Source organism: Mesorhizobium argentiipisi (SeqCode), assembly GCF_037179585.1.
In the GTDB taxonomy this organism is placed as follows: Bacteria; Pseudomonadota; Alphaproteobacteria; order Rhizobiales; family Rhizobiaceae; genus Mesorhizobium; species Mesorhizobium argentiipisi.
This window is the reverse complement of sequence record NZ_JAPYKO010000003.1, coordinates 228,220-285,890: the sequence shown is the minus strand read 5'-3', so window position 1 is coordinate 285,890 and position 57,671 is coordinate 228,220. Positions and strand designations below refer to the sequence as shown.

Here is a 57,671-nt window from a genome sequence, read left to right as displayed (position 1 = left end):
GGGAAGTCTACGACCTCCCAAAACACGCTCGCTGCCCTGGTCGACCTCGGGCAGAGGATTCTCATCGTAGGCTGCGATCCTAAGGCCGATTCCACCCGTCTCATCCTGAACGCGAAAGCGCAAGACACCGTGCTCCATCTCGCCGCACAGGAAGGGTCCGTCGAAGATCTCGAACTCCAAGACGTGCTGAAGATCGGCTACAAGGACATCAAGTGCGTCGAATCCGGTGGACCCGAGCCGGGCGTCGGGTGCGCAGGCCGCGGCGTCATCACGTCCATCAATTTCCTCGAGGAGAATGGCGCCTACGAAAACGTGGACTACGTCTCGTACGACGTGCTTGGTGACGTCGTGTGCGGCGGCTTCGCAATGCCTATCCGCGAAAACAAGGCACAGGAAATTTACATCGTCATGTCCGGCGAGATGATGGCGCTCTATGCCGCCAACAATATCGCCAAGGGTATTTTGAAATATGCCCATTCGGGCGGTGTGCGTCTGGGCGGTCTGATCTGCAACGAGCGCCAGACTGACCGCGAACTCGATCTGGCCGAGGCTCTCTCCAAAAAGCTGAATTCAAAGCTCATCCACTTCGTGCCACGCGACAACATCGTCCAGCACGCCGAACTGCGCAAGATGACGGTGATCCAATATGCGCCGGACTCAAAGCAGGCGGCGGAATACCGCGCGCTTGCCGAGAAAATCCACGCCAATGGCGGTCAGGGCACCGTCCCGACACCGATCACCATGGAAGAGCTCGAAGACATGCTGCTCGACTTCGGCATCATGAAGACCGAGGAGCAGATGCTCGCCGAGCTTGCGGCAAAGGAAGCCACTCCTGCGGCCGCTCAATAGTCCCGCTCAGGGCGCCGGGCATTCCGGCGCCTTCACCGAACCGGCGTCTTAAAAGCCAGGCGCCAGCCGAAGAACCTCAAAAAGGGCAGCTTTATGAGCCTTGACTCCCAAGATAACGGCGCGTTGCACACCAAGCTCATTGAGGAGGTGCTGTCGCGATATCCAGACAAGACGGCAAAGCGGCGCAAGAAACACTTGAGCGTCGCCGCCCGCGGCCAAGAGGTTGCCGGAGAGGCGCAGGCCCTCTCCGAATGCGACGTCAAATCGAACATCAAGTCGATTCCCGGTGTGATGACGATCCGGGGCTGTGCCTATGCCGGTTCCAAGGGCGTGGTGTGGGGCCCCGTGAAGGACATGGTCCACATCTCCCATGGGCCGGTCGGATGTGGCCAGTATTCCTGGTCGCAGCGGCGCAATTACTATGTCGGCACCACCAGCATCGACAGCTTCGTGACGATGCAGTTCACCTCCGACTTTCAGGAAAAGGATATCGTCTTCGGAGGCGACAAAAAGCTGGAAAAGATCATCGACGAGATCGAAGAGTTATTCCCGCTGAGCAAGGGCATCACCATCCAGTCGGAATGCCCGATCGGGTTGATCGGCGACGATATCGAGGCGGTCTCGCGCAAGAAGGCCAAGGAATACGAAAAGACCATCGTGCCGGTGCGCTGTGAGGGGTTCCGCGGCGTCTCGCAATCGCTCGGACACCACATCGCCAATGACGCGATCCGCGACTGGGTCTTTGAGAAGAAGGAACTCGAGTTCGAGGCCGGTCCTTACGATGTCAACGTCATCGGCGACTACAATATCGGCGGTGACGCCTGGGCGTCGCGCATCCTGCTGGAAGAGATGGGCCTGCGCGTGGTTGGCAACTGGTCGGGTGACGCTACGCTCGCCGAGATAGAGCGCGCGCCAAAAGCCAAGCTCAACCTGATCCATTGCTACCGATCGATGAACTACATTTGTCGACATATGGAAGAAAAATACGGCGTGCCCTGGATGGAGTACAATTTCTTCGGACCCTCCCAGATCGAATCCTCAATGCGGAACATTGCCAAGCATTTCGGGCCCGATATCCAGGAAAAGACCGAATACGTGATTGCCAAATACCGGCCCCTGGTGGACGCCGTCATCGACAAGTATTGGCCGCGCCTGGAGGGTAGGACGGTGATGCTCTATGTAGGCGGCCTGCGCCCTCGGCACGTCATCTCCGCCTACGAAGACCTCGGCATGGAGATCGTCGGCACAGGCTATGAATTCGGCCACAACGACGACTATCAGCGCACCGGTCATTACGTGCAAGAGGGCACGCTGATCTATGACGACGTCACCGGTTACGAATTGGAGAAGTTCATCGAGGGGATCCGCCCCGATCTCGTTGGCTCCGGCATCAAGGAAAAGTACCCGGTCCAGAAGATGGGAATACCGTTCCGTCAAATGCACTCCTGGGACTATTCCGGCCCCTATCATGGGTATGACGGCTTCGCCATCTTCGCTCGCGACATGGACTTGGCCATCAACAACCCCGTCTGGGACCTCTACGACGCGCCCTGGAAGAAAAAAGCAGTGCCGTCAGCGGCGATCGCAGCTGAATGAAAACCTTGCTTCGCATCGCCAGCGAGCCTCGAACGCCCGCGGTCCTTTGATCCGCGGGAGATCCGAACGTCTTGACATTTCCTGTGCCGCCCCGTGGCGCCGCCAGATCAAAAAGGTACCCCAATGCCGCAGTCGGCTGAAAAAGTTCTCGATCATGCCCCTCTGTTCCGTGAGGCGGAATACAGGCAGATGCTGGCCGCAAAGAAGCTGAATTTCGAATGTCCGCATCCCGATCAGATCGTTACAGACCAAGGCGAATTCACCAAAAGCTGGGAATATCGCGACAAGAACCTTGCCCGCGAAGCCCTCGTCGTGAACCCGGCCAAGGCTTGCCAGCCACTCGGCGCCGTGTTCGCCGCTGCGGGCTTCGAACGCACAATGTCGTTCGTCCATGGCAGTCAGGGTTGCGTGGCCTACTACCGTTCGCACCTGTCACGCCACTTCAAGGAGCCGTCGTCGGCGGTCTCGTCATCCATGACCGAAGATGCCGCGGTGTTTGGCGGCCTGAAGAACATGATCGACGGGCTCGCCAACACCTACAAGCTCTACGACCCGAAGATGATCGCTGTCTCAACCACCTGCATGGCAGAGGTAATCGGCGATGATCTACATTCCTTCATCGAAAATGCCAGGCAGGAAGGCTCGGTCCCACAGGATTTCGAAGTGCCTTACGCTCACACCCCCGCCTTCGTCGGCAGCCATGTCGATGGCTACGATGCGATGGTCAAGGGCATATTGGAAAACTTCTGGAAGGGGAAGCAACGAACCGTCGTCGCCAATACCGTAAACATCATCCCCGGTTTCGACGGCTTTTGCGTCGGCAACAATCGCGAGCTTAAGCGCTTGCTGGATTTAATGGGTGTGACCTTCACCTTCATCCAGGACGCTTCGGACCAGTTTGACACGCCCTCGGATGGCGAATTCCGCATGTATGACGGCGGGACCAAGATCGAGGACGTGCAAGCGGCACTCAACGCCCAGGCAACGCTATCGCTGCAACACTACAACACCCGCAAGACCCTGGAATATTGCCAGGAGGTCGGACAGGAAACGGCCTCCTTCCATTACCCCCTCGGGGTTGAGGCAACTGACGAACTCCTGATGAGGGTATCGGAGATATCCGGCAAGGAAATCCCGGAGGCGATCACCCGGGAGCGTGGCCGCCTGGTTGATGCGATGGCCGACAGCCAGTCATGGCTGCACGGCAAGAAATACGCGATTTATGGCGACCCGGACTTCGTCCACGCTATGGCCCGCTTCGTCATGGAGACAGGCGGCGAGCCGACCCACTGCTTGGCCACCAACGGCACCAATGCCTGGGAAGCTGAGATGAAAAAGTTGCTCGCAACCTCGTCCTTCGGCAAGGATGCCCAGGTGTGGGCAGGCAAGGACCTCTGGGCCATGCGCTCTCTGCTCTTTACAGAACCAGTGGACCTGCTGATCGGCAATTCTTACGGCAAGTATCTGGAGCGCGACACGGGCACGCCGCTGATCCGACTGATGTTCCCGATCTTTGATCGGCACCATCACCACCGCTTCCCGCTGATAGGCTATCAAGGTGGCCTGCGCGTCCTGACGACGATCCTCGACAAGATCTTCGACAAGCTCGACCGAGATACGATCGACACCGGCGTGACGGACTATTCCTTCGATCTGACCCGCTAAAGCCGCAGTCAGCACCGGGCTGGCCGCTATTCCGACGGACTTTGGAGACCGGCTTAATGTCCTTGCCGAGCGCGAAACTGCAGGATGTGTTCAGCGAGCCCGCTTGCGAGAAGAACCAGAGCAAGGATGCCAAAACGCGCCAACAGGGCTGTTCCAAGCCGCTGACCCCGGGAGCGGCGGCCGGAGGCTGCGCCTTCGATGGTGCCAAGATCGCGTTGCAGCCCATCACCGACGTCGCGCACCTGATCCATGCGCCGCTCGCCTGCGAGGGCAATGGCTGGGACAATCGGGGCGCGACGTCATCTGGATCAGCCCTGTGGCGCACAAGCTTCACGACCGATCTCACCGAACTGGATGTCGTGATGGGGCAGGGCGAGCGCAAGCTTTTCAACGCCATTCGCGAGATCAAGCAAGCGTATGCGCCGTCGGCGATCTTCGTCTATTCAACCTGTGTGACCGCGCTGATCGGCGAAGACATCGACGCCGTCTGCAACCATGCGGCGGCAAAGTTCGGATTGCCCGTGGTGCCGATCAATGCGCCGGGCTTCGTCGGCTCTAAAAATCTCGGCAACAAACTCGCCGGCGAGGCGTTGCTCGATCACGTCATCGGTACTGCAGAGCCCGATGATGCCGGCCCGTGCGATATCAATATCATCGGCGAATTCAATCTCTCTGGGGAGTTCTGGCTGGTAAAGCCACTCCTGGATCGACTCGGCATCCGCGTGCGCGCCTGCATTCCGGGCGATGCACGCTACCTCGATATTGCCTGCGCGCACCGTGCGCGGGCGGCGATGATGGTCTGCTCGACCGCTCTCATCAATGTCGCCCGCAAGATGGAGGAACGCTGGGACATCCCCTTTTTCGAGGGTTCCTTCTACGGCATCACCGCCAGCTCGCAAGCACTTCGCAACATCGCTGATCTGCTCGTCAGAAAGGGGGCCGATCCGGGGCTCGTCGGCCGCACCGAGGCGCTGATCGCAGAGGAGGAGTCGATTGCTTGGAAGAAGCTCGCGGCCTACCGCCCGAGACTCGAAGGCAAGCGCGTGCTGCTCAACACCGGTGGTGTGAAATCCTGGTCGCTCGTCGATGCGCTGATGGAGGTCGGCATCGAGATCGTCGGAACGTCGGTCAAGAAATCGACGGTCGAAGACAAGGAGCGCATCGAACAGACCCTGAAGGAAGAAAATCAGATCTTCGAATCCATACCACCGCGCGAGCTTTACGCCATGCTCTCACAAGGCAAAGCCGACATCATGCTGTCGGGCGGGCGCACGCAATTCGTCGCGCTGAAGGCAAAGACACCCTGGCTCGATATCAACCAGGAGCGTCATCACCGCTATGCCGGCTATGACGGCATGATTGAGCTCATACATCAGATCGACCTCGCCATTCACAACCCGATCTGGCGCCAGGTACGGGAGCCGGCGCCGTGGGATAGCCATTCTGCCGTGGAGCATGAACTGACGAGCACAATCAGCGTCAGCGCGACCGGCCACGCCGGTGAGAAATTCACTAGTGCCACGGCCAACGCCGTCGGCCTGGGTTGAGGAAGCCGATGGCCAGCATCCTTCCCCAAACCAGATCGGCGGCAGTCAATCCGTTGAAATCCTCCCAGCCGCTGGGTGCCGCTTTCGCTTTTCTCGGGGTCGACGGTGCCATTCCGCTGTTCCACGGCAGCCAAGGCTGCACCAGCTTCGCTCTCGTGCTCCTCGTGCGGCATTTCAAGGAAGCGGTCCCCTTGCAAACAACGGCGATGGACGAATTGGCGACAATCCTCGGCGGGGCGGATCATCTCAAAGAGGCGATCCTGAACCTCAAGAGCCGAACCAAACCAAAGCTGATCGGGGTCTGCACGACGGCGCTGGTGGAAACCCGTGGCGAAGACTTCGCAGGCGACATCGCCACCATCAAGCGCGAGCACGCCGAAGAACTCGCAGGTACGGAGATCATGTTGGCCAGCACGCCGGATTTCGCCGGCGCCCTCGAAGAGGGCTGGGCCAAAGCAGTCACCGCAATGATCGAAGGCATCACACGGCCCGGCGAGCGGGCGCGGCAGTCGAAGAGGATCGCGGTCCTGCCCGGCTGGAACCTCACCGTGGCCGACATCGAGCACTTGCGCGAGATGGTGGAAAGCTTCGGCCTCCAGCCGGTAATCCTGCCGGACGTCTCAGGGTCGCTCCAAGGTACGGTACCAGACCGCTGGATCCCCACCACGTTTGGCGGCACCAGCGTCGAGGACATTCGCGACCTTGGCGCCGCGGCGCATTGCATCGCCATCGGCCAGCACATGCGCTGCTCGGCCGAGGCGCTGCAGAGGCTGACGGGTGTGCCTTACATGCTGTTTCACTCCCTCACCGGTTTGAACGCCGCCGATCGGCTTGTCTCGTTTCTTTCGGTCATTTCGGGCGCAGCGGCGCCGGCCAAGCTACGCCGTCATCGGGGCCAGTTGCAGGATGCGTTGCTCGACGGACATTTTCACTTCGCCGGCAAGAAAATTGCGATCGCTGCCGAACCAGACCAGCTCTACCAACTCGCAAGCTTTTTTGTCGACATGGGCGCTGAAATTGCGGCGGCGGTCACCACGGCCGGCACGTCGAAGATTCTCGAGAAAATTCCAGCGCAAGCAGTCCAGGTCGGCGATCTCGCAGATCTGGAAGCCCTAGCTGCCGGCACAGACCTTCTTGTTACCCATTCCCACGGTCGACAGGCGGCAGAGCGCCTCGGCATTCCGCTCATGCGCGTCGGCTTCCCGGTCTTCGACCGCCTCGGCAGCCAGCACAAGCTCACAATCGTCTATCAGGGAACGCGCGACCTCATCTTCGAGGTCGCTAACGTCTTCCAGGCCAACCAGCCTGCGCCGAGGCCTGAGACCCTCAACCCATTCCGCAACCGAGAAATGCCAGATGACCTCCCCTCGTCGCCTCTCGCTCGTCACTGACGAGGTTCACGCATTGCCGCCGGACAGGAAAGCCGGCGCCTTACGCGTGGCGATCGCCACACAAGACCTGAAAGAGCTTAATGCCCATTTTGGATCGGCCAGGTGCTTTGCCGTCTATGAGGTGACCCCCGCCGAATGGAATTTCGTGGAAGCAGTAGAGTTCGACGACGTTTCCGATGAGAGCGGAACACATCGAACCGAGGGCGATGACCGCATCACCCCGAAGGTCTCGGCACTGAAAGGCTGCCACCTTCTGTTCTGTCTGGCGATCGGCGGCCCTTCCGCAGCCAAACTCGTTGCGGCAAAAATCCACCCAATCAAAGTGCCGCATCCTCAACCCATCACTGACGTCCTGTCGCGAACCCAGAAGATGCTTAGGGAGGCTCCTCCGCCCTGGCTGCGCAAGGTGTTGGCGGACGCGGGCGTTCCCCGAAAAAAGCCGTCCTTTCAGGACGAAGATTGAAACGAGGAGAACCGAGAATGGCTGATGCGGCGGTCATCCCTGCTGTCAAAGAAACCCAGGCGGCGCTTGCCACCTCTTTCATCAAGTGTCTCGTCCGACTGCTTCGCGCGCAAGACTCCTACGGCTCGTGGGAAGGCAAACCGGATACAGAGCTGCTGGCCGACTTCATCGTCACCAAAGAACAGCGTCGTGAAATCCCGATCATCGGCGATCCTGATCCGGACGTGCTGTGGAGGCTCGATATTTATTACGCCGCAGTCGGGCTTGCGATCGAGGAACGCGCCGGCCTGATGGCATCGCCCATCATGAACATTGGCCATGAGGGCTTTGGACGCGTGCTTCTCACCGCTGGGCGATTGGTGGTCCTGTCCAAGACGCTACGCGACGTCCACCGGTTCGGGTTCGAGAGTTTTCAGAAGCTTGCTGAGGCCGGTACGAGACTGGTCGACGATGCGATCGCAGCCATGGAAACCTATCCCGACGCGGCCCGGGCGTGATGCCTCGCTCGTGTCAGAGCCTTGATGAGTGCAGAACCTCGGCAGCTGCTGGTGCCGGAACCGCGACGATGAAAGTCTGGTGGGGCCGGACCGCCATTGCGCCAGCGCAAGCGGTGCCACGAACTGGCCGGCTACTCCCTCGGGGAGCGGGGCGGCCGACAATGCAACGAATGCCGCCCTTGCCCATCGCCTCCCTTGCTGAGGGTTAAGGGTGCGGCTTCGAATGAATGTGCAAGCACAACGATACCCCGAAAGTAGCAGTCAGATGGCTTTTAAAACCGCGCTGTGCGTAACGGAAATGGAACACTCCGATCAGGACGTCAGAGCCGCTGCCGATCTATGTGCCGAGGTTGGTGCACGGCTGTCCGTACTGATCATCAAATTTGCCAGGCGTCGGCCATCCGGCGCAGACTCCGCCCTGTGGCCTGAGCGCATACGAGCCGCATTCAGACTGGAAACCCGGTCTAGTGAAATTGAGACCTTTTCAAACGACGTCGCCAGACTGGAAAAACGCTCCAGGGAAATCCATACCCTGCTGGACGCCATGGCGATTCCCTCTGACGTGGGCACCGACTATTGCGACCAGGCCTGCTTCGGTGACGCAGTGCGACAGCGGGCGCTCTGTACAGACCTAACGGTTATTGGACCCTTACTCCTCAACGACGACGATCTCGGACCATTCGCTATTGACGGCTGCCTGTTCGAATCGGGGACGCCGGTGCTTGTTGTTCCGCACGGCGCCAAAGCCTCTCTGCGGCCGCGGCGCATCCTGGTTGGCTGGGATGCGCGAATCGAGACGTCGCGTGCCATTCGGGAAGCACTGCATCTGCTGTCCGGTGCCGACGAAGTGCGTGTCACTCTGGTCGATCCGGAGGCAATCGGGAACGGAAATGGCCCTTGGCCGGGAATTGACATCGTGGCCTACCTCGCCCGGCACGGTATTCGGGTGGTTGTCGACCGGCTGCCAAGCGCCGCGCAATCGGTGACCACAATCCTCGCGCAGCACGCGATCGACACGTCCGCCGACATGGTCGTCACGGGCGCTTGGGGCCGCCGTCGGCTGCGAGAGCGGATCTTCGGCGGCGCAATCAGGTGGATGATCGAGAAACCGCCATTGCCGCTGTTCATGGCGCGCTGAAGATCGAGGCAGTTGCCGCCTGGAAAAATCGAACCTGGCCAAAACGGTTCGGCTGGAGCCGGCAACAGAGCGGGCCGTGCCCCCGGTCGGAGGAAGGAAATCATGTCGGACCTTGAGGAACTGCAACAGAAAGTCCGCAAGCTGCAGTCGCGCGCGGGGACCGCGAAGATGGACTTGCACGACCTTGCCGAGGACCTCCCGGTCGGCTGGCACAGGATAAAGGCTATCGCCGGGAAAACGTTCGACGTTTTTGCCGAGTTGGACGCTGCAAAGAGAGAACTCGCAGCCTGGGAGGATGCACGATGACCAGCCCGTTCGTTACCCGCGATGGCTCCAAATGGATGCCCGACTATCTGACCTTTATCGATGGCAAGACCTGCATCGGTTGCGGCCGCTGCTTCAAGGTCTGCTCGCGCGAGGTCATGCATCTCTACGGCGTCGATGACGCGGGTGAAATCCTCGGCGTTTGCGATGACGAGGACGACTTCGATGGCGAACTCAATCGCATGATCATGGTGGTCGACCATGCGGGCCGCTGCATCGGTTGCGGAGCCTGCGCCCGCGTCTGTCCGAAGAACTGCCAGACCCATCTTGCGGCTGACAACGCCGAAGCATGATCTGCGTGCAAACAGGAGAACGTCGGTGCCCCTCAGAATGTTTTGCGTCGCCTTGGCGGTGGTCCTGTCCATCAACGCTTTGATTTTCTACCTCCTGTCGCATTCCATCCGCGCGGTAATCGTCAACACACTCGCGTCTTCGCTGATTTTCCAGGTAGGCTATTTCGCTAGCGTGCTGTTTCTGATCTGGCGGTCAGGCCGTCCTGCACAACTGGACAAGCATTTCGATGCCGGCAAGGTAAGTCGGCGCCAGTTACCGCCCTGTCGTAAGGACGAGAAGTGAACCCTCGGACGTCGCGGTACCCACAAGCGGGCAGCTGACCGGGCCGCACACGACCCTATAGCACCCTGTAGCTCAACCCACGCCCTCGGAGAGAACATGCTGGAAAAGTTCGAACGCCACCCGCTCACCTTTGGCCCGACCCCCATCGAGAAGCTCGACCGTCTCAGCCAACATCTGGGAGGAAAGGTGGACATCTACGCCAAACGCGAGGACTGCAACTCCGGTCTCGCATTCGGTGGAAACAAGCTGCGCAAGCTCGAATACATCATCCCTGACGCGATCGCGTCAAATGCCGATACGCTTGTCTCGATCGGCGGCGTGCAGTCAAACCACACACGCATGGTCGCTGCGGTCGCAGCCAAGATCGGCATGAAATGCCTCCTGGTACAGGAGAGCTGGGTGCCGCATGAGGATGCCGTCTACGACCGCGTCGGCAACATTCTCCTGAGCCGCATCATGGGAGCAGAGGTGCGCCTGGTCGACCAGGGCTTTGACATCGGCATCCGCCGCAGTTGGGAAGAAGCGCTCGAGGAGGTCAAGGCAAGAGGCGGCAGACCCTACGCGATACCGGCCGGGGCCTCCGTTCACAAATATGGCGGACTTGGCTACGTCCAGTTCGCGCAGGAGGTGCGCGCGCAAGAGAAGCAGCTGGGATTTGCCTTCGACTATATCATCGTATGCACGGTCACGGGCTCGACGCAGGCCGGCATGATCGTCGGCTTCGCTAAAGACGGCCGACAGCGCAATGTGATCGGGATCGATGCCTCCGCAACCCCCGTGCAGACCAGCGCGCAGGTGCTAGACATCGCCACCAACACCGCGAAGCTCGTGGACCTTGGCACGAAATTGACCATGGACGACGTGGTGCTGCTCAAGGCGTATGCATACCCGTGTTATGGCATCCCGTCAGAGGAAACAAAGGAAGCCATCCGTCTGTGTGCCAAGCTTGAGGGTATGATTACTGATCCCGTCTATGAGGGCAAATCGATGCAAGGCATGATCGACCTTGTCCAGAAAGGCTTCTTCCCAGAAGGGTCGAACGTCCTCTACGTGCATCTCGGCGGGGTGCCGGCGATCAACGGTTACGGCTATGCGTTTCGCAACGGCTGAGGTTTCCGGACATCGCCGCAAATCGGGCATGTAAGGTTGGCGCCCTCCGGCGAATTCCAATTTCCAGTCGGTCAAGAGTGCGACCGGCGACTGGAAATTCAGTTCCACATATTCGCGCGCCCAGTCAAATCGTCCGGCTTGTCGTCCCGGTCGATCAGGATGCGCTCTGCCGCACCGTCGAGATCCTCGTATTGACCGCTACGCACAGCCCACAGGAAACCGGCCAATCCAAGCGCACCGAGAAAGAGCGCAACCGGGATCAGATAGACAAGGATCGTCATCGGGACTGGTCCCATACGTCAAGGCGGGCCCGCCTGTCAGGCAGACCGTTTCCAGGCGCCGCACGCTTCGTGAAGGCCTGCAGGCGCATGGCGTTTCCGACCACGATCAGGGACGAGGCGGACATCGCGATCGCCGCGATCAGCGGCGTCACATACCCTGACATGGCGATCGGTACGGCAAAGACATTGTAGAGAATTGCAATCGCTACGTTCTGACGGATCAGTCGGCCCGCCTGTCGTGAGATGTCCAAAGCCAAGGGCACTGCCAGAAGGCTTTCGCGCAGGAAAACAAAATCGGCGGCATTGCGCCCAACATCAGCCGCGCTGGCGGGAGCCATCGAGACGTGTGCGGCGCCAAGCGCCGGCGTGTCATTGAGCCCGTCGCCTACCATCAAGACCTTGTGGCCGGCCCTGGTCAGTGCCTCGATGCGGTCAACTTTCCCGCACGGAAGAAGCGATGGCACGAAGTTGCCGATCCCCAAGGATTTGGCCACTTCGCGACAGGCCTGGACTGTATCGCCGGACAGCATCTCGATCGAGAGGCTAGCGTCCTGCAACTCCTTCACTGCTGCTTCGGCGTCGGCCCGCACGGCGTCCTCGAACTCAAAGGAGGCGACGATCATGCTGTTCCTCGAAAGCACCGTCCCGTCGTGGCCGCAAGACTTGCCCTCCCCACCGCTCCAGGCCTTCCGTCCGGCCCATTCCCGCCGGCCCAGGCGCCAAATGGTCCCCTCCATGATGGCTTCGATGCCGAAGCCCGGATGCTCGCTGATCGAAGCTGGTCGCGGCTGGCAGGAAGAGCCCGAAAAAACAGCGATCGCGGTTGCGTACGGATGGCGAGAATGCCTGGCGATGTCGGCGGCGATTCCCAGCATGGCCGGATCGATAGATTGCGCGTTGACAAGCCGCGGACTTCCAAGGGTGAGTGTTCCGGTCTTGTCGAACACGGCTGTGTCGATGGCCGCCAGCCGTTCCATGGCGGAACCATCCTTGACCATGACGCCGGCATCGAACAAACGCCGCGCCGCGACCACCTGCACGATCGGCACGGCAAGGCCGAGCGCGCATGGGCATGTAATGATGAGAACGGCGATTGCGATCGTCCCTGCCAGATGCCAGTCACCCGATGCGATCATCCATCCAAGGAAGGCCATGAGTGCGGCCAGATGCACCATCGGGGCGTAGAGGGCAGAGACGCGGTCGGCAATCCTGCGGTACTGTGAACGTCCGCCCTCGGCGGCTTCCATCAGCCGAACCATTTCCGCAAGGAATGAATCCTTGGCGGCCGCCGTCGCCCGCATAGTGAGCGGACCGGTGAGATTGAGCGTGCCGGCCTGGATATCCGATCCTGGGGCAACGGGACGAGGCGTGCTTTCGCCTGAAACGAGCGAGCAATCGATATCAGAGCTGCCATTGAGGATATCGCCATCGACGGGCACACGCTCCCCAGCGGCAATCACCAGCTCCATGCCGGGCTCGATCTGTCCGACCGGCAGGTATTGGCGGATCCTGTCAGCGCGCAGGACGATGGCGCCGCGTCCGGCCAGCCGCGAAAGGCCATTCACGGCGGTGCGGGCCCGTTCGCGCATCACGTGGTCCAGCGTGCGGCCGATCAACAGGAAAAAGAGCAGCGACACCGAAGCGTCGAAATAGGCATGCTCGCCATGGGTGATCGTTTCGTAGAGGCTCATGGCATAGGCCAGTGAAATCCCGACAGTGATCGGTACATCCATGTTCATCCGCCCATGGCGAAGGGCATTCCACGCCGAACAGAAATAGAGGCCGCCGGCGAAAGCAAGGGCTGGGATGGCAATCAGAGCCGAAACCCAATGGAACAGGTCGCGGGTAGCGCCTTCCGCCCCGGACCAGACCGAGACCGATAGCAGCATGATGTTGCCGGCGGCAAAGCCGGAAATTGCAACCGCCCGGATCAGCTCCGACAAGGTCTTGTCCCCGTTCGCGATCTCCGGATCGAACAGATGCGCCTGATAGCCAAGCCGCCCGAGTGTGGCGAAAATCGGTGGCACCTGGTCGCCTTGCCAGCGCACCGATACGCGTTTGGTGGATAGATTTACGCGCGCGCTTTCGATGCCCTCCAGCTCCCTCAAGGCTGTCTCAATGGCGTGTATGCAGGCCGCGCAGTGAACTGTCGGCAACGACAGATCGGTCTGGTGGGTGTCGCCACCCAGACTGCGGCTGGCCAGTTTGATCTCGGCGCTTGAGGGCAGGGCGGACGCTGTGTCGACGCCGTCCAATGCCATTTCGGCGCCCGGCGCGCAGCAGCTCATTGCAGCGCTCCCTTCCAGATGATGATGCGGCGGACATCACGAAATGGCAAAGCCAAGCCTGCGTCGGCATCGATCTCGACGATCCAGACGCCATCCTTTGGCGTATGACGCGCGGCAAATTCCCCGGCGCTGTCGGGACCTGAAGCGGCTGTAAGTGTCACGGCTTTATCCTGCGCGTCATAGGACGGGTGCCGAAACAGGACGCGCACGCCGTGCAGCGGAACCAGCTTGCCCTTCGCGTCGACAAGGCTATAGCGAACCTCGCCTGAGGCAATGGTCAATCTGCCATCCCAGCCAAGTGCCGCTTGTGCCCGCCCTTGCTTGGCCCTGTTGTTGAACTGCTGGCTGGCCACATATGTGTTTTCCACCACAAGGCCGGTCCAACTCGTGCTGGCGAGCGTTGCCATCGTCACATTGACGCCGATCACGACGCCAAAGAAACCGAGAACTGTCAGCAGCATGTGCTTGCCAGTGAATTCGCCTGCTGTGTGCATAGTGGCAGTCATCGGGCGATCTCCGGCGCATTGAATCTGGCAGTGTATTCGGCGGATTCAGAGCTCGTCTCATCCGCAATCCGAAACGCGAAGCTTTGCATCGGTCTGTTGATTTGGTCCGCCGGTTGGCGGACGAAAACCTTGAGCATCGTGAGCCGGTCGGGCTCCACTGGAACGGCGAATGAGCGGCTCGCTGGCAGGTCGACGCCGGCGACACTCATGTCCGCGCCGGCGAGCCCTTCCATTGTGAGCACGACGGTCCTCGGCTCGGGAATCATGTTGAGCAATTTGACGGTGTAGCCGTTTCGGATCGAGCCGTCGGAGAGCGTTACAAATTGCGGATTGCGGTCGTGAAGGACATTCAACTCCAGCCGCTCACGCGTCAGCAGGCCACAGACGAGCACCAACCCGATCGCCGACCACGCCCCAAGATAGATGAAGGTCCGCAACCGCAAGATCTTGCGCAGATTGAAATGCGCAACACCGTCGACGAAGCTGGTGCTCGAGTTCCTGATCAGCGTCGGGTTGACCGCACCGGTGCCGTCGGCGGTCGCCAGCGCCATGTTGGCGTTGTAGTCCGCCAGCGTTGCATAGGAGATCAACCCGCGCGCGCGGCCAAGCTTGTTCATGACCCCATCGCAGGCGTCGATGCACAGCGCGCAGGTGATACACGCCAGCTGCTGGCCATCCCGGATATCGACACCCATTGGGCAGACCGCGATGCAAGCCTTGCAATCGACGCAATCGCCGACGGGCTGTCCGAAGGCCAAGGCCTTCTTGGCATGACGCGAACGTGGTTCGCCGCGCCAGTCATTGTATGTCACGGTCAGGGAATTCTCGTCCAGCATGGCGGCCTGGATGCGCGGCCAGGGGCACATGTAGGTGCATACCTGCTCGCGCATGAGGCCGCCAAACACGTATGTGGTTCCGGTCAGGACGGCGATCGTGACATAGGCCGCGGGCGCTGCCGTTCCGGCCATAATTTCGCCGAGCAATTTCGGCGCGTCGGCAAAGTAAAAGATCCAGGCGCCGCCCGTGGCAACCGCGATGACCAGCCACACGGCATGTTTGGTTGTACACAAAAGAACCTTGCGCAGCGTCCATGGTCCGGCATCGAGTTTTATACGGGCATTGCGATCGCCTTCGATCGCGCGCTCAACCACGAGAAACAAGTCGACCCAGACCGTCTGCGGACAGGTGTAGCCGCACCAGGCCCGCCCAACCATAGACGTGACCATGAAGAGGCCGATGCCGGCCATCATCAAAAGGCCCGCGACGTAATAAAACTCCTGGGGCCAGATTTCGATGAAGAAGAAGTAGAAGCGCCGGTTCGCAAGATCGAGGAGGACGGCCTGGTTCGGCGCATAGGGACCCCGGTCGCATCGCAACCAGGGCGCCAGGTAATAGACGCCAAGGGTGATGACCATGAGCAACCATTTGAATCGCCGAAAGCGACCCGAGGCGCGCTTGGGAAATATCTTCTTGCGTGCTGCATAGAGCGGTTGCCGAACCTTGGCGGCGATCACCGCCTCGGTCTCGACCCGTTCTATCTGCGTTTGGTCCAGCACAGCACCTCCAGTCGAGCAGTCTGAAGCCCCTCCGACAAGCTTTGCGCAGGCTGCGCCGCGCCGCCTTGATGCAAGTCAATCCCGCGGGTTGAAAGATAGGTCGAGGCCCGGCTGCAGCCGGGCCTCGTCGCTTGGCGGTGGTGGGGGGTGAATAGGCCGCTTCTCCTATTCCCCACCGCCAAGCGAATGGACATAAACCGCAAGCTCCTTCACTTTTGTCTCCCCCAGACGCGCGCCCCATGCCGGCATCACACCTTGCCTGGGTGCGCGGACCTGCGCGGCAATAGCGCTTTCGCCCGAGCCATAAAGCCAGATCGCGTCGGTCAGATCGGGTGCGCCTACGTCGCGGCCGCCTTTGGCACTTTCGCCATGACAGGCAGCGCAATTTTCCTCGAACACCTTGGCGCCGGGCTGGATCAGGGTCTTGTCGCGCACCGGCCCTGAAAGACTTGCCACATAGGCGCTGACCTGGAGGATTTGCTCGGGTTGAAGCACGTCAGCGAAGGCGGGCATTTCCGACTGGCGAGTGTCGGGGTCGGACGCAAAGCGGATGCCGTGGGCAATGGTCTGCTGGATCTGCTCGACCTCGCCACCCCACAGCCAGTCGTCGTCATTGAGATTTGGAAAGCCCTTCGAGCCTTGTGCACCCGAGCCATGGCACTGCACACAATTGACCTTGAACGTCGCGCCGCCGGCGGCGACAGCGAATTCACGCAGCCCATCATCGGCAGCGATTTCGGATACGGTCTTCTGCTCAATAGCGGCGACATACTTGCCCTTGGCGGCTTCGGCCGCTGCCAGCTCGTGCTTGACGTCGTTGCGGCTGGAATAGCCGAGCACGCCACTGGTTGCGGAAGACAGCATGGGCCAAGCGGGGAAGGCAATGGTGTAGGCCGCCGCCCAGACTATCGTGATGCAGAAGGTCGTTACCCACCACCGCGGCAACGGGTTGTTGAGCTCTTTTATCCCATCCCACTCGTGGCCGGTCGTTGAGATGCCGGAGGCTTCGTCGATATGCTCGCTGCTCATGATCAGTCGTCCTTGAAAAGGATCTGGGCGGCTTGATCGGCCCGTGTTTTGCCGCCAGGGCGCAGGGCAAAGGCAATGCAGCCGACGAAGAACAGCGCCATCACAAGCAGGCCCCAGCTGTCCGCGAATTCCCGCATCAAATTATAGCTCATTGCGTCCTCCTCAGCGGTAGCCGGCGCCATCGTCATAGGTCTTGAAATCGACCAGCGTGCCCAGCATTTGCAGATAGGCGACAAGAGCGTCCATCTCGGTCACTTCGCCTGGATTCCCGTCGAAGTCGCCGATCTTGGCCTTGGGGTAACGGGCCTCAACGCCGGTTGTGTCCGCGGCCGGGTCTGCCTGTGCTCTCAGATCGGCGTTGGCATTGGCGATCATGTCGGGCGTGTAGGGCACGCCGACACGAGCATTCGCGACCAGTTGTGTCGAGAAATCCTTCACATCGAGCGCCTTGTCCTTCAGGAACGCATAGCGCGGCATGATCGATTCCGGAACGACCGAACGGGGGTCTGTCAGGTGCTGCGTGTGCCACTCGTTGGAATAGCGATCGCCGACCCGGGCGAGATCGGGACCGGTTCGTTTCGATCCCCACTGAAAGGGGTGGTCATACATCGACTCGGCCGCCAGGCTGTAGTGGCCATAGCGCTCGACCTCGTCGCGGAACGGTCTGATCATCTGGCTGTGGCAGAGATAGCATCCCTCACGGACATAGATGTTGCGGCCAGCGAGCTCGAGCGGCGAATAGGGCCGCATGCCGTCCACCTTCTCGATCGTGTTGTCGAGATAAAAGAGAGGTGCGATCTCGACGATGCCGCCGATGGTCACGACCAGCAGCGACCCGACCAGGAGAAGCGTGGCGTTTCTCTCGATGAGGGCGTGTTTGGCCATCAAGCCCATGTCTGGCTCCTTATTCGGCAGGCTGGAAAGCGGATACGGAACCCGGCAATGGCTGCTCTTCGCGCTGGCGACCACGAATGGTCATCGTGACGTTCCACGCCATGATCAGGGTGCCAGCGAGATACATTGCTCCGCCGATGGCCCGCATGATGTAGTAAGGGTGCATGGCGGCGACAGTTTCGGCGAAGGAATAGACCAGAAAACCTTGCTCATTGTATTCGCGCCACATCAGGCCCTGCGTGATGCCGGACACCCACATGGCCGCGGCGTAGACAACGATCCCGAGGGTCGCCAGCCAGAAGTGCCAGGTGACCAGCCGCAGTGAATAGAGCCGCTCACGGTTCCACAGCTTCGGCACCATGTAGTAAATCGCCCCAAACGAGATCATGCCGACCCAGCCGAGCGCACCTGAGTGAACATGACCGATGGTCCAATCGGTGTAGTGCGACAGCGAATTGACCGTCCTGATGGACATCACCGGGCCTTCGAAGGTCGACATGCCGTAGAAGGCGATCGCCGCGACCATCATGCGAATAATCGGGTCTGTGCGGATCTTGTCCCAAGCACCAGACAAGGTCATCAGGCCGTTGATCATGCCGCCCCACGATGGCATCCACAGCATGATCGAGAACGCCATGCCGAGCGTCTGCGCCCAGTCGGGCAGGGCGGTGTAATGCAGATGATGCGGGCCAGCCCAGATATAGAGGAAGATCAGCGCCCAGAAGTGGATGATCGACAGCCGGTAGGAGTAGACCGGCCTGTTGGCCTGCTTGGGCACGAAATAATACATCATGCCGAGGAAGCCGGCGGTCAGGAAGAAGCCGACCGCGTTGTGGCCATACCACCATTGCGTTAGGGCATCCTGTACACCCGAGAATGCCGAGTAGCTCTTCGATCCCAGGAACGACGCAGGCATCGAGAGATTGTTGACCACGTGCAGCATCGCGATGGTCACGATGAAGGACAGGTAGAACCAGTTGGCGACGTAGATATGCGGTTCCTTGCGCTTCAGGATGGTGCCGAGGAACAGGATGAGATAGGCGACCCAGACTATGGTCAGCCAGATGTCCACGTACCATTCGGGTTCGGCGTATTCCCGCGACTCGGTGATGCCCAGCAAATAGCCGGTGGCGGCCATGACGATGAAAAGCTGATACCCCCAGAAGACGAACCAGGCGAGCTTGCCGCCAAACAGACGGGCACGGCACGTGCGCTGCACCACATACAGCGAGGTGCAAATAAGCGCGTTGCCGCCAAAGGCGAAAACCACACCGGAGGTGTGAACAGGCCGCAGGCGACCAAAGTTGAACCAGGGTTGGATATTGAGGTTCGGGTAGGCCAGCTGCAGAGCGATGACCACGCCAACCAGCATGCCCACCACCCCCCAGAATACTGTTGCGACGGCCCCGTAACGGATCGGCCCATCCATATAGGCCGATGGATCAACCGGAGCTGCTGGCTTGAATTCGGTGTTGCGCAACAGGATGGCGGTGAAACCGGCAAGTACGAAAAACAACACCCACATATGTTGCCGGAAAGGGCCGTCGACGCCGAAGCCTGCGGCGACCAGGGCCGCGAACGCAAACAAACTCAAAGCGACGATCTCTGTGCCAAATCTCATAACATCTCCCCGACGGCGGGTTTGATGCGGATGCGGGTCCGCTCCACGCTTATTTCGCAAATGGCGTCTTGGCGCCTTGATCCATGTCAAGGTCGCGGTTCCCCAGTCGGACAATCCTGCGTCCTGAATTCGCGCGGAGACCTCCTGATGGCCAGCTGCAAATCCTCAATCGTCGATAAATGCAAAGCCTGGCCGTTTGTCGAAGGCTGCCTTCATGCCGGCCTGCCGTGCCGGAATGTCTGTTTCTGGCACGATCGGAAATTGCGCATCTGCGACGAGCTGGAGGCGATAGCCGACGAATTGCCCTCGGTGAATCCGTTGAAGTGCTTGCTGGCGGCAAACCAGTTGTTGCCTCTGCTGCGCATGAGCCATGCCTGTGAGGAAGAGCATGTCTTTCCTGTGTTCGCGAGCGGCGCACATCATGGAGAGCGGAGCGCTTCGATACGTCGCCTGCTGGCCGAGCACATCGAGGACGAGAGCGCAGCAGAGGATTTAACCGATACCCTGCTGGCGATCGGGCGTGGGGGCGCTGTCGATAACCCTGAAGCCCTCGGCTTCATGCTAAGGGCCTTCTTTTGTGCGTCGCGGCGTCACATCGCATTTGAGCGCGAGCACATCCTGCCCCTCGTCGCGCAGCCCGATTGGATCAACAGTCCGGCCTCCTAGGTGTCAGAACACTCCCGAGCACCCGAACAGCGTCGCAGCCGATTCACGCTGTCGACCACGACATGGCGGTTGTTCTTGATCCGGATCACGCCGTCGGCTCGAAGCTCTGTGAGCCGGCGGCTGACGGTCTCGACCGTCAGACCGAGGAAGTCCGCGATATCGGCCCGGGTGAGCGGCAGATCGAAAGTTGCCGCTCGCTTGCTGATCTCTGCCGCCGGGTCGATATTCCTCGCGATCAGGAAGAGAAAACTCGCCACCTTCTCAACCGCCGTCTTACGCCCGAGCGTCACCATCCAATCGCGAGCCTCGTCCAGTTCCACCAGTGTCTGCTTGAGCAGGCGGTGTTCCAGAGCCGGCACCTCCCTCATCATTCGCTCCAATGCGGCCTTCGGGAACGAGCACAGCGAGACTTCCGTCGCGGCCTCCGCGTTGATCTGGCTTTGCGATTTGAACGGCCGGCCCAGAAAATCGGGCGCGAATTGAAGCCCCACGATCTGCTGGCGTCCGTCCCAAAGACCCTTCGTCAGCTTCACAACGCCCGCAAGCACGTTCGAATAGCTTTCGATGGTTTCGGCGTCTCCGACCAGCTCGGTTCCGGGCGGAATGTTGTGTCTCGACGAGGTCCTGGCCAAGTCGACCAGCTGGTTGGGCTCAAGCGCACCGCACAACCCGCGGCGCCGTCCCTCGCAGGATTGGCAAAGCACAGGAATGGCGACGCTTTCAAAGTCTTGTGTGATGGTCATCGCTTGGCCCGAATGAATAATGCTGGCAGCACGATAGCACCGCTGCTCCGGGAGGTGTTGCGTCAGTTTGTCCTGCCTTCCGGCACCTTGATCGAAATCAAGGCAGCCGCGGTTTGCAGAGGGCAATTTGCCGTCATGCATGAAACAGCAACCAACCGCACGCGTCCCGAATTGACCGCCATGCTGCGCCAAAACGTACCGCGTTACACGAGCTACCCGACCGCGCCACATTTTCATTCTGGCGTCGACGCCGGTCTGCTTCAAGGCTGGATCAATGCCCTCAAAGACGACGACGAGTTGTCGCTCTATCTGCACATTCCCTATTGCCACAGGCTGTGCTGGTTTTGCGCCTGCCACACCAAGCACACGCGCCATTATGCGCCGGTGGCTACCTTCCTGCGCGCTCTGCACAGCGAGATCGAAACGGTCGGGCGTCTCATGAGCGGCAGGGGCCGCGTGCGTGCTGTCCATCTTGGCGGCGGCTCCCCGACCATGCTGAAACCCGACGACATGCTTGTGCTCGGAAAAGCCTTGCGGAACCAACTCGACCTTCGCTCCGATGCCAGAATCAGCGTCGAGATCGAACCTCGCGACATCGACGAAGCCCGTCTGGATGCGCTGGCGGCAATCGGGATGACCAGAGCAAGTCTTGGCGTGCAGGATTTCCATCCCAAGGTACAGAAGGCCATCAATCGCGAGCAGAGTTTTCGGTCGACCAAGAGTGTGGTGGACGGCGTCCGCGCCCGCGGCGTGAAATCGGTCAATCTCGACCTGCTGTACGGACTGCCTCACCAGACGCTTGAAAGCGTGGCCGCCACGGTCGCGCACGCCTTGACGCTGCAACCCGACAGGATTGCGCTGTTCGGCTATGCCCATGTGCCGTGGTTCAAGAAGCATCAGACGATGATCGACGACGCCTGGCTGCCCGATCCCGCCGAACGGCTGGCGCAGTCGCAGCGTGCCGCTCAGCTGATCGGAGACGCCGGATACGAGCCAGTCGGGCTGGATCATTTTGCAAAGCCCGACGATGCGCTGGCGATCGCGGCGCGCAATGGTGGCCTGCATCGCAATTTCCAAGGCTACACCGAGGACAATTGCGAAACCCTGATCGGCCTTGGCCCATCTTCCATCAGCCGCTTCCGGCAAGGTTACGCCCAGAATATCGTTTCGACGGGCGAGTATGAGAAGGCTGTAATGACCGGACAATTGGCGACGGCGCGCGGCATAAAACTCAGCCTCGATGATCTGGCGAGGGGCTGGGTCATCGAGGGCCTGATGTGCAACTTCGCTTTCTCGGCGCTCGAGTTGGTGGAGCGTTTCGGTGAGGTCGGCCAAAAGCTCCTCTGTCAGGCAAGCCGCCTGGCGATTGCCGGCTCAGGCAGCCTGCTTGCAATGGACGGCAATGATTTTGTCGTGCCGCAGGAGAGCCGTCCTCTCGTCAGGACCGTGGCGGCGAAATTCGACAAATATCTTGAGATGGGCACAGCCAGGTATTCCGTGGCCGTCTGAGTGCATGCCTGGGCCAGAGGCGCTCGCATCAAAGTCGGATCGTCGATCGAGGCGACCGGCGGGCAGCCGGCCCCAAGCTAGAAAGATCGAGGTCAACGCCCCAGCGCAGCAGAAATTCCACGTCGGACAAATGGCAAATGTTGGCCCAGCCGAAGGCCCACATGCCTTGCGGCCCGCGCCAGCGGGCGCTCGTCCGTGTAAAGTTTAACCAGCACGTTGGTGGCGTGGTAAAGCGGCGCGGCGCTGAGCCTTAGCCGGGTTTCGTAATGGCGCAGCAAGGATGGATCGGCAATATCGGTTCCTTTGCCCCAAGCTGTCAGAATTCCCTCAGCGAGGCGATGTTGACCGCCAAGGCCGATGTTGAAGCCATGCGCTGTTACCGGATGCATGCCCACGGCCGCGTCCCCGATGAGCGCGGCGCGCGGCATCCAGAACCTGTCTGCCCAAGTCGTGACGAGCGAGTAGGCATGCCGGCTGCTGGCCAGCGACATTGTACCCAACCGTCCGTGGCAGCGCTGACTCATCTCTGCGAGAAAATCAGCATCGTTCATCACGACAAGTCTGGAAACCTCGTTTGCGGGGAGGGTGACAAGCAGCGACGATACGCCTTCCGCAAGCGGCAGCATTGCGATCGTCTGCTTGTGATCAAACCATTCCGTCGCGATCCGGTGGTGGGGCAGCTCATGCCGCACACGGCAGATCAGCATCGAGCAGCCGAGCCGATTGATATCTGCGGCGATGCCCAGCAGATCGCGCAGCACAGACAGACGTGAATCCGCCGCCACGAGCAGCCCGGCCGTGAGCTGTCGACCATCTGAAAGGGTCACCTTCGCGTTGCCGGGGTTGACTTGGGCGGCGACCACCTTGCAGCCGGAGAACACACGCGCATGCTCCCGTTCACGGACAATGCTGAAAAGCGCTCTACGAATCCAGTGGTTTGGGACAAGAATTCCCAGTGGCTTTGCGCTTCCGTGAGGCGCATCGAAGCTCAGCGCGAAAGGACTCGATCCGTTGAGCACCCTTGCACCGCGCAGGGGGGATTTCTCCGAACAGGGAATGGCATCCCATGCCCCGAGCTCTTGTAGAATTTTGACGGAAGCGTGAGTGAGTGCAATCTCACGTCCGTCGAAGGCGGGCTGCGCCAAGTCTGCCATCGATCGGCGTTCGATCAGCGCGACCTTGAGGTCACTTGCAGCGAGCGATGCCGCAAACGCCAACCCAATTGGGCCGGCCCCCACCACAACGATATCGAAGTTGGTCATCTTGCGCCAACGCCGGCGCGGTGTGGGCCACGGACAAGAGAGGTGAAACCAGCAGAGTTCCCGACAGCCCTCCAGATACGGTTCGACATTTTGCCCTCTCAAGAACAAGAAATTTTGGCGAACTTGATCGAGGTCAATGCGGCTCGGCGCATTCGCGCGATCCTTGCAAAAAAACAATATTGCATGGGTGGTACATGGCCGACATCGTCTCGAAGCTTGTCCGCGAGTGCAACAAAGCGCACGTCAAGGGGGTGGACTTTCCCACGATCTGGCAGACAACGCTGAAACAACATCCCTACGTCGCAGGCCAGCCGCTGCAGGATCACAGCGAATCCGGCCCTGCTCTCATGATCCCGTTGATCACCGGTCGCCATCTCATATTTGACGCTTCAGGTTTTCGGCTCGGCTAAAAGCGGTGGTGGCGACTTGCAGCGTGATCCCGAACAGGGACGGCGACCGCTCGCGTGCGTGATGACAAGATTGCGAAGGAGCACAAGCCCATCATTGTCATGTAAAGTCCAACAACCAGTAAGTTTTCCGCCGCCATAGCATTCTCCTTTGAAAACGGGTCGAGGTGAGCATGGCGGCGACAGACAAGCCTTGATCTGAGTCAATCACAGCCGAAAATATTCGTCGAAAACATTGTCAGAAATGGCAAATTTGCCAGCCGACAACCAGACAGACCGTCTGTGCGCCACCTGCAAGCGTCAACATTCAGGTCTAGCCTCGCACTGTGGCGTGTACCGAAACTCCGATACATCTGGCTGCCGCCCCCCTTTCTCCATGCAATCTGATGGCAATTGCTTTGCCGCCCGGCCGCGTCAGGCGGGTCAGCGTAGCGGGCCTTTGCAGATTAAGTCCGCGCGGCTCCGTCGCAAACAATTATGGATATTACCGTTAGGCACAACACGCCACGGGCAGCCCTAGTTGCGTGCGCATCTTAGCCGGAAGCCTTCTCTAGCCGTGTGCACTCGCGCAGCATTCGACTCGCCGGCGATCATAACCGCACCAGAATGAGACGACGGTCTTTTGGCATGCGGAGCGAGCGCTGGAGAGACTGCCTATCGAGTTGGATGTCCGACAATGTCGGACATGCAGCGGAGCTGCTCAGCCCAATCGTCTTGTTCTGCACGACCCGTCATTTGGAACGGTACATGCTTGGCTGTCCGCGAACTTCACCGATTCAGTCTGGACCTCCCATGCCTTTGCCAATCCTTGCGCTTGCCATTGCGTCCTTCTGCATCGGCACCACCGAATTCGTCATCGTGGGCCTGCTGCGCAAGGTTGCCACCGATCTTGGCGTGACGGAGCTGTTAGCCGGGCAACTGGTGACTGGCTACGCGCTGGGCGTGGCCTTCGGCGCTCCGATCGTGGCCATGGCCACCGCGCATTTGCCGCGCAAACCCGTGCTGGTCGGGCTTGCGGCCCTGTTCGTCGTCGGCAATTTCTTCTGCGCCATCGCGCCCAATTACTGGCTGCTGATGGCCGCGCGCGTCTTCACCGCTTTCGGCCATGGCGCCTTCTTCGGCATCGGCTCGGTCGTCGCCGCCAGCCTGGTGCCGCGCAACAAGCGCGCCAGCGCCATCGCGCTGATGTTCGCAGGCCTGACGCTCGCCAACATCCTCGGCGTTCCCGCCGGCACCGCACTCGGCGAAGCCTTCGGCTGGCGGGCCACCTTCCAGGCCGTGGTCGGCATCGGCCTGATCTCGGTCGCGGCCATCGCCTGGCTGGTGCCGTCCGACGTCACGGAACCGAGCGGCGGCGGCCTGCGCGCCGAAGTCCGCGTGCTCGGCAAACTGCAGGTGTGGCTGGCGATGTTGATCGCGGCGCTGACCTCTGCCAGCCTGTTTGCCGTCTTCACCTACATCAAACCCTACCTCACCGACGTGTCGGGCCTGTCGACCGCGGCGGTCACCTGGGTGCTTCTGCTGTTCGGCGCCGGCATGACCATCGGCAACATCATAGGCGGCAGGCTGGCCGACTGGAAACTGATGCCGACGGTGATCGGCGCCCTGGTGCTGATGGTCCTGCTGTTCGTTTGCTTGAGGCAGTTCGGCGCAAGCGCCGGCGTCGCCGTCGGCATGGTGTTCCTGTGGGGCCTGCTCATCTTCGTCATCGTGCCGCCGTTGCAGATCCGTGTCGTCGAGGCGGCTTCCGAAGGACCCAATCTTGCCGCCACGCTGAACCAGGGCGCCTTCAATGTCGGCAATGCCGGCGGCGCCTCGATAGGTGGCCTGGCCCTATGGGCCGGCGTTTCCTATGCCAATTTGCCGCTGGTCGGCGCGGTGCTCGCCCTGCTGGCGGTCATTATCGCGGTTTTGTCGCAAGCGCTGGAGCGCCGGACCGTTCTGCCGAACGGCCGGCCTCAGCAGCATCTCGGCATCACTCTGAGGAGTCAGACGCGTCCGACCCTTGAACAGCATGAGCCGGGGCTCGGATGAGAACGATAGGTGGAATTTCTAGCAGCAGATGAGTGACTGGGATCATGAGACGAAGTGTTTTCTTCCTTGGGATTTTCGTGTGCTTCGCCGGGGTGATTGGCTGGTTCACGTCAGCGCCAAGTAGGCAGCCGCCCAGTTCCGCCGCGGTCGCTATCGTAAAACGGGGCTCGCTGACGGACACAGTAGCTGCAACCGGTGTTCTGGAACCCTCACAGCTGGCGCAAATCCGTGCGCCGGTCTCCGGTCAATTGACGACGTTTCACGTCAGCTTGGGGGACAAGGTTCACGCAGGCGATGTTATTGCGGAATTGGATTCTTTCGGGCAGCAGAACCGATTGCGTCTGGCGACGGCTTTGCTTTCCCAGAAGCAGGCAGCCCAAGATTCGAGACAGGTCAAGCTCGACTGGGCCGAGCGTAGCCTGACGCGTCAGCGGCAACTCTCTGCAAAGCAAGTCATTTCGAGTGCTGCTCTTCAGGATGGCGAAGCCGCCGTCCGGATTGCCAGAGCCAAGCTGGACTTGTCGACAGCGAAGGTCGAAGAAGCGAGCGTCGGGGTCGAAAAGGCCCAAATAGATCTCGCCAATACACGGATCACAACGCCGATAGACGGGCGAGTGCTCGCTATCGTCAAACCTGGACAGACGCAGCCCTCAAGCGTGATTGCTGTCGTCGCGCAGACCGACATGATGAGGGCGCGAGTGCAAGTTTCCGAGGCAGATATCGAATGCATCAAGGTCGGACAGCCGGTGCATTTCACTGTGGGAAACAGAAAGCCGAACCCAGCTAGCCTGCTGACGGAAGTGGAGCCGGCCCCATCCACTCTTCTGTCGGACCAGGGACCTTCGGGTGGCCAAGTAGGTGGCCGCTCGGGGCAGACGCAGCCGGTCTACTATAATGCATTTTTTGAGGTGCCCAACAAAGAGGGGAAGCTTCTAGCAATGATGACTGCCGACGTGACGATTACGGTGAGCGCGGTTGATGACGTGTTGCTTGTCCTGAGGAACGCGCTCGTCGGCCCCGATGCGGATGGTTCCTATGGTGCGCGGGTAGAGAAGGGGGCAGGCGCGACCGAGGCACGCCGCGTGCGTGTGGGGCTGGTGAATCAAACCGACGCCGAGATCCTTGGTGGTCTCTCCGAGGGCGAAAAGATCATCCTGCCCAAGGACAGCGGCACGACACGGACAGACTGCTCCATCGGCTGAATTGAAGCCATGTGGCAATCCTTAAAGCGAAACAAAGCGTCCCAGCACGCGTGGGAGCAAATCAGCTGCCCCATGAGGAAGAAATCGCCCATCCTGTAGGCGAGGCGTTTTGCAGAATCCCATTTGGGGGTTAAGGACTTCAAACCACCTCCAAGTCGGGATCGCAGATGCAGCCCCAAGCTGCCCAAAATGGAGAAGCTTCCATGCAGGATTGTGTGTTGCCTTTTGCGAGAGAACCCTGTCGCTAAGAGGTATGCGGTTCAGGTGCTTCATCCGATGACAGGCGACCCAGAGCGAGAAGTGTTCGCTCGGCTGCCTCTATTTGACGTTGGCTCCCCATGCGGGGTGAGTGGTCGTCAGGAATGGACTGCGACGCGGGAGCACTGTCCAGAGCGTGCCCTCGGACATACGCCAAGTCTCGCCCTCGCGGGGGAACGGCACTCGCTCAATCGAAGGTAGCTTAGCCATGTCATACGCCGTCAAGGAGATCTTCTATACGCTCCAAGGCGAGGGGCGGAATGCCGGGCGTGCCGCCGTCTTTTGTCGCTTCGCGGGATGTAACCTTTGGTCGGGCCGTGAAGCCGACCGCGCAACGGCAATCTGCAGCTTCTGCGATACCGATTTTGTCGGCGTGAACGGCTCTGCGGGCGGACGCTTTGCGACCGCACAGGCGCTTACATCTGCCGTCGAAGGGGCTTGGGCCGGGTCTGGGGAAGGGGGGCGCCTTGTCGTCCTTACCGGAGGGGAACCCCTTCTGCAGGTGGATGAAGAGCTGATAGAGGCCCTGCACGCTGCCGGGTTTGAAATTGCTGCGGAAACCAACGGCACGATTCATCCGCCGGCTGGCATCGACTGGCTGTGTGTCAGTCCGAAAGCCGGTGCCGCACTCTTGGTCAAAGCCGGGGACGAACTTAAGCTCGTTTATCCTCAGCCCAAAGCGGAGCCTGAGCGCTTCCAAGGCCTGGCTTTCGACCACTTCCTACTCCAACCAATGGATGGACCTGAACGCGAGGCCAATACCGCAGCTGCTGTCGCCTATTGCCTTGCGAATCCACGATGGCGGCTCACCCTTCAAACCCACAAGTTTCTAGGAATTCCATGAAAATCACGCAGGCTTTCACTTTTGAGGCAGCTCACCGCCTTCCCCGAGTGCACGAATCGCATCGCTGCCACCGAATGCATGGCCACTCCTATCGTGTGGATCTTCGTCTCGCAGGCCCAGTCGATCCGGATACGGGTTTTGTCGTGGACTTCTTCGATGTCGAGGCTGCATTCGCCCCCCTTTTGCAGCGCCTTGACCATCACTGCCTCAATGAGATCGAGGGTCTAACAAATCCCACCGCCGAAAATATCGCGATATGGATCTGGAATCATGTAAAGCCGGACCTGCCGCAAATTGCGGCGGTAACAGTTTGGGAAACACCGCACTGTTGGGCCGAATATGAAGGGTGAGACGATGCGACAAGACTCCGAGGCTGCGCTCGTTCTCTTCTCCGGCGGCCAAGATTCAACCACCTGTTTGGCTTGGTCGCTCGAGACATTCGCGCGCGTCGAGACGATTGGCTTTGACTACGGGCAACGGCATCGGATCGAGTTGGACGTCCGGCCCCGCGTGCTCGACCAAATACGGCGGGACTTCGCGGGTTGGAGTGCTCGCCTCGGCGAGGATCACCTCGTCGATATAGCCGTGCTTGGAGAACTGAGCGAAACGGCGCTCACCCACAGTGTCGAAATCGCCATGCAGGAGAATGGGCTTCCGAACACCTTCCTGCCTGGCCGCAACCTGCTCTTCTTGACGTTCGCGGCCGCTGTCGCCTATCGGCGAGGCATAAGGCATTTGGTAGCTGGTGTCTGCGAGACGGATTACTCAGGCTACCCCGATTGCCGAGACGACACCATCAAAGCGATGCAACTCGCTCTGAACCTTGGAATGGAGGCACGCTTTGTCGTCCACACTCCATTGATGTGGATCGACAAGGCGCAGACTTGGGCGCTGGCGGAACGGCTGGGAAAGGAGGCCCTGGTCAGACTCATCTGTGAGGAAACTCACACCTGCTACAATGGCGACCGCGAGCACGCTCATGCCTGGGGTTTGGGTTGCGGAACCTGTCCGGCATGCGAACTGCGCGCCCAAGGTTGGGAACACTTCCTCTCCTCCAAGTCGGACCCGAACCCCCGCCCGTCAGGCAATTTGACCGTCGTCGCCTGAGGGCTGGTGTCTTCTCGTTCCACTTGCCGCCAAAAACTCAATATACCGATTTCGCGTGGGCGTGTTCAGGACCCTATTTCATGAGCGGCGCCCACGCTTTGGCCGCACGCATATTTTCGACTTCGTCTCGTACGTCGTCCCTTAACTTCTTACCCTTGATGGTCGGGCACTTGAAAGCATCTTCGGAGGCTTGGCCTGGGGAATGTCCGGGCAGGTTTAGCTCGCACGCGCCGGCGCAGTACCGCACGAGCATGGAAGCATCAGCATGGTGCAAAGTGCGACGAATGTTGGACGATGTTGGACGTCCGACGTGGCGGTTTCGGAGGACCCCGTTGTAATCAACTTGGTTCTCGTTGGCATGACTGATGCACTTTGTGATCCGCAAGACCTAACCGAAAGCGATCGCATGAAGATGTCGAGAGCGGCGCTGACTCTCTCCTGACGTGATCCGCAGGTTGAACCGATCCTAAGCATTGGTGCCGGGATTTCGGCATCGTCCGTATTCGGCAGGATCAGCCCATTGCCTATGTGGTGGAGCGGCAGCTTACGCAGAGCCGTTGCGCGAGTCTCGGAACAGAACAGCGGGAAACGCCATGACGGAACCGAGCAGAGGATTCGAGGAAGAAATAGAGGAAACCCCGGCGATACGGAGTCAGCGTCTGAAGTCGGGGCGGCCCGGTCACGACAGCGAGGAGCATTCGCGCGAGTTCCGCGCTGAGGTGATGGTCCACCAGTGTTTCTCTCCTTGGAATTATTGTGCGTGGCGTCGGGGAGCTTTTTGGGGGATGGTTTCGGAACCAAGCAGCCAGTCTTCCACCCCGGCCTTGGTCACGACAGCAAAAGGGGTGAAATCGTCACCGGCGCTTAGCATTGTAGCGCGCCAGGGGGACTTGCCCAGTGGAAGTTTTCGAAAGGCTTGAAGCCTTGATCGATGCGCCCGAAGCCGAAGCCGTCACTGACGCGCGTGTGATGCTGCGTCAGTTCGAGTCGATCATGACCGCCGACGCGATCCACCAGTTCTTGCTGGACCTGATGACCTTGGTCTTTGTCGTGGAGTCTGGTCATAATTTCCACGGCTCGGTGCGAAAGCTGGCCAAGGTTAGGCTGGCGATGCTCAAGATGGTTTGCGCACTCTCAGCCTGACCGCCGTGCGAAGTGACCTGAGACCCTTGTTCCCTCCATTTCAATGGAGAGTCCGGCGCTTCATTTCTGGCCTCATGCGGCCTGTTTTTCCAGCGCCATTTTTATGGCGAATTCGATGGGCGTGATGTTGCCCAGGGCTGAGTGTGGTCTGTTGCGGTTGTAGTCCTCCTTCCATAGATCGATTGCTGCCCGCGCTTGCGCGAGGGTGGAGAACAGCGTTTCGTTCAAGCATTCGTCGCGAAATCGGCCGTTGAAACTCTCCACGAATCCGTTATCCGGCATGTTGTTCTCGGTGCCATCGTTTGTTCGGTCGTCAGGTTTCGTTAAGCTTGGCGCATCCGGGCCACGGGGCACCGGGAGCACGCAAGTGCGGGCAGGCCGTCGTATGCAGATGAACTGCGAGTTCGAGCACGTTATCTGGCCGCCCCTACGACTCGCCCGGATGCGCTGCGAGCGCGGATCCGTATTTGTCGTGTTGCCCGCTGGCTCCCTGTTCGTGACCAACGATGGAGGGAACCGTGCGTATTATCGGCATGGACATACACCGCGTAGCCGCCGAGGTCGTGTCGTTGCTTGACGGCAAGATCGTCAAGCTCGGCCGCGTTCAAATGCTGCGCGATAAGCTCGAAGTGTTCGCCAAGAAGGAACTCACCCATGACGACCACGTGGTGATCGAGGCGACCGGCAATGCCGCGGCCGTCGCCGAGGTGCTATCGCCCTACGTGGATCGGGTCGTGATCGCCAATCCCAAGCAGGTGCACATGATCGCGCACGCAAAGGTGAAGACTGACACGATCGACGCCACAGTCCTTGCGAAGCTCTACGCCTCGGGCTTTCTGCCGGAGGTCTGGGTTCCGGATCCGGGGACCCTTGCCCTCCGAAGACAGGTCACCAGGCGGACACAGCTGGTTCGCCAGCGTTCACGGCTGAAGAACCTGATCCAGTCCATCCTCCACGCCCACCTGATCCCGCCTTGTCCGCATGGGAACCTTGTCGGGATCAGCGGGCGCAAATGGCTGACGAGGCAAATATTGCCTGCGGATGAGCGCACTGCCATCCAGCGCCACCTCGGCTTGATTAACCAGATCAACGAGGCTTTGACGGTAGTCGAGGCGGATATCGCGGTGCATGCGCTCCAGGATCCGACAATCCGCCGCTTGATGACGTTGCCCGGCCTCGACGTCACGGTGGCTGCGAGCGTTGCCGCGGCAATCGGAGACATACGGCGCTTCAGCGATCCACAGAAGCTCGTCGCCTATCTTGGCCTCAATCCGAGCGTGCGGCAGTCTGGTGAGGGGCCAGCCTATCACGGGCGCATCACAAAGCAGGGCCGCGGCCATGCGCGGGGGATGCTGGTCGAGGCGGCATGGGCGGCTGTGCGATCGCCAGGACCTCTACGCGCCTTCTACAAGCGCATCGCCTCGCGCCGCGGAAAGCACATCGCGGCCGTCGCCACCGCGCGCAAGCTTGCAATGATCATCTGGCACATGCTGAGCAAGAATACCGACTACATCTGGGCCCGGCCGGCCTTGCTCGCCCGCAAGTTTAGATCGGTCGAGCTGCGTGCCGGCCTTCCGACCAGCCATGCCAGACGCGGCACCGCCTTCGACTACAACATCCCGGCCAAGCGCGCCGAAGAACGATCCCGAATAGAGAAGGCGGAAGCTGCCTATGCAGCAGCGACTTCCCGATGGCGGACGCGACCGAACAGGCAAAACGCTGTGGAAAAAGCCGCCGAATGAGAAGAAGGGGCTATTCTACAACATCCGTCTGCATCGGCTTTCCGGGTGCGATGTAGTGCCATTCGACGCCGCTCTCCTGGCACCATTTGAGGATCGCCATCGACGTCAGCTCGGTGCCGTTGTCCGAGACGATCGTGCAGGACCTGCCGCGGCGGGCGATGATGGCGTCCAGTTCCCGAGCGACGCGGGCGCCCGACAGCGACGTATCCGCGACCAGCGCCAGGCATTCCCGCGTGAAGTCGTCGACGACGGCCAGAACCCGGAACCGTCGTCCGTCCGTGAAGGCATCGCTGACGAAATCCAGGCTCCAGCGCTCGTTCATCCGGCCCGGCGCGATCATCGGCCTTCTCGTTCCCAAGGCCCGCTTGCGGCCGCCACGCTTGCGGACCTGGAGCTTCTCCTCCCGATAAAGCCGCCGCAGCTTCTTCTGGTTCATCACGATCCCTTGCCGTTCAAGCATGATGTGGATGCGCCGGTAGCCAAAGCGGCGGCGCTCGGCAGCCACCGTCTTCATCGCCGCTCGGACGACGGCATCGTCCGGCCGGATGCTTGTGTAGCGAACACTCGAGCGATCGACGAAAAGTGCCTTGCACGCCCGACGCTGGCTCACCCCATGCCGCTCGCAGGCGTGGGCCACAGCGCATCGCTTGGCATCGGGCGTCACCATTTTTTTGCGGCGACATCCTTCAGGATGGCATTGTCCAGCATCTGCTCGGCCAGCAGCTTCTTCAGTTTGGCGTTCTCCTCCTCCAAAGCCTTCAGCTTGCGGGCGTCGGAAACGTCCATGCCACCGAACTTGGCCTTGTATTTGTAGAAGGTCGCTTCCGAGATCCCGTGCTTGCGGCAGACATCGGCGGTCTTCATTCCCGCCTCTTGCTCCTTCAAAATCGCGATGACTTGTTCTTCCGTGAACCGTGAACGCTTCATTCGTCCGTCTCCTTGAGCGGGACGAACTCTACCAAAAACTGGAGGAGCTTCAGGGTCTCAGGTCAGAAGATATCCGCGTCGAAGAGCGCGATGTGCCAGCTGGCGCAGGGCCGGGCACCATGCACGAGCCGAAAGCTCGTGCATGCGCACACGTTGTGCTCCTGTCGCAGGCGCTTCCGCCCCTTTCGGCCACGGAATCAAGAGGTGAGTCGGCAGTGCATCCTGGCCCGCTCAATCGATATTGAGCTACCCGCGCTCCATTTCACCAAGAAAGATAACATCATCCGGAGGTTGAAATTCTGGGTTGGAAATTTGCCTGCGCATCGCCGAATTCTTCGCTTCCATTCCCTCTCCTGTAAATCGAAATCCGCTCTTATAGAAAAATACTGAAGCGTCTTCAGACTGAGAACGAAGGGTCAGACTGCGAAGGTTATCCAGCGCTCTGAACCGATCGGCGATTTTGATCATGGCCGTCCCGAGCCCTTTGTATCTCGCCCGCTGTTTATTGTGTATCCAGCCAATTCGCATGCTGCCATCCTGCGGCGCAATGGTCAAAGTCCCCATATCGGTGTGGTCGGCGTCAGAGAAGAAAGAAATGCTGCGGGAACTGCCGATGTAATTTATTGTTTTGTTCAACCCGATTGACTCTCCCCGGCTCCTGTCAAAGATGGAATCGGCTGCGCGGCTCGCCTCCCTAAGGTCCAGCACCTCATTCGGCATGTGAGTCGATCGGGTCGCACCGCGATCGCGGTCTTCAGGTCTATGTCTACTTGTATAACGATCCATGGTTCAGGGCTCCTTTGATTTCTAATCATACCGCCTAGGAGCGATCCGCCGAACTGATTTCGCGTTACATTTGCCATCCAGCAGGCTTCTCTCATTATTACGCGGTGTTTCGGAGCCAGCTTTCGGGAGTGATCGCGATGAGGTTGTCGGTCCTTTAGTGGCCGCTAGGCTTGTGTCCGGGAGCTGGCGGCCCGCCGTGGTCGACGGGGACAAGGCGCAGATCCTCGCGAAGACTTGAACCGGCCGCCGGTTTAATACCGTTGCCGCAACGGGCCTTGCCGTACATGGTCGCTTCGCACAAACCACGGTGGTCTACTGGGCTCCTATTTGGGAGACCGATGGGTCTTATCCAAACAACTAATTTTACCAATCTACGAAAATGCTCCATTCCCCGTCCGGCACAGCGCCGCCGCTGTGCCGGCGGATTATTCGCCGTTTGAATGGGGCACTAAAAGGAAATTTGCATCACCTCACTCATGCCATTCGTGACTTCGACACTGAGTTTACGGCCGCGCCGAGATTCACAACATTGGTCTCGCCTGACGAAGACGACTGCGTTGATGACAGTCACTCCGACCTGAGGTTGGAGCATTTGAACCATCCGCCGGAGCAAACAAATGCACGTTCTCGACGTTAACCAGATGACTCAGATATTCCTGAACTCGCTTGAGCTGGTTGTGATTTTCGCTACCTTTTGCGCCGCGCTGGAGCTGATGTTTCCGGCTTATCGATACAGTTTTGCCTCATATGGTCGCGGCGTGCGGAACTGGATTATTCGGCTCGGATGCGGTGCCGTTATCTGGCACCTCTACGCCGTGAGCCTGGCCTGGTTAGGGATAAAGCCGCTCGTAACCATCAATTTCGGTACGATGCTTCACTTTGACAATGCCATCGTCAATAGCGGATTGGCCATTTTTTCAGGCGTTTTGGTCGCAATTGCGGGTGACTTCTTTTACTATTGGATGCACCGCGCTCAGCATGCTGTTCCATTCCTCTGGCGCCTGCACGCTACACACCACTCGATCCGCGAATTGACGGCATGGAATTGTCATCATCACGTTTCGGAGCCACTCATTTACGCAGGGTTTGTAGCCCTACCACTCACGCTATTCCACTTCGAATCTGGCGTAGTGCCCGTTGTTGCCATGACATTGATTACTTTCCAGGCCCATCTTTCACATTCGAGCACCCGGATCAATCTTGGGCCGCTTCGATATATTATTGGCGACAATAAGTTCCACCGCATTCACCACTCGTTGGAATCGCATCACCGGCACCGAAACTATGGGTTCTTTACAACCATCTGGGACACGGTTTTTCTAACGGCATACTGGCCAAAAAAAAATGAGTGGCCGGAAGTTGGCCTCCGAGGCCAGCCCGAGCCGCTCACCGCGCGCGATTACATTTTATTCCCATTTGATCGACGTCGCTGGCGTAGAGCTAAAGTCGGAAGTGATGTAGAGGCTGGGCGTTGAACGAGCGGAGATTCCCGGCCTGCGGTCCCGCGCAGGGCTGAAATCCGCCGCGCGGGTCATTGAGATCATACTCCTCCTGCTGTTTTGTGGGGGAGAACAGCTGCCTGGCGGCGTCAGCCTCTCGCATCTGCTCGCACATCCCCCACGATCCGGGGTTGCTGTGCGGTCGAGCCCGAATGTGCCCAGGAGTGCAATCCGCTCAGGCAATCCGGCCAGGTTCAGCGCGCCTCGACCGCTTGGCATCATCAAACAGATCTCAGGCGCATTGATCCCGTTGAGACGAATAGGGTGGCCCGATCGTGTGGCCGGCCTTGCCGATTTTACCAGTGCCGGACCGGACGACGGTCGCACGCCCATGGTTGCCCTTTAGCGCTAGTGTGCATAGAAAGCATTCTGCTTGGGGCCGAAAAAAGTGGGATATGAAGGGCGTGAGCTCTAGATTCGAAAAGCTAAATAGGTTGCGCGAGACTCTGCGCGAGTCCAACCATGATTTCCGAGCGAGCACTCAACTCTTCAGCAGCTTGGATGTCACCAAGATTGACCGGGACATGAATCTGGCCGGTCGCGGCAAGGAGCGTGGCGAGGCAAACCAGCCCCCTAAGAGCGCCAGGAATCTCGACGATGTTGAACATGCCATCATCGAACGCGTCGAGGACGAGAAAAAGGCATCCTCTCATACCCTCGAGGACAACCTGCATCTTCTTAGCGGGCGTCTTGCCGGACTCGACTTCGAAGAACAATTTGGTCTCATCCGTCAGGCGAACGCAGCCAGCGTGTCGGATTTCAAAGCTTCGGTTGCGGTCGGGCTGGATGAACTCCACGGGTTGAGGCGCGCTCTTAGCGACGCTGAGAAAGAGCACGCCTGGTTCAAGGCGAAGCATGGATTGGTTCGCGCGGCGCGGGTTCAGCATGGCGCGGCTCACCTTTTGCGGATTTCGCTGCTGCTGTTCCTATTTCTGATCGAGACAGCAATGAACGGAAGTTTCCTTGCCAAAGGAAACGAACAGGGGTTTTTTGGCGGCATCCTGGAGGCTGCAGCATTCTCCTTCATCAATATTGGCGCCGCTTTGCTCCTGGCGCTTTTCTGCGCCCGCCTTGTCACCCACCGATCAACCCTTGGGAAGCTAGTCGGGACATTCTCGATCCTTGTCTATGTCGGTCTGGCCGTGACCTTAAACTTGGCGCTGGCGCACTATCGCGAGGTGAGTGGCTCGCTCGCGGACGGTGCCGGTGCAGAGGTCATCCGAAACATGGTCGGCAATCCGGCCGGGCTCACAGACGTGAAGTCGTGGCTACTGTTTGCTATCGGCCTCATGTTTTCGATTTTCGCATTTATCGACGGCTGGTTCGTACTCGACCCTTATCCCGGTTACGCTGGCGTCGAAAATCGCTTGGTCCGTAAGCGGGAGGACTATATCGACCGCAAGCGGGAGTTGATTGAAGAGCTGCAAGACGTTCGCGACGACCACAACGAAAAGGTTGAGGACATCGTCAAGGAACTCGGCAGTCGTCGCAGGGAGCATCGTGCCATCGTCGATCATCGCTCGAGGCTTCTGGCGCTCTTTGCGCAGCATCAGGACCAGCTCGAGCGAGCCTGCAATCAGCTTCTCTCCAAGTACAGGGAGGCGAATATCCAGGCCAGAACGGAGCCTGCGCCCAAGCATTTCGGAGCGCCTTACAAGCTCGAGCGAATCAAGCCTTACATCTCGGCCGACGGGGAATGGAGCGAGGGAGACGTTGGCGCATCCATCCGCCAAGCGCAGGAGGAACTCAACGCTCAAGTCCGCCTGATTGGGCAGGAATGCGAGCGAGGAATCGAGCAGTATCGCGACCTCGATAAGCTTCATCCGGACAGTGTGAATGGCTAGGCGGGTTCGCAGGCGCAAGAAGGGGCAAGCCGGCACGATCGTTGCGGCTCTCGCTCTTGGGGTGCTCTCGGTTGCAATGTTGGGCGGCTTTGCCTGGATGTGGTCAAGGTCTGGCAAGGGCCAGATCGACGCAAACACAAATTGCCTGCTGGACGGTCCCGTTAGCCTGACGGCGGTGCTCATCGACGCCACTGATCCGATTTCGGCAACGACCATGGCGGATCTGACGAACGAGTTCCGCAAAACCATCGGGCGGGTCGAGCCGGGCGGCTATGTGAAGATCTATACGCTGAATTCGGCCCCCGGCGACCTGACGGTGATGTTCGACGGATGCAATCCAGGCGACGGGTCCACGGTAGACAATTGGACGAACAATCCGGCGCGCCGTCAGAGGAAGTGGGAAAGCGCCTTCGGTGATCCGCTGAAGAAGCTTCCTGACGAAATTCCGAATGCTGACTCCGCCAGCCAGTCTCCGATCATGGCCGGCATCCAGAAAATCAAACTGTCGCTGTTCGATAGCAGCTTGGCGAAACCAGGGCGCGCAAAGCGGTTGGTGGTCGCCTCCGACATGATCGAGCATACCGCGCTGTATTCGCAGTACCGGTCTGGTCTGGATTACCAGAAATACCTCAGTAGCGCCGCCGATCGGACCTACGGGACGTCGCTCGACGGGGTGGCAGTTACGATCCTTTATATCGACCGGAAAAAGAAGCCGTTTCAGTCGCTGGATCACGCTGAATTCTGGACGCAATGGGTGCAAAACCATCACGGCGAGTTCGAAAAGCTGGTTGGCTTGGAGGGGTTAAACTGATGGCGAGGAACCGCGACAATTCCCTGCTGGGGCATCGAGGGTTCCCACTCCTCGTGTTTGCGATATTGACGCTCGGCGGCTGCGTCTTTATCGCCATCGCCAAGCTCTCGGGCGTAAACCCGATCGTGGCGGCGGGTACACCTGTCTGCCTGATGCTTTTTTATCTCGGCGTATCGATCTTCACCGGGAAGCTGCGCCTCAGCGATGAGCAAACCGGCGACAATCTCTACTATATGGGCTTCCTGTTCACGCTGACGAGCCTTGGAGTGTCGTTGTTCCAGTTCGGGTCGGAAGGCTCGACCGATGCCATCGTCAGGAACTTCGGTATCGCGATTACGTCCACGATCACCGGCATCGCGCTCAGAATCTTCTACAACCAGATGCGGCGCGATCCTGCGGATATAGAGCGGACGGCCAGGCACGAACTCGCCGATATGACTCGGCGAGTGAGAGCCGAGATGGAGAGCGTCACCAGAGAGTTCGCCGACTTTCGCCGCGTTAGCCATCAGATGCTCGAGGAAGGCTTTGCTGAGATTGCCGTCCAAGCCGAGCGAAACGGTGAGCATATCAGATCTGCCTTGGACAAAATCGCCATGGAATCGATCAAGCCGGTCCAAGAGGCGTCTGGCAAGCTCAGCGACGCGTTAAAAGACAATTTCGGGCAGGTCGAAAGCCAGTTCTCGTCGATTGCCAAGCGTGTCGAAGCTGCCGCTGATTTGCTCGACAAAGCCAACAGCTCGATGTCCTCGTCAGTTGGCAAGCTCGGCGAACAGGCTGACACCGTGGCCACCAAGCTGGAAAAAGTTGTCGTTCCTGAGGAGGTGCTGAAGAACGATCTGGCCCCGATGGTAAAGCTTCTTGGCAGCGCTGTCGCTCAATACGCGGTCAAGACCGAGTCCGCCTCGCAGGAGCAACAAGCTCGTATGACCGCTCTCGCCGATGCAGTGGCGAAGGTGGCGAGTGGTGTAGAGCGGGCCGCAGCCGCGGCAGAGAGGACAGCGGGGAGTGTTCAAGCCCAGCAGCGCCTAACCGAGGCGCTTGCGGCAGTAGTGCAAAAGCAAAGTAAGGACACGAGCGAACTCATTGCCACGATTGCAGAAAAGAGTCTTCAGGCGGCTCGCGGCAGCCATGCTGCTAGCGAGGCGATAGCGCTCGATCCAGCACGCGCACTTACAACTGCCGTGGCCGACGGTGAAGAGGCGATAATCAAGATCTCCGAAGGTCAGCAAGGCGATTCCTTCCAATCGTTGGGAGCTGTGCCAGAGAAGGCTGAGCCGCCGCGAAAAAGCGGTTGGTGGGGCAGGTGAGCGAGACGGGCGCAACAGCGGTCGCTTATGAGCGCAAGGGCTACGGCCGTGGGCTGATCCTGGGCCTGACGATGGCCGAGACGATGCTGCTTCTGGTGTTTTGCCTTTTGCTTGCAGCCGGCGCGATCATCGCCAAGAAGCAGAAACAGACGGCAGAGGCGCAGAAGATTGCCCAATCCCTCAAGCAGGAATCGCATAAGCTGGACGAGGAAAATAAGCGGCTCCTTGCTCAGCTGAATGAGATGGTCAAGCCCTCGGGGCGCAACGTGCCCGATCAGCAATGGCGCGAGTTGGTGTTGGCGAAGGAGACCATCGAAACAATCAAAAAGGCAGGAGTTTCGGTCCAAGAACTGGTGCAAAACGCCCCGGTCACCAAAATCCTGTCCGACAACGATGTCGACGCCGAGCAAGCCCAGGCGATGATCGAGCGCACGAAGGTGTTGAAGGAGTTTGGCTACGTTGGTACAGCCAAGACCTTGAAGGACCTGTCGGATGCCCTGAAGAAGGCAGACGCGCCTATGGTGGCCGCCAAGCCGCATGATTGGCCACCGATCATCAGCCTCAGCGAACTCGATGGCTACAATTTCGACACCGGAAGTGCGGAGCTTTCCGATCGTTTCAGGACGCGGCTGCGCGACCTGTCCAAGACGATTGCGGCCATTGCAACGTCGTACGGCGTCGACGTCATCGAGGTGATTGGACACACGGATGAGCAGGCCATGTCCGGTCAGTCGTCGAACATGGACAAAGGTCTTCAACCCGTCCTGGCTGGCAAGGTGGAAGTTGGTACGCTTCATCCCGCCGATAACGCCGGCCTTGGATTGGCGCGAGCAATCTCGGTCACGAGCATACTTCGCGAGATGCCTGAACTGAAAGGGTTCACCATTCTGCCGATGTCAGGTGGCCAGCTGATCCTTCCTGGCGACCATCTGACCAACGGAGCGCAGGCTGGCGATGTGAAGGCAAGGCGACGAATCGAAATTAGGGTGAGGCAGCGCTCCCGCGAAACCGACCTCGCGGCGGGTGTCGGATCAAAGTCATGAGCGCGGAAAAATGCTGGTGAATTAGCTCACAGCATTGAGTTGGGGGACTCAAGGGATGGGATTTTACGTTCGAAAATCGATCAGCGCGGGGCCGTTCCGCTTCAATTTTTCGTCCGGTGGCGTCGGCGTCTCCGTGGGTGTGAAAGGTCTGAGGATCGGAACGGGTCCACGTGGCCACTATATCCACGCAGGCGTAGGCGGTCTCTACTATCGCGGCACGATCGGAAAAGCCGGCGCGAAAAAGGGTGTCCGACAGCCAACCCCTCACATGCGGCAAGCTCAACCACAACCGTCGGCTCCTCAATACGTGGCTGATGGCGTCGTGATGAGAGAGATCGAGTCCGGCGACGTTGTGGACATGCGCGATGAGACGTTTGCCAATGTGATCGATGAAATCAACGCCAGGCAATCGCAGACGCGGCTCTCTGTGGTGCTGGCAATTCTATTTGGGATCGCCGGCTTCCTGGTTGGGAAAGCGCTCGGAGGTGCCGCGCCTGTGCTGGGAGGTATTGCATTTCTGCCGGCCATGCTGATCGGCAAATGGCTTGACGGCTATCGACGTGTGAGTGTGCTCTACTACGATCTGGAACAGGACGCCGAGGCTGCCTATGGCAGGCTGGTGGGCGCATTCGAAACGCTCACTCTTTGCGCAGGAAAGTGGCATGTAGCTGCCGGGGGCAAGATCCAGGATCTGACGACTTGGAAGCGCAATGCCGGGGCCAGCATGCTGGTCGACAAAAAGCCTACGACACTTGCAAGCACCTTGCCGCAAGTTGTTCGCAGCAACGTTACACCCCCTTCGATCCAGGTGGGACGGCAGGTGCTATATTTCATGCCAGATCTGGTCCTTGTGAAAGACGGTAACCGGTATGGCGCCGTTGGATATGCTGATCTTCGCACACAGTCTGCGCCGACCAATTTTATCGAGACAGGCAGGGTTCCGTCCGACGCTGAGGTGATCGGACATACCTGGGCCCACCCTAACAAAAGCGGTGGGCCAGACAGGCGATTCAAAAATAATCGGCAGATCCCCATCTGCCGTTACGAAGCCTTGCGCCTCTCCAGTGCGACTGGACTGAACGAGCTGCTGGAATTCTCCAGGACGAACGTCAGTCAGGCGTTTTGCCAGGCGCTCTCGGCCATCGCGCAATTGCATCGAGACTCCAGTCGTCAAACGATTTCGCTAGACTCGCGTGCAAATGGTTGAGGCTTAGCTTGGCCCGCAATGACCGCACACTGGGCAATGACTAGAAATCTTATGCCCCACCGCGCTGAGTCGCATCGAGAAGGGGCAGGGCGTGGACCGACAGGCGGTCTTTTACGCCGGCAGGCGAGAATCGGCAGAATATCATCCTTCCTCCTGGGCCGCCGCCCTGCGGCATGGGCGGTCTTTCGATCGGGGATGGTGTATCGTGCGGCGTTTTGACGAGATATCGGGCAGCAAAGCGCTTTGAGCGATCAGCAACTGAAGGTCTGAGCCCTCCTCTGGGGCCTTCGCAGGTGGTTCGCGTCTTTCCAACTCTTTCCGCGGATTAACAAGCGGTCGAGGGGAAATCAAAGCCCAGGCCGGTAAGATCGTAAGATCCGAGCGCCTGCCGATCAGACGGCGCGGAATGGTTGGCCGATTGAGCACGTGGACGAAACGCGATCGTGGCTTGCCAGCATTCCTGCTCAGTTGGAAGGGAAGCTGGCGCTTTACGAGTTGGGCATTGGTTCAAGCTTTAGCTTGGATCAACTTACGCTTTAGCCTAGTGGGAATTCCAGCTACCGAGCAGGCGAATAAGAAAAATATGGTAGCATTTCGAGGCCGTATTCTCCCAAAATAAAAGGATAGTTGCTTTTTTCATCATCATGCTCCATATATCAAGCTATCGTTTCGCCTTAGGGCGGATCATGCGTTAGATACGGAAAAGGAAAAACCATAGCTTCTGAATTGCGTTCTGCAAAGGTCCTTTTCAAGGACCACCTCGCCGGTACGTTGTCAGAGACCCTTACCGGAGGAACGCGCTTTGCCTACGAGCGGGGTTGGACGGAGGATATTGCCTGCTGCTATCCAGTCACGCGGAACGAGTATGACTGGCCGTCTGGCCTACATCCCTTTTTCCAACATCTCGGACCCGAGGGCTGGCTGCGCGAGCAACAGGCACGCGGGGCTCATGTTGACGGTCAGGACGATCTTGGTCTGCTGTTGCGATACGGTTCAGATTGCATTGGGGCTGTGAGCGTTTTCCCGCCGGAAGGTACCGAGCTTCCCGCAGCGGCCGCAGAAACCACGACCAATCCTGGCCGTACGGTTTCAGGGATACAGAAGAAGCTCCTTGTCGTGCGCGGCAGAGATGGCTTTGTCCCAGCCGGAGCAACCGGCCCCGCTCCCTATATCGCGAAATTCAACTCCGAAAGCCTTCCGACGCTTGTCCGTAACGAAGCCTTGAGCTTGCGGTGGACCGGCGTGGTGCTCGGCGCGAGAGAAGTCAACGAGTTCCAATCCGCACCCGTGGCTGACGAGTATGCCCTCATTGTGACCCGGTTCGACCGCGGGCCGAAAGGAGAAAAGCTCCGACTGGAAGATTGCGCGCAAATCCTCGCCAAGCCCCGCGGCCAGGACTATGGAGGCAAATACGATGCCGCTTACGAAGATGTGGCCATGATCATCAAAAGCCACTCATCGCGCCCTGTCATCGACCTTCAGCGGTTTTTTCACCGCTTGGTGGCTTTTGCGCTTGTCGGAAACTGCGACGCTCACCTCAAGAATTTCTCGCTGTTGGAAACGCCGATGGGGCTTAGGCTTTCACCCGCCTATGATGTCCTCAATACCGTTATCTATGACGGTTTTGATCAAACCCTGGCACTGTCCATCCGCGGAAAGCAGATCAACCTTGGCGCTGCCGACGGCGAGCTGTTCAGAGGTTTCGGGCGCGACATCGGTCTTTCGGATCGCGTCATCGACGGGACGCTGCAGCAGCTTAAGAGACAGGTCGCCAAAGCTGTGGTGGTTATCAAGCCGCCTGCAGCCGAAGGACCCGATGATTTTGTGACCAGATATGCTGAGATCGTGAGTAATCAATGCCTGAGAATCCTCGGGGAATAGGCCCGCTGAGCTGGCGCACGCTTGTCGACGAAGCGCTCGCCCGCCGAAAAGAAGAACGCATGACACAGCGCGAGCATGCAGCGCTCGCTGGTGTCAGCATCCCGACCATTGCAGCCTTTGAACGGGGCGAGCACACCCTCACGCTCGCAAAGGCATTCGATATCCTTCGTGTTGTCGGACTTTTGGACGAGCCTGCCGAAGGCGGGGCGCAGGATCGGTTCGTGCGGGAGTCATTTGACCGGTGGCGCACCCTAACGAATGATCTGCCAAGCGATAGCCCTGCCAGGTTTCCAAACGGCTCCTATCGGTTCGACTACTGCCTGGAAGGTGATCTGAAGTCATTTGCTCTGACGGAGTTCGAGCACATCCTAAACAATGCGGTCACCAGGCACACTGGTTGGCCGGTCTTCATGATGTTGACCCGCGAAGATCTTGCTCCCCGCGAGGTCGGCGGAGCCATTGAGGTTTGGCTGCCGCCGGAGGGTGACGGGATCCGGCGTAACATCTTGAGCGATCCAGCGCATTGCGACTTCTGGCGTGCCGTACCCTCAGGACGGTTGTTCCTGATACGTGGCTATCAGGAAGACGGCCAGGAGACTTTTCCGCCGGCGAGTGTATTCGACACGACATTGCCTGTGTGGCGGATGGGTGAGGCGCTTCTTCATGCCGAGCGACTAGCCGGTCTCATGCGGAAGGACCCTGAAAGTCAGATCACGGTTCGGTTTCGTGCGCTCTATACCGGACTGACCGGTCGGCTTTTGCGGAACTGGGCGAACCCGATCAGTGAACTTATGTTTGAGGGAAGGCCTGCTCGCAGCGACGAAGTATTGCTGGAAACGGAGGTCGCCGCTGTCGATATCAGTTCGCGCCTTGCGGACATTCTGTTTCCTATGGTGTCCGCGGTCTACGAACGGTTCGGCGTTGTTGGCCTCACCACAAATCGCATCCAGGCGGAGGTCGGACGCCTTCTGAGCAGCAGGATGCGATAGATTGCAGGCGAACTTTGTGTCGCCAGCCAGAGGCCAAGACGTGATCGCGCTTGCAGGCGGCCCCCAGCCGCGTCGCGGAAGGCAGAGGAAGCCGTCTGATTGCCAAATCCCCGACCTTTCGCCGCTCAGCATACGACCCGACAAGGCGCTGCCGTCCGCACTCATCGATGAGCCACTGAAGACACTGAGCGACTGCCTAGCTTCGCGACAGCGCCGTCCGAACAGCTCGCACGCAGGAGCCCTTGCCAAGAAATTTGCCTATGCCGGCGTGTATGGCAAAATCCTCCCTGCTGCTCTGACATTTTAGCTTAGGGACAATACTCCGTTACGTGCCGCGGAATGTGGTGAACTCATGCGGGGCTTGGCGCTCGGTGGTCAGGCTATTTTCCGGAGCATAATGGTCAGCAATTCCGAGCGCCATTCCCGATAGGATTATCTCGTCATCGGGAATCGACAGTTCGCTATGCAAGATCGCGCCGTATTCACACCACGCCTGCTGCGGACACGTTTCGAGGCCATACGCTCTCGCGAGGATCATGACATTTTGCATGAACATTCCGCAATCGAGCCATGAGCCGAGAAGAAGCTCGCGATCCATGGTAAAGAACAAGCCAACGGGAGCGTCGAAGAACTCGAAATTCCTGAGCATAACCCGCTTGGGCCCCTCCATGTCGTCGCGCGCGACCTGATAGAGCCGGTAGAGATCCAAGCCAACTCGGCGTCGACGCGACAAGTATGGCTCCTTGAGAGGCGAGGGCATATAGGCGTATTCGTCGGAACGAGCGCCCAAATTTGCTGCGTCGAGAACGGTTCGACACAGACGATCGCGAGCAGTTCCCGTTACCACATAAACTTTCCAGGGCTGCATGTTGGTCGCGGAAGGCGCGCGCGCAGCTTCCGCGAGAATAGCTGAGACAGTTTCCGACGGAACTGGCGTCGGAAGAAATCTTCTCACTGACCGACGCCCAACGACCGCTTCCCTCACACCAAGCGGCCCCTCCGGAACTGCGTTTCCTATCCCTCCGGTATAGCCCCCCTTGCGCTGCTTGCACCTCTCAGAATCTTCTTTATCCATCGGAGCGGCCCTTCAATGTAGCCAGTTCTTTCCGTCGACTCTGTCTGAGAACGAAGGGCCGAACCTTGTCGCTCACCGCCTTTGGAAGCGATCCGACGAAAAGAACTTCGTGCGGATAAGCGGTAAAACACCAGGGGGGCCGATGCTCATCGATGGCTCCGCCGAACTCATGGCGGCCGCCATGGCGCCGCAAATGTACATAGCTCCAGGGCGAAGACCCGGTTATTGCCCTCAGGCAAGATGAGCGCTCGCTTTGACATTTGGGCCATAACCTTTCCTTCGGTGTGCCGTGCGGCGTTCAAAGGGTCCGCTTGCAGATTGCTCTGCATGCGCTGTGCCAAAGGGAAAATCGTTATGAAACAAACTGTCGGCCCCGGTATGTCGCATGTCCGACACCATCAGAAGGAGGCGTCCAAACATGCACCCTCGACTGAAGACAAGCAAAATCGTCCGCAAAGAGAGGAAACTGGGGGCAGGCGCAAAAGAATCATTCACGAGGACCAAAAGCGGGAGCTGCTCCCACACGGATGGTGTCAGCGATTTTCCTTGTCTCAGTCGTCTAATCGCAGACCAAAATGCAAGCCCAAATTTGTATTGAGGTGTCGTTTGCCGGGAGCACGGTCGTCTTCGCGGTCGACATGAAGCCGCCGCATGATGGGCTTCGCGAGGGATGGAGCCTTCCAAGGTTTGAAACGCAATCGCGAGGGTTGTGACGCCAACGATGCAACTGACACAGCGGAATGGCTCGGCCCACGTCCTGGCAGGGACGTCTCGTTACGCCTCGGGTAGGCGCATTCGAACTTTCCTTATGGATCAGGCCATGGCGGCTTCTTCCCGATTGAACAACTGACCGGATTTCAGCATCGCATGCATGATGACAGCGAGCTTGCGGGCGACAGCGACAGCTGCCCGCTTGAAGCCGATCTTGTCACGCAGCTTCAGCCCCCATGTGCGCAGACTGCTGTCAGCCCGGCTGCGCGTCAGGATCACGACTGCGGCCTCATAGAGAAGCCCTCTCAGATGAGGATCCCCACGCCGCGAGATATGACCATCATAATCGACTTCGCCGGATTGATAGCGTCGGGTTGTCAAGCCCAGCCACGCGCCGACAGCGCGCGATGTCTTGAAATTCGATGGATCCTCGATGGCACCGATGAATGAAGTCGCAGTGATGGTGCCGACGCCGGGGATCGACATCAATAGCTGGCATGCGTCATTGTGCCGGGCGTTGGCGACGAGCTGCTGTCCGAGTTCAGCAGCGCGGGCGCGCATGCTGAGCCAAGCTTCGAGAAGTGGCAGGACAATCCGGCCAAGCTCTTCCTGATCGGCCAGCAGGCGCCGGACGTCGGCTTCGAACTTGCCGCCCTTGCTTCGCGGAATGATCAGCCCGAACGTCTTCATGAGCCCGCGGATCTGGTTGGAGAGCTCGGTCGTGATCTTAACCAGCCGGCTCCGCGCGGCCACCAGCGTGCGGCTCAGCATGCTGTCATAGCCCTTCACCCGCACCTCGCGGTAGAAGCCGACCTCGGCCAGATGCGCCAAGCCGTCGGCATCGTTGGCGTCCGTTTTGTTCGGTGCCATGTCCAGCGCGGCCTTGGCATGCCGGGCGTCGATGCAGATCGCCGGAAGTCCTTCGGCGCTCAAGGCATGATAGAACCACACCGACAAGGGTCCGGTCTCGAACACCACCCGCTTGGCCGCTGGCGCCCGCTTGCGGAGAACGTCCGCGACCAAGCTCGGATCAGAGGGACATTTGCCGCGCCAGATCCTTTTGCCGCCACGCCGCACAGAAATCGCCGTCTCTTTCAACGACACGTCGAGACCGATGTATTCGCTCATGGTTGTTCTCCGTTCGATGCTTGGGCCCGGCGTCCAGTCGTGAGCCCGCACTTCCATCCTATCGGGGAACAACCACCCGCTCTGCAATCATGTGACCGCTTCCGGCCTTAGGGCGACTCGCTCCCGCGATTACCCCATGTCTGAGGATCCACTCCGCCACGGGGAAACCCGCTCCGATGCCTGTTCGATGGGCGCCGGGTTATCTCGGCATCCCATCGAGATCGCCTCGTCAATAGTGCCCTCCGCGAGAAGCCTCAGCAGAAGGGTCGAATGAGCGACATCGTCGGATAAAGCGTTGTCCATCGAACCATAAAGCTCATGGTGTCGATATGAATACCCCTCACTTGCAGGCCGGCTGGTGTCGAGCGCCGCACTGCCCAGGCGACCCGATGATCGCCCAGCATTCCCGGCGCTTGATCGAGCAGTCGATCGATTATGCCATTGCCACCGAATATTCATGTCACGGCCGGCAAAGCCTCTGGCGAAACGGGGAGGACGACCTCCCTGGCAAACGTGAAAGAGGTGTGTTGTCCGGCCGAATCGGTTACGGTTGCAACCTAAAGTCGGATAGGGTTGCAACCTAAAAGTTTCCCGGAGTAGGCTCGCTCAGATGAATTTTGATGTGAGGCTCACGTGGACCCGCGAAATAGTAATCCATCCCGTGTAACTGCTTTGGGGCAGGTGCAGGACGCCGGCTTGGAAGAGGGGCAAGCTGGCCAGATCGGGCAACTGGGCTTTGAGCAGCGCGGGGCCGAGGCGCGCCGAGCCGATCCGTTGCAACGGGTTCGCGATGCGGAGCCAGTTTCCTCGGGCGGCTCTCAAGAGCCCGGCCACTGGGCTGCCCCGTCCCCCAGATCAGACGGGGTTCCCGAGGCGCTACGGCCGCTGTTCGATGATCAAGCCGACGAGCCGCCAACCAATCCAGAGGAGCTTCTGCGACTGGTACGCGGGTTTAGCGAGGAGCTTCAGCGAGGGCAGGATGATCAAGCCGCCTCTGCGATCAAGGATGCTATGAACGTCTCCTTCGCCGTCCCCAGAGACGTCTCCCATGGGGCTCAACGCGTCCCAGACGCGATGCTCTCTTCCTTGGACCGCGATGGCCTCTTGCCGGATGCGGGCCAGGCCCGGCAAGTTGAGCAGCGAGTGGCCGAGGCGCGCCGAGCCGATCCGTTGCAACGGGTTCGCGATGCGGAGCCAGTTTCCTCGGGCGGCTCTCAAGAGCCCGGCCGCTGGGCTGCCCCTTCCCCCAGATCAGACGGGCTTCCCGAGGCGCTCCGGCCGCTGTTCGATGATCAAGCCGACGAGCCGCCAACCAATCCAGAGGAGCTTCTGCGACTGGTACGCGGGTTTAGCGAGGTGCTTCAGCAAGGGCAGGATGATCAAGCCGCCTCTGCGATCAAGGATGCTATAAACGTCTCATTCGCCGTCCCCAGAGACGTCTCCCATAGGGCTCAACGCGTCCCAGACGCAATGCTCTCTTCCTTGGACCGCGATGGCCTCTTGCCGGATGCGGGTCAGGCCCGGCAAGTTGAGCAGCACGTGGCCGAGGCGCGCCGAGCCGATCCGGTTGTCGCGAGTGGCGCCCATAATGCTCTTCATCCCCATCTGTCCGGCGAACACCGGGACCTTATTGATCAGGCGATCACTCAGGTTGGGGCTCGGAAACGCTATAGCAAGGAAACGGTCCTTAACTACAGGAATGCACTTTACCGATTGGCGAATGATCTCGGCGCTCGTGGCCAAGCGGTTGATCTAAAAAAACACCAATCCATGGTCGATCACGTCGATGCTTTCTTTCCGAAAAGCGGTAAGATGAAGCCGGCGTTGAAGGCCCTCCGTGAGTATTATGAGAGCCCGGGCTATTCAGCCTTGTATCCCCATCTGTCCGGCGAACACCGGGACTTTATTGATCAGGCGCTCACTCACGTTGCGGCTCGGAAACACTATCGCGAGGTAACGGTCCGTAACTACAGGAATGCACTTTGCCGATTGGCGAATGATCTCGGCGCTCGGGGCCAAGCGGTTGATCTAAAAAATCACCAATCCATGGTCGATCACATCGATCGTTTCTTTCCGAAAGACAATGCCATGAAGAAGGCGTTGAACGTCCTCCGTGCGTATCATGGGCGGGGCTATTCAGCTAGTGGCGGGCGGCCAGCGCCCGCAGACGCGCATGTCTTAGAACAAGTGGCCAGTGACAGCAGGTTGGCCTCAAGCACCCGTGTTCGCTTTGGTCATAGTCCTCGCAAATTAGGGGCTCCAGAACCCGCCTCGCCAGCGACCGCCAGGCTGTCAGACACCTATCGCGGTGTTCCGTTGGTCGATCTGACCACCTCCTCCGATGCTCAGATCGGAGCTTTTCCGTCAGGCTCGTCCAACCTCCCTGAGGGGGCGGTGCTCGGCGCCGACGAACTGCTGAGCGACGCCCATATCCACAGGGATTACCAGTTGCTGGAGCAGGACCTGCAGGAGGCCCATCCAGCGTTCGCCGCCCGAACGCGGCTGGTGGATGCGATAGTCTCCCATCTCCTGCGCCGTGACGACGTGGACGTGCAAGGTAGGTTGCTGTCCATCTATCATCAAAACGGCGCCCCAGCCGACTTCGTGTTCCTGCCGGTGAACAGTGCCGATCCTATGGATCCGGCGCCGGATGTTAACCGCATCGAGCATTGGTCGCTGCTGCTCGTTGATCGCCGCGACCCGAAAGGAGCGGTGGCCTATCACTACGATTCCCTCCAGCAAAACGGACAGGGATACAACCACGCGCTTGCACGAGAACTTGCAGCAAGACTGGACGCGACCACGCTAGTGACACCCGCCATGGCCCGGCAGAACAACGTTGTTGATTGCGGCGTCTTCGTGGTGGACGCCACGCGCGAGCTGGTTCGTCGATTGGCGAACGAAGAGCGGCCAGACCAGCAGCTGCCGCTGCACCTCGACTACCTCGCCGCCGATCGGCAGGCGCTGCAAAACCGACTGAGGGAGGAGCGCCTTCCGCACGAGCCTGCCGCAATCCCCGCGGAAGCTTTTTTACCAGCTGGGTCGCAGGTGCAACACGCCGTCTTGCAAGAGCAGCAAGCCCGACAAAGCGCGCCAGCGCCGTTTGAACGGCACTTGGGCAAGACGCGCGAGGCCCAGGACGAGCTGACGAGTACACTTGACAGGAGCAACCTCGTGAGCAGCGGGGGCATGATCATCAACAAGGAACATTACACAGCGCTGTTGATACCAGCGAAGAGGCAGAGGACTGATAATCCGCAAAGCCTAGCCATGGGGCGGCAGCTGAGCGAAGCACCCACAACGTCAGCCTCCGATCAAGCCCGAGCGGACCTAATCGCTTCCTTCAGAAGCAGAGAGCGCTCCGCGGGACGTTGAGTGCTACGGCTGGGGTCAAGCAGAACAGCTCTTTTGACGACAGAGATACTGATGCCCGGCATAGCCTAATCGGCCTGCGATTTTGGCCAAGTTGAGGAACATCTGGCGAACATCAGCGCTTAAACGCCCTATCTCAGGTATGCTCCCGGCGGCGCTCAACGGCGGGCGCGCCGATTCCAGCATCATGCAGGAATTCATGACGAAGTTCGCCGCGCGCGACTACCCGCCGACCGGCCGCATCGACAAGATGCTGAAGGATCTGAATTCCCTCCAGTCTTTCGCCCTGAAGACCAAGACGCCCGCCCAACTGCACTGACAGGCGATGCTTGGTGCGGCGAACCCATTCGGAATGACAGCATGAGCGACTACGAGTTCCTGGACAAGCGCTTTGACAAGCTGATCATCGGCCATGCCAAGCTCGAACGGCTGTGGACCGGCAGCCGCTGGGCGGAAGGTCCGGTCTATGTGCCCTCGGCAAAGCACTTGCTGTGGTCTGACATCCCCAACGACCGGCTGCTCCGCTACGACGAAACCGACGGCTCGGTCAGTGTCTTTGAAACGCCGTGCAACTACCAGAACGGCCATACCCTGGATCGCGAAGGCCGCGTCGTTACTTGCGAGCATGGCGGGCGCCGTGTCTCCCGGCTCGAGCATGACGGGCGCTGGCAGGCCCTGGTCGAAAGCGTCGATGGCAAGCGGTTCAATTCGCCCAACGATGTGGTGGTCAAATCCGACCGGACGATCTGGTTCACCGACCCGGTCTACGGCATCGATAGCCACTATGAGGGCAAGATCGCCAATCCAGAGATCGGCGGCTCCCACGTCTACCGGTTTGACGAGGCCGCGGGCGAGCTGACCACTGTCATCACCGACAGCGTGCAGCCGAACGGTCTCGCCTTCTCACCCGACGAGACGGTACCCTATGTCTCGGACACCGGCGCCAGCCATGTGCCGGGCCTGCCGCGCGCCATCCACGCGTATGAACTCGCTGACAACGGCCGCTCGGTTCGAAGCGGCGACGCAATCATTCTCAGTGAAACCACTTTTCTCCACTCCTTCATCTGTCAGAGCTGCCTTTTCGGTCATCTCTTGAATGGCGCCCCGCCCGCAGGGAGGAAGCGCGGGCAGGGCGTGCCGCACAAAGGCCGATGGGGTTAGGCAACAGCACAGCGGCGGCAGAAACTGATTAGGAGACCTTCCTGACGACAGGGTGACGGCAAGCGTCTGGTGCGTGAAAATATGGTGCCGCGGCTGGGTCACATTGGTTGGCGCCCTTCTAGGGTGTCTTTCGTATTTGGGTCGCACCCGTCATTGAGCGGCCGATGTTTCGCGGCGTTCTTATTGAGGTCATCCCCGGGTTCATGCTTCGGTCCGTGGTCAGCGCGGCGGCTGGCAACGTGATGCCGCTCCAGTGCGGCACCCCGAAGCGTCCATCTCATAAGGTCTGCTCGAACGGAACGCTTGGCTGTCAAGCGAAGTGACGATTTGACCTCTCCTATTGCCTCGGCTCGCCGGCGGCGAAGGCGCTGATCGAGAGCCGGATGATCTAGGGATCCGGGGAGAGGCTTGGCCTGCTGCCGGATTGTTAGGTCGCCGGCATGGGGTGTCTTAGCACTGTGTCCTAAAAGCCTTTGGGAGACGCCAGGGCGCCAATGGCAGCAAGGAACCCGCTGACATGCCCGGACTAGACCGTTTGTTGTGGCGCATTTTGGAGTGGGTCGATTGTCGGATCGGGACCCAAAAGGTCGGCAAGTTGACAATGCCGACGGTCAGAGACGGGCAAAATCAGAAATTTCAAGTAGGTACGCCGCTTGCTTGTTCACGGTATCGCCGGGACCGCATCCCCGAAATTCGACGGGCCGGCACGAAGGAGATCGACATGAAGCGAATTTTCAAGACGGCCGTTCTGTCCGTCGCCGTGGTCGCCACTACGCTCGCGACTTTGCCCGCTGCCAATGCGGGTGATTGGCGCCTTCACGCCGATGACGGCGGCGGCGACGCGGTTGCCGCCGGCGTGCTCGGCCTTGCCGCCGGCGCGCTGATCGTTGGCGGGTTGATCAATGACCGGCCGCCGCCGCGCGATTACTACGATGGCGCTTACTATCATCGCGACGTACGGGTGCGCCCGGCACCGGTTCGCCGCTACTACGCGCAGCCGCAGGTGGTCTACGCCTACCGTTGTGCGGCACCGTGGACGCGCGAATGGTATGCCTATTGCTCGGACCGTTATCGCAGCTTCGACGCCCGCACCGGCACATTCACCGGCTATGACGGCGAACAGCATTTCTGCATTGCCAACTGAGGCTTCCCTGCCCGGACAAAAACCGCTGGACTTGTCAGCGTACGTCCGACGAAGTATTTCGTGGATGTATGGCTGAGCAAGGTTTCGTCTCCAAACAGTGAATTCCCCCCATCCAGGCAACACCGGGTAAACCGGGTAACAAGCGTTGCCGTTAAGGAGACGGTTGGGTGGGGGGCGAACGCCTGAAAGGAAGGTCGGGGCAGCTTGTTAGCAATCCTGTTGAGCTCGTTTGCAGGTCGTGAAGGACGTTTTCGTCGGACGAAACGACGACACGGTCTCGGCTGATTGCGTCCTTGGATCTCCAATCTCAAGCACGACCCAATCGCGTGCTGGCACGAGGCTGATCGCGGTCGCCTCGAAAGGCGTTCCGGGCGCGGGCTAGAGTGGCTCGGTGCGCGGAGGGAATGCGATCTTTGATGCGCTCCTCGTGACGTTCAGAACGGCGTGGATGCGCGGCGCCAGGAGAAGTCCTGCTTCAGGTGCCTGAAGCGTTTGCCGTCCACCCTCCCCATCGCCAGATCAGGAAGCGGGCGACCTCCGGAGATGGGTATATGACAACACAACGCCGACCCGCGTCGGTGGAGTCCTGTTCGCCATCCTTAAAAGGACACTCCCTGTTTTCCTTTGTAGCATCAGCGACACGATGCTCTTCGGTACGGCTTCTTGTCGCGTCATGTAAGTCGCTGAACACTTGCACGAAATTTCTTTTGGGCTCCTTCTTCGCAATTGGCACGACCGTTGCAACTCCACTGCGTGGGCAATCAGCCTGCGGTGATGGGAGACCAATCCATGATCCGAAACGCCATACTCGCATTCTCGCTTTTATTGTCCTCGGCCGCCTGTGCGGACACGATCGAGATCAAGATGCTCAATCGCGGCGAGCACGGCTCGATGGTCTTCGAGCCCGACTATGTCCAGCTCAAGCCCGGGGACGAACTCCACTTCTTAGCCAGCAATAAGAGCCACAACGCCGCCTCGATTAAAGGCATGGTTCCGCAGGGCTATGCCGAGTTCAAAGGCAAGATCAACGAGGAGATCACGGTACGCTTTGACCAGCCTGGGTACTACGGCATCAAGTGCTCCGCGCACTACGGCATGGGCATGGTGATGGTCGTCAAGGTGGGCGAAGCCGCGACGATCGACGCCTTCCGCAACTTCGATGCGCCACCACAAGCGAAGAAGCGCTTCGCCGAAATCTTCGCGCGCGCCGGGATCGCTGGCTGATCCCATGCATCCGCCATCGCGGATCGAACCGAGACCCGAAGATCCGCACCTGCTGGTCGGAAAGTCTGAAACTTTCGATTGCGCCTTGGCCTGATGAACTTGGGGATCAAGGTTCGGGCGCGACGGCTATATTGCTTGATTACGTGGTCTCTGCTGACTCCAAATACGGCGGGCGCAATTCAAGCAGCTTTTCGATTGTTAGTGACGCAATGATCAGGATCGGCAGCAGCAGGCCGTGGTTGGGATTCTTGAGATCGAGTAGCCGTTTGCAGCGTTTGATGTGAGATTCGTGGCCGCGTAGAACCCCTGGCACCACGGCCGGGGTCGATGCCGCCGCTAGGCTTGGTGGTGAAGTGGGGCGAACAATCCTGCGGTCTGTCGAACAGCGTCTCGTTGATCCGTTTGTGGATCCTGGCGAGGCTGGCAAATACGGCGGATCGGTTTGCAGATCCTTTGGCCAGGACGTCGCGCGGCAATCCCATGAGCGCGCACATCCAGTCTTGCGGGTCCGCGAACCGCGGCCCAGTGACCGCCGCCGTTACGAAGCCATCCAGCGCCGACATGGTGCGCACGGGTTGGTCTTGGCGGCCATCCAGGCCTCGAGAGCTTCGTCCGACAGTGCCATGTCATTGATCGCGCTCATGCCGCCAGGGGAAGCAGCATCTCGTGGCGGCGCACCCAGTTCCATGGCATCAGCTCGTACAGCGTGAGGCTGGCCAGTCGTTCTGGATGCGCTCGATTGACATCGGCCATGTAGGCTTCGGCATCGACCCCGCAGAGCTTGCAGGTCTCGATGATGCTGAGACGACCGATGACCGCTCGGCCGCGGCGAAGCTGCCCCGAGAAAAGCCAATTGCGCCTGCCGACCGCAAATGGCCGCTCCGCGATCAGGTTGTCGGGCTCGAGCTGGCCATCGTAGAGGAAGCGATTGAACGCGTACCATCGCTTGCTGCCATAGGCGAAGGTCTTGGCGATATCGGCATGGCGCGACAAACCCTGGCCCTGCCGCATGAGCTGTCGTCGCAGCGCCCGGACCAGTGGTCGCAAGAACATTACTGTCTTTGGTTGATAGAGGCTGCGCAGGATTTGAGCTGCTATTGTTCTGACCCCTAATGGCCTCGGCGGGGGAACTGCACCACCTTGCCACGTGGACGCGAATATTGTGCGGTCGCAACGGCCTCGATCAACAGATCCAAGGCTGCACGGGATTTGCAGCTCGTGTCATCATCGCCCCCGAGATAGTGATAGGCTCGATCAAGATGCAACCAGGCAGCCGCGAAATCTGATGTCAATGATACCTCCATCGTGGCGCCCCCGAGGGAGCCGTGACATGCGCCGACAAAACGAAACGGAAATATCCACACCGGCCTTTAATTCAATGTCTAGCGGTATGGCATGCAGCCCGCACTTCGAAGGGCGGCGAGGAGCAGGTTGATGTGTCCCTCGATGTCGCTGCACGCCTGTTCGCGCAGCGGCATACTGTCCCAGCTTTCCACTGGATCGATAAAGCTGGCGAGTTCGCCATTGGCCGTGAAGGACACGACCGCCAGCCCGTCCTTGGTCAAGGCGAGGATTCCGGTTGTGCCGGTCACATAGCGGACGGCTGCAATTCGCTGAAATTGAGGATCACCATCGACCCGGACCTCAAAAAGAAATCGCCCGGAAGTATGCCGGGCTATCCTGGCTGCCTTATCACCAAAGCTCAAGGGCAGCAGCCGAACGCTTGCCGCCGCCATTTCGAACAAGAGAGCATCGAGGCCATCGTCTGCCGCCATGTGCAGACTGTGCGCGAAGCCACAGCCAGCGCAATCAGGCCATGAAGTTGTTCACAGCATGAATGCTTGCCATGGTCCTCCTTCTGAGAGTAGCATTTTTGCGCAACGCGCTCCCCAGCAGTCGGCCAAGCGCTCCGTGCGATCGCGCCTGCGGAGAGGAGCAGCTTTGCCCTAAAGATGCGCCCGCATGCCCGGGCATGACAGCCAAGAGACAGCCTGTGGCGAGAAGCACCAGGGTCGCGACCGTCCAGATCCTCATGCCTAGCAGGTGCAGTAGCTGTGGTCCAGCGTCTGTAGAAACCTCGCCTTGAGAAGCCCCCCTCGAGCTCGAAAGCTTATCGCGACAAGTGGCCGCATCGGTTCGCGAGCGACTATGGCCGATCAAGAATACCGGGAGGTTGCCGGGGTCTTGCAAATCGGTAAGGGTCGATTGCCGGCGCTCATCTCACGCCTGTGGGCAATGACACCCTGGCGTTTGTCCATTTGATTTCTTTGCGCCAGTCTTACGGTTTTGTAATTTGGACGGACGCGGCTTGAATCGCCTTCATTGTATTTCCATTTTCGACGGACTTTGAACCGCCCGAGGCGAAAAGATCGCTCATCCTCCACATCGTCAGGCCTTGAAAATGATTAAGCCGTTCAGATTCCTCTCGATGCTGTTGATACTGACGACGGCCTTTGGAATTTTGTCGGTCAATCCGTCGGAGGCACGCAGAGGCGGGAGCTTCGGCAGCCGCGGCAGCCGGACATACCAGGCGCCGGCCCCCACCGCCACCGCACCGTCCACAATGCCAGTTCAACGTTCGATGACACCAAACAGGCCAAGTCCGGCATCACCGATGCAGCCATCGTCCCTTCAGACGCGACCAAGTTTCTGGAGCGGGTTTGGCGGTGGGCTCGTTGGCGGTCTCATCGGCGGGTTGGTGTTCAATGGCATCTTTGGAATGCTGTTCGGCCATGGATTCGGCGGCTTGGGTGGCGGCTTCAGCTTCATCCTCCAGCTGTTGCTGATTGGCGGGCTCATCATGCTTGCGTTGCGGTTCTTCAGCCGAAACAACGGCTCTGCCGCGGCAGTCGGAAGCGGCTTTCCATTCGGCCAACAAAACTATGGGACAGGAGCGCCAGCCTACACAGCGCCTCTCGCCGGCGCTGCGGCGGCCTACGGCGCATCCAAGACGGATGAAATCGGTATTACCCAAAACGACCTTGCCACCTTCGAACGTCTTCTCGCGGACGTGCAGGCCGCGTTCACCCGAGAGGACCATCAAGGGCTGCGTCGGCTGACGACGCCAGAAATGGTTTCCTACCTGTCCGAAGAGTTGGCCGACAACGCGACTAGGGGATTGAAGAACGAGGTATCAAATCTTCGATTCCTCAACGGCGAAGTCGCCGAAGCATGGCGGGAGGGCACGCGCGACTATGCGACGGTGGCGCTGCATTGGTCGGCTGTTGATGTCATGCGCAACCGTCAGACGTCTGCGATCGCAGATGGCGATCCCGTCAATCCGGTCGAGACGACGGAACTCTGGACCTTTACCC

General features: G+C 59.6%; 52 protein-coding genes and 3 pseudogenes (2 of these 55 only partly in view). 36 read left to right on the top strand and 19 right to left on the bottom strand.

The annotated features are described in order from the left end of the window. The 12 genes from nifH to O7A05_RS06745 form a co-directional block, all read left to right on the top strand. Positions 1-849 carry the 3' portion of a nitrogenase iron protein gene (nifH, locus tag O7A05_RS06800; RefSeq protein ID WP_337092218.1) on the top strand. It extends 45 nt beyond the left edge of the window, so only the last 849 of its 894 coding nucleotides appear in the window; its start codon lies beyond the left edge, outside the window; its stop codon occupies positions 847-849. Between the two features lie 93 nt (positions 850-942). Further along, complete coding sequence (gene nifD / locus O7A05_RS06795; protein WP_337092217.1) at positions 943-2,445, top strand: nitrogenase molybdenum-iron protein alpha chain; 1,503 nt, start codon at positions 943-945, stop codon at positions 2,443-2,445. A gap of 123 nt (positions 2,446-2,568) precedes the next feature. Further along, positions 2,569-4,110 carry a nitrogenase molybdenum-iron protein subunit beta gene (gene nifK, locus O7A05_RS06790; RefSeq protein ID WP_337092437.1) on the top strand — a complete coding sequence of 514 codons (1,542 nt, stop codon included), beginning with the start codon at positions 2,569-2,571 and terminating at the stop codon, positions 4,108-4,110. A gap of 56 nt (positions 4,111-4,166) precedes the next feature. Continuing rightward, positions 4,167-5,657 (top strand): nitrogenase iron-molybdenum cofactor biosynthesis protein NifE, encoded by a 1,491-nt coding sequence (gene nifE / locus O7A05_RS06785; RefSeq protein ID WP_337092216.1) that lies wholly within the window; start codon positions 4,167-4,169, stop codon positions 5,655-5,657. Between the two features lie 8 nt (positions 5,658-5,665). Beyond that, complete coding sequence (gene nifN, locus O7A05_RS06780; RefSeq protein ID WP_337092215.1) at positions 5,666-7,048, top strand: nitrogenase iron-molybdenum cofactor biosynthesis protein NifN; 1,383 nt, start codon at positions 5,666-5,668, stop codon at positions 7,046-7,048. Continuing rightward, the gene (gene nifX, locus O7A05_RS06775) at positions 7,014-7,511 is read left to right on the top strand and encodes a nitrogen fixation protein NifX (RefSeq protein WP_337092214.1); all 498 of its coding nucleotides are present in this window, start codon (positions 7,014-7,016) and stop codon (positions 7,509-7,511) included. The genes nifN and nifX overlap by 35 nt, the downstream gene beginning before the upstream one ends. Positions 7,512-7,528: 17 nt before the next feature. Beyond that, positions 7,529-8,008: a NifX-associated nitrogen fixation protein gene (locus O7A05_RS06770; RefSeq protein ID WP_337092213.1), complete on the top strand. Its 480-nt coding sequence runs from the start codon at positions 7,529-7,531 to the stop codon at positions 8,006-8,008. A 265-nt stretch (positions 8,009-8,273) separates the two neighbouring features. Beyond that, positions 8,274-9,146, top strand: a complete 873-nt coding sequence (locus tag O7A05_RS06765) for a universal stress protein (RefSeq protein ID WP_337092212.1) — start codon at positions 8,274-8,276, stop codon at positions 9,144-9,146. A 102-nt stretch (positions 9,147-9,248) separates the two neighbouring features. Next, complete coding sequence (locus tag O7A05_RS06760) at positions 9,249-9,452, top strand: CCE_0567 family metalloprotein (RefSeq protein ID WP_337092211.1); 204 nt, start codon at positions 9,249-9,251, stop codon at positions 9,450-9,452. Beyond that, on the top strand, positions 9,449-9,763 hold the full coding sequence (gene fdxB / locus O7A05_RS06755; RefSeq protein WP_337092210.1) for a ferredoxin III, nif-specific: 315 nt from the start codon (positions 9,449-9,451) through the stop codon (positions 9,761-9,763). The genes O7A05_RS06760 and fdxB overlap by 4 nt, the downstream gene beginning before the upstream one ends. A 25-nt stretch (positions 9,764-9,788) precedes the next feature. Then, on the top strand, positions 9,789-10,046 hold the full coding sequence (locus O7A05_RS06750) for an exopolysaccharide production repressor protein (protein ID WP_337092209.1): 258 nt from the start codon (positions 9,789-9,791) through the stop codon (positions 10,044-10,046). Between the two features lie 96 nt (positions 10,047-10,142). After that, positions 10,143-11,156, top strand: coding sequence for a 1-aminocyclopropane-1-carboxylate deaminase (locus O7A05_RS06745; protein ID WP_337092208.1), 1,014 nt, complete (start codon positions 10,143-10,145; stop codon positions 11,154-11,156). A gap of 98 nt (positions 11,157-11,254) precedes the next feature. On the opposite strand, the gene ccoS is transcribed toward O7A05_RS06745, so the two are convergent. From ccoS to ccoN, 8 genes are all read right to left on the bottom strand, one after another. Beyond that, a complete protein-coding gene (gene ccoS / locus O7A05_RS06740) occupies positions 11,255-11,437 on the bottom strand; it encodes a cbb3-type cytochrome oxidase assembly protein CcoS (protein ID WP_337092207.1) in 183 nt (60 codons plus the stop codon). Beyond that, on the bottom strand, positions 11,434-13,725 hold the full coding sequence (locus O7A05_RS06735; RefSeq protein ID WP_337092206.1) for a cation-translocating P-type ATPase: 2,292 nt from the start codon (positions 13,723-13,725) through the stop codon (positions 11,434-11,436). The genes ccoS and O7A05_RS06735 overlap by 4 nt, the downstream gene beginning before the upstream one ends. After that, a complete protein-coding gene (locus tag O7A05_RS06730) occupies positions 13,722-14,231 on the bottom strand; it encodes a FixH family protein (protein ID WP_337092205.1) in 510 nt (169 codons plus the stop codon). Before O7A05_RS06730 ends, O7A05_RS06735 begins: the two co-directional genes overlap by 4 nt. Continuing rightward, positions 14,228-15,787, bottom strand: coding sequence for a cytochrome c oxidase accessory protein CcoG (gene ccoG, locus O7A05_RS06725; protein WP_337092204.1), 1,560 nt, complete (start codon positions 15,785-15,787; stop codon positions 14,228-14,230). Before ccoG ends, O7A05_RS06730 begins: the two co-directional genes overlap by 4 nt. 165 nt (positions 15,788-15,952) lie before the next feature. Continuing rightward, positions 15,953-16,816, bottom strand: a complete 864-nt coding sequence (ccoP, locus tag O7A05_RS06720) for a cytochrome-c oxidase, cbb3-type subunit III (protein ID WP_337092203.1) — start codon at positions 16,814-16,816, stop codon at positions 15,953-15,955. Positions 16,817-16,818: 2 nt separating this feature from the next. Further along, on the bottom strand, positions 16,819-16,968 hold the full coding sequence (locus O7A05_RS06715) for a cbb3-type cytochrome oxidase subunit 3 (RefSeq protein WP_337092202.1): 150 nt from the start codon (positions 16,966-16,968) through the stop codon (positions 16,819-16,821). Between the two features lie 10 nt (positions 16,969-16,978). Beyond that, on the bottom strand, positions 16,979-17,710 hold the full coding sequence (gene ccoO, locus O7A05_RS06710) for a cytochrome-c oxidase, cbb3-type subunit II (RefSeq protein WP_337092201.1): 732 nt from the start codon (positions 17,708-17,710) through the stop codon (positions 16,979-16,981). A gap of 10 nt (positions 17,711-17,720) precedes the next feature. Beyond that, a complete protein-coding gene (gene ccoN / locus O7A05_RS06705) occupies positions 17,721-19,331 on the bottom strand; it encodes a cytochrome-c oxidase, cbb3-type subunit I (RefSeq protein WP_337092200.1) in 1,611 nt (536 codons plus the stop codon). Between the two features lie 147 nt (positions 19,332-19,478). Here ccoN and O7A05_RS06700 point away from each other — a divergent pair, with 147 nt between their 5' ends. Next, entirely contained in the window at positions 19,479-19,997 is a 519-nt protein-coding gene (locus O7A05_RS06700; protein ID WP_337092199.1) for a hemerythrin domain-containing protein, read from the top strand. On the opposite strand, the gene O7A05_RS06695 is transcribed toward O7A05_RS06700, so the two are convergent. Beyond that, complete coding sequence (locus tag O7A05_RS06695) at positions 19,994-20,740, bottom strand: Crp/Fnr family transcriptional regulator (protein ID WP_337092436.1); 747 nt, start codon at positions 20,738-20,740, stop codon at positions 19,994-19,996. The two genes, O7A05_RS06700 and O7A05_RS06695, sit on opposite strands and share 4 nt — an antisense overlap. Before the next feature lie 180 nt (positions 20,741-20,920). On the opposite strand from O7A05_RS06695, the gene hemN reads away from it, so the two are divergent. Continuing rightward, positions 20,921-22,249: an oxygen-independent coproporphyrinogen III oxidase gene (hemN, locus tag O7A05_RS06690; protein ID WP_337092434.1), complete on the top strand. Its 1,329-nt coding sequence runs from the start codon at positions 20,921-20,923 to the stop codon at positions 22,247-22,249. Positions 22,250-22,341: 92 nt separating this feature from the next. Here hemN and ubiM read toward each other — a convergent pair whose 3' ends face one another. Further along, positions 22,342-23,511 carry a 5-demethoxyubiquinol-8 5-hydroxylase UbiM gene (gene ubiM, locus O7A05_RS06685; RefSeq protein WP_337092198.1) on the bottom strand — a complete coding sequence of 390 codons (1,170 nt, stop codon included), beginning with the start codon at positions 23,509-23,511 and terminating at the stop codon, positions 22,342-22,344. A gap of 194 nt (positions 23,512-23,705) precedes the next feature. Here ubiM and O7A05_RS06680 point away from each other — a divergent pair, with 194 nt between their 5' ends. From O7A05_RS06680 to O7A05_RS06650, 7 genes are all read left to right on the top strand, one after another. Further along, positions 23,706-23,921, top strand: coding sequence for a hypothetical protein (locus O7A05_RS06680; RefSeq protein WP_337092197.1), 216 nt, complete (start codon positions 23,706-23,708; stop codon positions 23,919-23,921). 789 nt (positions 23,922-24,710) lie between these two features. After that, positions 24,711-25,952, top strand: a complete 1,242-nt coding sequence (locus O7A05_RS06675; protein WP_337092196.1) for an MFS transporter — start codon at positions 24,711-24,713, stop codon at positions 25,950-25,952. A gap of 44 nt (positions 25,953-25,996) precedes the next feature. Further along, a complete protein-coding gene (locus tag O7A05_RS06670) occupies positions 25,997-27,154 on the top strand; it encodes an efflux RND transporter periplasmic adaptor subunit (RefSeq protein WP_337092195.1) in 1,158 nt (385 codons plus the stop codon). Between the two features lie 466 nt (positions 27,155-27,620). Continuing rightward, the gene (gene queE, locus O7A05_RS06665) at positions 27,621-28,256 is read left to right on the top strand and encodes a 7-carboxy-7-deazaguanine synthase (RefSeq protein WP_337092194.1); all 636 of its coding nucleotides are present in this window, start codon (positions 27,621-27,623) and stop codon (positions 28,254-28,256) included. Beyond that, complete coding sequence (gene queD, locus O7A05_RS06660) at positions 28,253-28,606, top strand: 6-carboxytetrahydropterin synthase QueD (RefSeq protein WP_337092193.1); 354 nt, start codon at positions 28,253-28,255, stop codon at positions 28,604-28,606. The genes queE and queD overlap by 4 nt, the downstream gene beginning before the upstream one ends. A 4-nt stretch (positions 28,607-28,610) precedes the next feature. Beyond that, the gene (queC, locus tag O7A05_RS06655; protein WP_337092192.1) at positions 28,611-29,363 is read left to right on the top strand and encodes a 7-cyano-7-deazaguanine synthase QueC; all 753 of its coding nucleotides are present in this window, start codon (positions 28,611-28,613) and stop codon (positions 29,361-29,363) included. Positions 29,364-30,260: 897 nt separating this feature from the next. Continuing rightward, positions 30,261-30,506 (top strand): hypothetical protein, encoded by a 246-nt coding sequence (locus tag O7A05_RS06650; RefSeq protein WP_337092191.1) that lies wholly within the window; start codon positions 30,261-30,263, stop codon positions 30,504-30,506. A gap of 72 nt (positions 30,507-30,578) precedes the next feature. On the opposite strand, the pseudogene O7A05_RS06645 reads toward O7A05_RS06650, so the two are convergent. Next, a pseudogene (locus tag O7A05_RS06645) lies at positions 30,579-30,779 on the bottom strand (integrase core domain-containing protein); the annotation flags it as partial. Between the two features lie 260 nt (positions 30,780-31,039). On the opposite strand from O7A05_RS06645, the gene O7A05_RS06640 reads away from it, so the two are divergent. Next, positions 31,040-32,248, top strand: coding sequence for an IS110 family RNA-guided transposase (locus tag O7A05_RS06640; protein ID WP_337092424.1), 1,209 nt, complete (start codon positions 31,040-31,042; stop codon positions 32,246-32,248). A gap of 13 nt (positions 32,249-32,261) precedes the next feature. On the opposite strand, the pseudogene O7A05_RS06635 reads toward O7A05_RS06640, so the two are convergent. Both O7A05_RS06635 and O7A05_RS06630 read right to left on the bottom strand, forming a co-directional pair. After that, positions 32,262-33,175 (bottom strand): annotated as a pseudogene (locus O7A05_RS06635) (IS3 family transposase); the annotation flags it as partial. A 246-nt stretch (positions 33,176-33,421) separates the two neighbouring features. Beyond that, positions 33,422-33,961, bottom strand: coding sequence for a hypothetical protein (locus O7A05_RS06630; RefSeq protein WP_337092190.1), 540 nt, complete (start codon positions 33,959-33,961; stop codon positions 33,422-33,424). Between the two features lie 617 nt (positions 33,962-34,578). Between O7A05_RS06630 and O7A05_RS06625 the strand changes: the two genes are divergently transcribed. The 8 genes from O7A05_RS06625 (at position 34,579) to O7A05_RS06590 (ending at position 44,542) form a co-directional block, all read left to right on the top strand. After that, complete coding sequence (locus tag O7A05_RS06625; RefSeq protein WP_337092189.1) at positions 34,579-35,436, top strand: sterol desaturase family protein; 858 nt, start codon at positions 34,579-34,581, stop codon at positions 35,434-35,436. Between the two features lie 419 nt (positions 35,437-35,855). Continuing rightward, positions 35,856-37,304 (top strand): coiled-coil domain-containing protein, encoded by a 1,449-nt coding sequence (locus O7A05_RS06620; protein WP_337092188.1) that lies wholly within the window; start codon positions 35,856-35,858, stop codon positions 37,302-37,304. Next, a complete protein-coding gene (locus O7A05_RS06615) occupies positions 37,297-38,115 on the top strand; it encodes a hypothetical protein (protein ID WP_337092187.1) in 819 nt (272 codons plus the stop codon). Before O7A05_RS06620 ends, O7A05_RS06615 begins: the two co-directional genes overlap by 8 nt. Next, positions 38,115-39,422, top strand: coding sequence for a hypothetical protein (locus O7A05_RS06610; RefSeq protein WP_337092186.1), 1,308 nt, complete (start codon positions 38,115-38,117; stop codon positions 39,420-39,422). Before O7A05_RS06615 ends, O7A05_RS06610 begins: the two co-directional genes overlap by 1 nt. Further along, positions 39,419-40,465: an OmpA family protein gene (locus O7A05_RS06605; protein ID WP_337092185.1), complete on the top strand. Its 1,047-nt coding sequence runs from the start codon at positions 39,419-39,421 to the stop codon at positions 40,463-40,465. Before O7A05_RS06610 ends, O7A05_RS06605 begins: the two co-directional genes overlap by 4 nt. 55 nt (positions 40,466-40,520) lie before the next feature. Then, positions 40,521-41,672: a DUF4236 domain-containing protein gene (locus O7A05_RS06600; RefSeq protein ID WP_337092184.1), complete on the top strand. Its 1,152-nt coding sequence runs from the start codon at positions 40,521-40,523 to the stop codon at positions 41,670-41,672. Positions 41,673-42,398: 726 nt separating this feature from the next. Beyond that, positions 42,399-43,553: a type II toxin-antitoxin system HipA family toxin gene (locus O7A05_RS06595; protein WP_337092183.1), complete on the top strand. Its 1,155-nt coding sequence runs from the start codon at positions 42,399-42,401 to the stop codon at positions 43,551-43,553. After that, positions 43,529-44,542 (top strand): helix-turn-helix transcriptional regulator, encoded by a 1,014-nt coding sequence (locus tag O7A05_RS06590; protein WP_337092181.1) that lies wholly within the window; start codon positions 43,529-43,531, stop codon positions 44,540-44,542. The genes O7A05_RS06595 and O7A05_RS06590 overlap by 25 nt, the downstream gene beginning before the upstream one ends. Positions 44,543-44,867: 325 nt before the next feature. Here O7A05_RS06590 and O7A05_RS06585 read toward each other — a convergent pair whose 3' ends face one another. Then, positions 44,868-45,617, bottom strand: coding sequence for a nitroreductase (locus tag O7A05_RS06585; RefSeq protein ID WP_337092180.1), 750 nt, complete (start codon positions 45,615-45,617; stop codon positions 44,868-44,870). A gap of 813 nt (positions 45,618-46,430) precedes the next feature. After that, positions 46,431-47,456 (bottom strand): IS110 family RNA-guided transposase, encoded by a 1,026-nt coding sequence (locus O7A05_RS06580; protein WP_337092179.1) that lies wholly within the window; start codon positions 47,454-47,456, stop codon positions 46,431-46,433. A 696-nt stretch (positions 47,457-48,152) separates the two neighbouring features. Between O7A05_RS06580 and O7A05_RS06575 the strand changes: the two genes are divergently transcribed. From O7A05_RS06575 to O7A05_RS06555, 5 genes and pseudogenes are all read left to right on the top strand, one after another. After that, positions 48,153-50,831: a C48 family peptidase gene (locus O7A05_RS06575; RefSeq protein WP_337092178.1), complete on the top strand. Its 2,679-nt coding sequence runs from the start codon at positions 48,153-48,155 to the stop codon at positions 50,829-50,831. 142 nt (positions 50,832-50,973) lie between these two features. Continuing rightward, positions 50,974-51,132 (top strand): annotated as a pseudogene (locus tag O7A05_RS06570) (NAD(P)-dependent oxidoreductase); the annotation flags it as partial. 56 nt (positions 51,133-51,188) lie between these two features. Next, positions 51,189-51,989: an SMP-30/gluconolactonase/LRE family protein gene (locus O7A05_RS06565; RefSeq protein WP_337092177.1), complete on the top strand. Its 801-nt coding sequence runs from the start codon at positions 51,189-51,191 to the stop codon at positions 51,987-51,989. 721 nt (positions 51,990-52,710) lie between these two features. After that, on the top strand, positions 52,711-53,133 hold the full coding sequence (locus tag O7A05_RS06560; protein ID WP_337092176.1) for a BA14K family protein: 423 nt from the start codon (positions 52,711-52,713) through the stop codon (positions 53,131-53,133). Between the two features lie 789 nt (positions 53,134-53,922). After that, a complete protein-coding gene (locus tag O7A05_RS06555) occupies positions 53,923-54,357 on the top strand; it encodes a pseudoazurin (protein ID WP_337092175.1) in 435 nt (144 codons plus the stop codon). A 179-nt stretch (positions 54,358-54,536) separates the two neighbouring features. Here the strand turns inward: O7A05_RS06555 and O7A05_RS06550 are convergent, their stop codons facing one another. The 4 genes from O7A05_RS06550 to O7A05_RS06535 form a co-directional block, all read right to left on the bottom strand. After that, a complete protein-coding gene (locus O7A05_RS06550; protein ID WP_337092433.1) occupies positions 54,537-54,920 on the bottom strand; it encodes a UPF0149 family protein in 384 nt (127 codons plus the stop codon). Positions 54,921-54,996: 76 nt separating this feature from the next. Then, complete coding sequence (locus O7A05_RS06545; protein WP_337092174.1) at positions 54,997-55,410, bottom strand: IS66 family transposase; 414 nt, start codon at positions 55,408-55,410, stop codon at positions 54,997-54,999. A gap of 329 nt (positions 55,411-55,739) precedes the next feature. Further along, positions 55,740-56,132 (bottom strand): hypothetical protein, encoded by a 393-nt coding sequence (locus tag O7A05_RS06540; protein WP_337092173.1) that lies wholly within the window; start codon positions 56,130-56,132, stop codon positions 55,740-55,742. 613 nt (positions 56,133-56,745) lie between these two features. Beyond that, positions 56,746-56,907: a hypothetical protein gene (locus O7A05_RS06535; RefSeq protein WP_337092172.1), complete on the bottom strand. Its 162-nt coding sequence runs from the start codon at positions 56,905-56,907 to the stop codon at positions 56,746-56,748. Between the two features lie 148 nt (positions 56,908-57,055). Between O7A05_RS06535 and O7A05_RS06530 the strand changes: the two genes are divergently transcribed. Further along, positions 57,056-57,671, top strand: partial view of a TIM44-like domain-containing protein gene (locus tag O7A05_RS06530; protein ID WP_337092171.1) — the 5' portion only. The gene runs 56 nt beyond the window's last position; 616 of the gene's 672 nt are visible here — the first part of the coding sequence; its start codon is at positions 57,056-57,058; the stop codon falls past the right edge of the window.

Excerpts from the sequence above, each read along its gene's own strand:
- nifD (WP_337092217.1), top strand. The coding sequence starts at position 943 with ATGAGCCTTGACTCCCAAGATAACGGCGCGTTGCACACCAAGCTCATT.
- nifK (WP_337092437.1), top strand. The coding sequence starts at position 2,569 with ATGCCGCAGTCGGCTGAAAAAGTTCTCGATCATGCCCCTCTGTTCCGT.
- nifE (WP_337092216.1), top strand. The coding sequence starts at position 4,167 with ATGTCCTTGCCGAGCGCGAAACTGCAGGATGTGTTCAGCGAGCCCGCT.
- nifN (WP_337092215.1), top strand. The coding sequence starts at position 5,666 with ATGGCCAGCATCCTTCCCCAAACCAGATCGGCGGCAGTCAATCCGTTG.
- nifX (WP_337092214.1), top strand. The coding sequence starts at position 7,014 with ATGACCTCCCCTCGTCGCCTCTCGCTCGTCACTGACGAGGTTCACGCA.
- O7A05_RS06770 (WP_337092213.1), top strand. The coding sequence starts at position 7,529 with ATGGCTGATGCGGCGGTCATCCCTGCTGTCAAAGAAACCCAGGCGGCG.
- O7A05_RS06765 (WP_337092212.1), top strand. The coding sequence starts at position 8,274 with ATGGCTTTTAAAACCGCGCTGTGCGTAACGGAAATGGAACACTCCGAT.
- O7A05_RS06760 (WP_337092211.1), top strand. The coding sequence starts at position 9,249 with ATGTCGGACCTTGAGGAACTGCAACAGAAAGTCCGCAAGCTGCAGTCG.
- fdxB (WP_337092210.1), top strand. The coding sequence starts at position 9,449 with ATGACCAGCCCGTTCGTTACCCGCGATGGCTCCAAATGGATGCCCGAC.
- O7A05_RS06745 (WP_337092208.1), top strand. The coding sequence starts at position 10,143 with ATGCTGGAAAAGTTCGAACGCCACCCGCTCACCTTTGGCCCGACCCCC.
- ccoS (WP_337092207.1), bottom strand. The coding sequence starts at position 11,437 with ATGACGATCCTTGTCTATCTGATCCCGGTTGCGCTCTTTCTCGGTGCG.
- O7A05_RS06735 (WP_337092206.1), bottom strand. The coding sequence starts at position 13,725 with ATGAGCTGCTGCGCGCCGGGCGCCGAAATGGCATTGGACGGCGTCGAC.
- O7A05_RS06730 (WP_337092205.1), bottom strand. The coding sequence starts at position 14,231 with ATGACTGCCACTATGCACACAGCAGGCGAATTCACTGGCAAGCACATG.
- ccoP (WP_337092203.1), bottom strand. The coding sequence starts at position 16,816 with ATGAGCAGCGAGCATATCGACGAAGCCTCCGGCATCTCAACGACCGGC.
- O7A05_RS06715 (WP_337092202.1), bottom strand. The coding sequence starts at position 16,968 with ATGAGCTATAATTTGATGCGGGAATTCGCGGACAGCTGGGGCCTGCTT.
- ccoO (WP_337092201.1), bottom strand. The coding sequence starts at position 17,710 with ATGGGCTTGATGGCCAAACACGCCCTCATCGAGAGAAACGCCACGCTT.
- ccoN (WP_337092200.1), bottom strand. The coding sequence starts at position 19,331 with ATGAGATTTGGCACAGAGATCGTCGCTTTGAGTTTGTTTGCGTTCGCG.
- O7A05_RS06700 (WP_337092199.1), top strand. The coding sequence starts at position 19,479 with ATGGCCAGCTGCAAATCCTCAATCGTCGATAAATGCAAAGCCTGGCCG.
- O7A05_RS06695 (WP_337092436.1), bottom strand. The coding sequence starts at position 20,740 with ATGACCATCACACAAGACTTTGAAAGCGTCGCCATTCCTGTGCTTTGC.
- hemN (WP_337092434.1), top strand. The coding sequence starts at position 20,921 with ATGCTGCGCCAAAACGTACCGCGTTACACGAGCTACCCGACCGCGCCA.
- ubiM (WP_337092198.1), bottom strand. The coding sequence starts at position 23,511 with ATGACCAACTTCGATATCGTTGTGGTGGGGGCCGGCCCAATTGGGTTG.
- O7A05_RS06680 (WP_337092197.1), top strand. The coding sequence starts at position 23,706 with ATGGCCGACATCGTCTCGAAGCTTGTCCGCGAGTGCAACAAAGCGCAC.
- O7A05_RS06675 (WP_337092196.1), top strand. The coding sequence starts at position 24,711 with ATGCCTTTGCCAATCCTTGCGCTTGCCATTGCGTCCTTCTGCATCGGC.
- O7A05_RS06670 (WP_337092195.1), top strand. The coding sequence starts at position 25,997 with ATGAGACGAAGTGTTTTCTTCCTTGGGATTTTCGTGTGCTTCGCCGGG.
- queE (WP_337092194.1), top strand. The coding sequence starts at position 27,621 with ATGTCATACGCCGTCAAGGAGATCTTCTATACGCTCCAAGGCGAGGGG.
- queD (WP_337092193.1), top strand. The coding sequence starts at position 28,253 with ATGAAAATCACGCAGGCTTTCACTTTTGAGGCAGCTCACCGCCTTCCC.
- queC (WP_337092192.1), top strand. The coding sequence starts at position 28,611 with ATGCGACAAGACTCCGAGGCTGCGCTCGTTCTCTTCTCCGGCGGCCAA.
- O7A05_RS06640 (WP_337092424.1), top strand. The coding sequence starts at position 31,040 with ATGGACATACACCGCGTAGCCGCCGAGGTCGTGTCGTTGCTTGACGGC.
- O7A05_RS06630 (WP_337092190.1), bottom strand. The coding sequence starts at position 33,961 with ATGGATCGTTATACAAGTAGACATAGACCTGAAGACCGCGATCGCGGT.
- O7A05_RS06625 (WP_337092189.1), top strand. The coding sequence starts at position 34,579 with ATGCACGTTCTCGACGTTAACCAGATGACTCAGATATTCCTGAACTCG.
- O7A05_RS06620 (WP_337092188.1), top strand. The coding sequence starts at position 35,856 with ATGAAGGGCGTGAGCTCTAGATTCGAAAAGCTAAATAGGTTGCGCGAG.
- O7A05_RS06615 (WP_337092187.1), top strand. The coding sequence starts at position 37,297 with ATGGCTAGGCGGGTTCGCAGGCGCAAGAAGGGGCAAGCCGGCACGATC.
- O7A05_RS06610 (WP_337092186.1), top strand. The coding sequence starts at position 38,115 with ATGGCGAGGAACCGCGACAATTCCCTGCTGGGGCATCGAGGGTTCCCA.
- O7A05_RS06600 (WP_337092184.1), top strand. The coding sequence starts at position 40,521 with ATGGGATTTTACGTTCGAAAATCGATCAGCGCGGGGCCGTTCCGCTTC.
- O7A05_RS06590 (WP_337092181.1), top strand. The coding sequence starts at position 43,529 with ATGCCTGAGAATCCTCGGGGAATAGGCCCGCTGAGCTGGCGCACGCTT.
- O7A05_RS06585 (WP_337092180.1), bottom strand. The coding sequence starts at position 45,617 with ATGGATAAAGAAGATTCTGAGAGGTGCAAGCAGCGCAAGGGGGGCTAT.
- O7A05_RS06580 (WP_337092179.1), bottom strand. The coding sequence starts at position 47,456 with ATGAGCGAATACATCGGTCTCGACGTGTCGTTGAAAGAGACGGCGATT.
- O7A05_RS06565 (WP_337092177.1), top strand. The coding sequence starts at position 51,189 with ATGAGCGACTACGAGTTCCTGGACAAGCGCTTTGACAAGCTGATCATC.
- O7A05_RS06560 (WP_337092176.1), top strand. The coding sequence starts at position 52,711 with ATGAAGCGAATTTTCAAGACGGCCGTTCTGTCCGTCGCCGTGGTCGCC.
- O7A05_RS06555 (WP_337092175.1), top strand. The coding sequence starts at position 53,923 with ATGATCCGAAACGCCATACTCGCATTCTCGCTTTTATTGTCCTCGGCC.
- O7A05_RS06550 (WP_337092433.1), bottom strand. The coding sequence starts at position 54,920 with ATGTCGGCGCTGGATGGCTTCGTAACGGCGGCGGTCACTGGGCCGCGG.
- O7A05_RS06545 (WP_337092174.1), bottom strand. The coding sequence starts at position 55,410 with ATGTTCTTGCGACCACTGGTCCGGGCGCTGCGACGACAGCTCATGCGG.
- O7A05_RS06540 (WP_337092173.1), bottom strand. The coding sequence starts at position 56,132 with ATGGCGGCAGACGATGGCCTCGATGCTCTCTTGTTCGAAATGGCGGCG.